This window comes from Victivallis vadensis (assembly GCF_003096415.1).
GTDB classification, from domain to species: domain Bacteria; phylum Verrucomicrobiota; class Lentisphaeria; order Victivallales; family Victivallaceae; genus Victivallis; species Victivallis vadensis.
The window spans coordinates 57,672-99,597 of sequence record NZ_QEKH01000019.1 but is presented as its reverse complement, the minus strand read 5'-3'; the positions used below and the strand labels follow the sequence as shown (position 1 = coordinate 99,597).

Here is a 41,926-nt window from a genome sequence, read left to right as displayed (position 1 = left end):
CAGGAACAGCTTCTTCATATTCATTAAGTAAAATTTCCCGGTAAAAGTTTCAACCTGATGATCCGCACCAACCTCAGCCCGTCGGAGGCGCTACGTGTAAAAAGTGTCTCCGATGGCCAACGGTTTCGCCGTTGGATCACGACCGGCAACGTGCCGGTGCGGAGTACCGCCGATAGACCCAATCTAACCCATTATTTACAACCCCGGTTTTGAGATTTTTGCGCAGCAAAAAACTCGAAACCGTACGCGGCACCGGCACCTTGCCGGTCTGGGGGACCGGGGGGCGAAGCGTCCCCGGCCGCCGGAGGCAAAGTCCCGGGGGAAGCCATGCCGCCTTCGCGGCAGGCGGGTCTGCGCGCCCTGTCGGTCGGCAGACCTTGTGCGCTACGCGGCCTGATTTTTAATCAGGCACCGGTAGCTGGGCGCAATGGAATATTTTTGAATAAAAATTCATTACCGCTCGACTGGATGTAACAGGATATGGATATCGGGTGATTTGATCAGAATGCTCTTGGTAAGATGGTCAATTTGTTCAACCCGATAATCCTGCTCAAATATCTGTTTTTGACCATTCATTGTCCGGGTTGTCCATAACTCGAAAATACGCGGTGGAAGCGGTGGATGGTCACGATATTCGTGCCAAAGAAGTACCCCATGAAAGTCTCCGGTGGAAAAAGTCATATACAGTGCATTTGAATCAGGACGCGGAGGATTGGGATATAAGCAAGGCGAACCGATATGAATGATATAACTCCAAAAGCGAGCCGGGCCAACTGTAAATGAACCATCTTCTGCAGTAGTCGTCTTTTGTGTCGATTCCTTGATACCCCAACAGGAAAATGTGATTTCCACTCCGGCCAGCGGTTTACCCAAGGCATCGGTCAACTGGCCGGATAGTTCCGGATACCAGCAAGTAGGCATCGGTGCAATGATGCAACCTGTCTGAAAAAGCATCACAGAAAAAAGAAAAATTAGGAACAGCTTCTTCATATTCATTAAGTAAAATTTCCCGGTAAAAGTTTCAACCTGATGATCCGCACCAACCTCAGCCCGTCGGAGGCGCTACGTGTAAAAAGTGTCTCCGACGGCCAACGGTTTCGCCGTTGGATTACGACCGGCACGTTGCCGGTCGTGGAGTACCGCCGATAGACCCAATCCAACCCATTATTTACAACCCCGGTTTTGAGCTTTTTGCGCAGCAAAAAGCTCGAAACCGTACGCGGCACCGGCACCTTGCCGGTCTGGAGGACCGGGGGGCGAAGCGTCCCCGGCCGCCGGAGGCAAAGTCCCGGGGGAAGCCATGCCGCCTTCGCGGCAGGCGGGTCTGCGCGCCCTGTCGGTCGGCAGACCTTGTGCGCTACGCGGCCTGATTTGCAATCAGGCACCGGTAGCTGGGCGCAGTAGCGCACAAAGTGTCTCCGACGGCAAGGGCACTTCGTCCCTTGACCCCGACCGGCAACGTGCCGGTGCGGAGTACCGCCGATAGACCCAATCCAACCCATTATTTATTATTTACAACCCCGGTTTTGAGATTTTTGCGCAGCAAAAAACTCGAAACCGTACGCGGCACCGGCACCTTGCCGGTCGGGGGCGCCGGGGGCGAAGCGCCCCGGCCCGCCGGAGGCATCCCTTTCCCCGCTATTTCTTGCGGCGGGGATGGGGGCGCGGGGCTTCGGGGTCGGGATCGCCGCGCAGGATTGCGTCGATGCGGGCTTTGATCGCCGCTTCGGCGTTTTTTTCGCGTTTGTTCAGCTCCGCTTCGAGGCCTCTGGCGCGGCGTTTCATCTCTTCGAGGTGGCGCCGGTTTTCCTCCAGCCGCTTGAAGTAGTCGAAACGGACGTTGGCTTCGATTTTTTTGTACAACTCCTCCCGGCGGTCGGAATCGGCGGTGGAGATGTATTCGGCCACCATGCTGCGCAGCTCGATCAGGCGGTCACGGTCGGCTTTCAGCAGGGCTTCGCCTTTTTCAGTCATGACCTTGCGGAATTTTTCCGGATCGGTCCGCTGCAATTTGACCATCTCCCGACGCTCTTTTTCGGGGAGGCTGGAAAAGGCCCGCCAGATCGCGAACGATGTCCGGCGCTCTTTTTCCGATTTCAGAGGCGGCGGAGGCGGCGGCACATCCTCCGGTTCTTCCGCTCCCGCCGGAATCAGTCCGGCGCAGCAGAACGCGATTAAAAGCAGCCATTTTTTCATGGTGGTCAGAATCCTTTCAGCGAACCTGCTTCCGCCAGTTCGGAAACCGCCTGGCGGCCCGAATAAAGCTCGAAGCTGAGGTTATAGTTTTCCTGTTCGACACTGGTCCAGTCCGACAACGCGAGCAGGTCGGCCCGCGGAGCCGGGGGACGGGTATTGCCCGCCATTTCCGGCAGCAGGAGCACGGCTCCGGCGATTACGAGAATCGCGGCGGCCGCCGCCGTTGCCGAACCGGCCCAGAACCAGCGGCGTCTCGCATGGCGGAAACGAAGCTCCGCGGCGCGCTTCGACGCCGCGGCCAGAATGCGGCGGTCGAGTTCGACCGGCACATCGCGGGCGATCAGGGTTTGAAACCGCATTTCATTTTTCATTTTATGATACCTCCATGGTCAACTGCCCGGATCAATTTCCGTAAACTTTTGATCGCATATTGCATCCGTCCGAGGACGGTGTTGATCGAACACTGCTGAATCGCCGCGATGTCCCGGAAAGGCAGCTCCTGCTGCCGCAGCAGAAAGACCTCGCGCTGTTCCTGCGGCAGCTTGCCGACGGCGTCGGCGATCACCCGCTCCAGATCGGCGGAATCCAGCTCCCGCTCCGGCGACATCGACGCGGGGCCGGCGATTTCCGGCGCTTCCTCCGCATCGAGGTTCAACACTCCGTTGCCGGGCGGCCGGTTGCGCCGGACCCGGTCGATGAAGAGGTTCCGGCTCACCCGGAACAGCCATGCGCTGAATTTCCCGTCGTCCCGGTACTTCGGCAACTTGTCGATCACCCGCAGCCAGGTCTCCTCGAACACCTCGTCCACCTCGGCCGGATTGCCGGGGATCAGGTTGCTCAGGAACCCGTAAAGCTGGCGGCGGTAGCGGTGATAAAGCGTCTCGAAAGCCGCATGGTCCCCCTCGCCGAAGGCCTTGATCAATTCCGAATCGCTGAGCTCCGTTTCCGGCATCGCTTCACTCACTTGCTTATTCTTTTCACAGTATTAACGCAACGGATTGTTAAAAAATTGTCAGGGCCTGCCGAAATTTATCAGAAAATTCCAGACGGGCAGATCGGGAGCCAGCAGCCCTTCCGGGGCTTCTCCGCTCAATTCCACCCAGCGGAACTCCTGTCCTTCTTTCGGGACGATCTTTGCATCCGGCGCCAGCAGCGTGCGGATGAAGTGGAGGCGGATTTCCCGCTCCGCATTCCGGGTGACCACCTTGTAGAGCCGGTCGGCCGGAACCGAATCGACGCCCAGCTCCTCAAGCAGTTCGCGCCGCAGCGCCGCATTGAAGTTTTCGCCCGGCTCCACCTTGCCGCCGGGAAATTCCCAGCCGAGCGGCGGTTTCGAGGCGGGGCGGCTGGCCAGCAACACCTTGCCTTCGCGCCGGATCACGGCGGCGACCACGGTGATGATTTTCATATTTCACGCTCCCGCGATCCGGTCTGCAATCGCCTGGAAGAACCACAGCATCGCGGCTGTGGAAATCCGGCCGAACTCGAAGAGTTTGCCGATCCCCATGAACACCAGAATGATGATCACGAAGAAGCTGCCCTTCACGATTTCGGAGTCGATCCGCATGATTTTCGGGAAAAACGTGACCAGAATCGCCCAGCCGTCGAAACCCGGAACCGGCAGCAGGTTCAGCAGGAACAGCACCATGTTGATCGTCGCGCCGAAGTAGAGCATGTCCCAGGTGAATTCCGTGCCGACCTCGTTGCGGAACGCGAGGAAGCAGAGCAGAGAAAAGGCGACGCCGAGCAGCAGGTTGGTCGCAGGTCCGGCGAATGCGACCAATGCGTGACTGTACCGGTGGCGCATTCGCGAAGGATCGACCGGGACCTGTCCCCACGCGATGCCGATGAAGGCGAGCATGAACAGCGACCACGGCCCCATCTGCTTGAGCGGGCTCATCGTCAGGTGGCCGCGTTCGGCGGCGGTGCCGTCGCCCTGCAGCAACGCGATCCAGGCGTGCATGAATTCGTGGGCGCAGACCGAAAACACCACGATGATGATTGCGGCCAGAAAGAACATCGGGTCTTTCCACAGATAGGTGATAAAGAAATTCATCTGGTTCATAACTCTTTCTCGCTGATTCCGACCGGCCAGAACTGGAAGGCCGGCGTTTCGTAGGGATGCGCCTCGCGCATGGCCGCGATCACTGCCCTGAGGTCGGCGGCGGCGCAGAGGGTTTCGATTTTCATTTCCGGCACCTCCTCGACCGTGCCGGGCGTCCCCAGAAAGGGCTTGCTGTCCGCCAATGGCCGGAAGCGGCCGGTGCCGGAGGTCGTCCAGCAGCAGCTGTCATAGTTGCCGAGTTTCCCGGCGCCCGCCCCCGCGATCGCGTGTCTGACCGCTTCGGCATGGGTTTCGGGAACGTAGATTTCAAGTTTGCAGTATTTCATGATGTGAAGAATATAACTGCGGCGGCGGCGGATTTCAAACCGCCCCTCCGAAATATTTTCGCCATTTGCGGCGCGGCGGCTTTAAAAAACGGCGGAACCGGTGTATATTAGTCCCTTTCAGGAGATCACAGGCTTTTTCGGAGGAACATCTGAATGCGGATTCTTTTCGTCTGTACCGGCAACAGTTGCCGCAGCCCGATGGCGGAACTCTACTTCGAGGAGCTCTGTCGCAAAGCCGGTCGCGACGACATCGACGTGCGCTCCGCCGGCACCTGCGCATGGGACGGAGGCCGCATCTCAGCTCCCGCCGCCGCCGTGATGCGCGAACTCGGCATCGACGGCGGGACATTCCGTTCCGCGCGCCTCACCGATTCGCTGGCGGCCGGCTTCGACCTGATCGTCGCGATGACGCGGGGGCATGCCTCCGATATTCAGCTCCTCTGCCCCAGCTCCGCCGGGAAGGTGCGGCTGCTGCTCGAATTCGACGGCGGCGGCGACGTGCCCGACCCCTACGGCGGCAGCGTCGAACATTACCGCCGGGTGTTTGAATCGATGCGCCCGGCTCTGGAAAACCTCGCGTCATTCGTGATGAATTCAAAATAAAACATACCATTACAATTTTTCAAGGAGTCATCAACATGTTTGAAATCACCGACTGGTACGGCAAATCCCTGAAGGTTGCGATTGCGACCGACCACGGCGGCTTCGCCCAGAAGCCCGAACTTGCCGCTTTCCTCGAAGCCAAAGGCTGCAAAGTGATCGACTGCGGGCCTTTCGAGCTGAATCAGGGCGATGATTACCCGGACTTCGGCGCTCCGGCCGCGCGGGCGGTCGCCCGCGGTGAAGCCGACTGCGCGATTCTGGTCTGCCGCTCCGGCGTCGGCATGGGGATCGTCGCGAACCGCTTCCACGGCGTGCGCGCCGCAATCGCCCGGGATGCCGAAGTCGCGAAGAAAAGCCGCGTCCACAACTGTTCGAACGTGTTGGTGCTGCCCGGCGACGACCTCGATTTCGCTGCGATGAAGCCGGTGGTCGAAGCGTGGTTCTCGACTCCGTTCAGCGGCGATGAGCGCCATGTGCGCCGCCTGGCCAAGGTTGAAATCGACACCTACGACGACATCGCCGCCGTCCGTCACGCCGACCCGGCGGTCGCCGCGATCATCGACCATGAAGCCAAACGCCAGGCCGACGGCATCGAGCTGATCGCCAGCGAAAACTTCGCCTCCTGCGCGGTGCGCGCCGCGCAGGGTTCGGTGCTGACCAACAAGTACGCCGAAGGCTATCCCGGCAAGCGGTACTACAACGGCTGCGAATTCGTCGACGAGATCGAACAGCTCGCGATCGACCGCGTGAAGAAGCTGTTCGGCGCGGAAGCGGCCAACGTGCAGCCCCACGCGGGCAGCTCCGCCAACCAGGCGGTCTACATGGCCCTCTGCCAGCCGGGCGACACCGTGCTGTCGATGAGCCTCGACCACGGCGGCCACCTGACCCACGGCCATCCGCTGAACTTTTCGGGCATGCTCTACAATATCGTCCCCTACGGCGTGAACCGCGAAACCGAAATGATCGACTACGACGAGGTCGAACGCCTCGCGGTCGAAAACAAGCCCAGGATGATCATCGCCGGCGCTTCGGCCTATCCGCGCGTGATCGATTTCGCCCGGCTGCGGGCGATCGCCGATTTGGTCGGCGCGAAGCTCTTTGTGGACATGGCGCACATCGCCGGACTGGTCGCGGCGGGCGAACATCCGAATCCCGTGCCGTACTGCGACGTGGTCACTACGACCACCCACAAGACCCTGCGCGGGCCGCGCGGCGGCCTGATCCTCTGCAAAGAGGAGTACCTCAAGAGCATCAACTCCAAGGTGTTCCCCGGCATGCAGGGCGGGCCGCTTGAGCATGTGATCGCGGCCAAGGCGATCTGCTTCGGCGAAGCGCTGACTCCGGCGTTCAAGGCCTATCAGCATCAGGTGAAGCTGAATGCGGCCAAGCTGGCGGAGGAGCTGGTCAAGCGCGGCTTCCGGATCGTTTCCGGCGGCACCGACAACCACCTGATGCTGATCGACCTGCGCCCGAAGCACGCGACCGGCAAGGCGGTGGCGAACGCGCTGGATATCGCGCATATCACCGCCAATAAGAACATGATCCCGTTCGATCCCGAGAAACCCTTCGTGACCAGCGGCATCCGCGTCGGCACCCCGGCGATCACCACCCGCGGCCTCAAGGAGGCGGAGATGGTCCGGGTCGCCGACTTCATCGAGCGCGGCGTCGAGCTGCGCGAGGATGAGGCCGCGCTGGCCGCCCTCGGCAACGAGGTGCAGGAATTCATGGCGGATTTCCCGATGCCGCGTTTCTGAAACCGCAGGAGGTAACCTGAAATGATTGATATCAGACTGATTCGTGAAAACAGCGAAGCGGTGCGCGCCAACTGCGTGCGCCGCGGCTTCCCGATCGACATCGACGGATTGCTCAAGCTCGACGCCGACGCGCGCCAGCTCGGGCAGGAGGCGGAAGCCCTCCGCGCCGAACGCAACCGCCTCAGCAAGGAGTGCGCGAAAGATCCCTCCGCCCGCGACAAGGTCAAGCAGCTCAAGGAGGTGCTCGCCTCCAAGGAGGAGATGCTCGGCAAAATCCAGGAGAAGATCCGGCAGGTGGTGATCCGCATGCCGAACATGCTTGCGCCGGACGTTCCGGACGGGCTGGACGACTCCGGCAACGTCGAGATCAGGAAGGTCGGCGAAATTCCTTCGTTCGATTTCAAGATCCGCGACCATCAGGAGCTCGGCGAACTGCTCGACATCCTCGATATTCCGCGCGGCGCGAAAGTGGCGGCGACCGGCTTCTACTACTGGAAAGGGAAGGGGGCGATGCTCGCGCAGGCGCTCTATTTCTGGGTCCAGCGCGTGCTGGTCGAACGCGGCTTCACGATGTTCATGACTCCGTGCCTCGCCAAGGAGCGCACGCTCTTCGGCACCGGCTATCTGCCCTTTTTCGCGGATCAGACCTACAACCTCGTCGGTGAGGACCTCGCGCTGATCGGCACCAGCGAGCAGACGCTGGTCGGCTACCATGCCGACGACGTGCTCGACGGCGCGGAGCTGCCGCTCTGCTACACCGCCTTCACGCCCTGCTTCCGCACCGAGGCGGGCAGCTACGGCAAGGCGTCGCGCGGCATTTTCCGCGTGCACCAGTTCCACAAGGTCGAGCAGATCGTGTTCTGCAAGCCGGAGGATTCGGTGAAGTACCACGAGATGTGTCTCGCGAACGAGGAGTACATCCTCCAGCAGCTCGGCATCCCGTACCATGTGGTGAACGTCTGCGTCGGCGACCTCGGCGCGCCCGGCTATAAGAAGTATGATATCGAAGCATGGTTCGCCGGGTTCGGCGGTTACCGCGAGGTGACCAGCAATACGAACCTGACCAGCTTCCAGAGCCGCCGGCTGAACATCCGTTACAAGGATGGCGACACCCGCGACTTTGTGCATACGATCAGCGCGACCGCCGTGACTGACCGCGTGCTGATCGCGATCATGGAGAACTTCCAGCAGGCGGACGGCTCCGTGGTCATCCCCGAAGTCCTGCGCCCGCTCTGCGGCTTCGACAAAATCGAACCCAAGAAAAAATAGACCACTCCAGCTTGTGCCAATCGGGATTTCGCTCCTGTCGGAGCGAGCAGGGCGCTTCGCCCCTGCACCCCGACCGGCAAGGTGCCGGCGCCGGGTACGAGAGCCGGGAAAGGCGAAATGCCTTTCCCTCCGGGAGGGGGAGGCTCCGGTAGAGACAGGCAAGGTTGTACAGGAGCGGCACACCGCTCCGGTCGGCACAGAGCCTGCTTTTTTGCAGGCTCCAGGCACTCCCTGCGCCTGCTGCCGCCGGAGGTCACGCGCGGAACGGCCAGATGCTGACCGGGTAATAGAAAGATACCCTGATGGAGGCTGCTAAGAGTTTGTCTGCCGATATACGCAAAGCGAGGTCAGGCAACAATACAATTGCCATATCACAGGCAAGCATATCTTTGAGTACGAGCCTTACTGAACCTTGCCTGTATAAAAGGCAGGGGAGAGTTCAGCCTCCATGAGAGTAACTTCACATCAGATGGTCAGCATCTGGAGGTTCTGCGCGTGACCTCCGGCGGCAGCAGGCGCAGGGAGTGCCTAAAGCCCGCAAAAAAGCGGGCTTTGTGCCGACCGGAGCAGTGTGCCGCTCCTGTACAATCTTGCCTGTCTCCATCAGGGCTCCCCCGCCCGGAGGGGAAACCGGAACGGTTTTCCCGGATCTGAAGTATTCGGCACCGGCACCTTGCCGGTCGGGTTCCAAGGGCGAAGCGCCTTGGTCGCCGAAGGCGAAATCCCGGATACCCTATTTCAGGATGCCCCAGCCGAACTCGTCGGGATTTTTGGCGCGGCCGATGCCGCCCATCCATTCGATCCAGCGGATGCGGCCCTTGCCGTCGTTTTCGTTGACGAGGAAGGAGAAGCGGAAGAGGGTTCCGGTTTTATCCGGGATGCCGAGTTTCGCCAGCGGCAGCGATACTTCGTAATGGGTCACGTCGCCGGTGCGGGTGACTTTGGCCGGAACCTTCCACTCATTGCGGAGGGCCGGGTCGGGGGCGTGGTGGGCGTAGACCGCGCCTTTGCCGTCCTTGCCGGAGAGGGTCACTTCGGTGAACTTGCCGTCGAGCGTCGCGAAACCGACCTGAATGCTGTCGTCTTTCCAGGCTTCGTCGGGCGTGCTGTTCATCACATGCCGGTCGTCGGTTACACGGATGTCGAGGTTCAGGTTGCCGTTTTCGCGGGTCATCGCGAAGCGGCAGGAGAGGTCTTTCGGCCCCATCCAGCGCCGGATGTTCGGATCGAAGCTCATTTCGTTCACCCGGTCGAGGGTGTCGAGCACCAGTTCCTGCGCCGGTTTCCTGCCGGAGGCGACGGGATAGGAGACGTTGACGGTGACCGGGACGGTCAGTTCGAGCGTTTCATTGCCGGAGGCGAGCCGCAGCTTTTTCTCCGTGGTGAAAATGCCGTTCCGGGCGTCGGCTGGAATCGGGAGCCGCACCGGCAGCGTCGCAGTTTCGGCGGCTTTCAAAGAGCGTCTGCCGCCGTCGAATTCGACCTGCGCCGCCTGCGGGAACGGGTTGCGGACCGTAAGCTCGACGCGGGCGTCGGTCCCGGCGCTGCCGCCTACTGTCTGCTTCTGGGCCGCGACGGCGGAGCCGTACCGGAAGGCTCCGGCGGGGAAGCTCACATACATCGCATCCTCCACCGGAATGGCGGCGTAGTTGTACTGCACTTTGGCCGGGACCGGCCTGCCGTAGAGGTCGACGGCCGCAAGCTCGCCGCTGCCCTCCAGCGGCAGGAGGTGCCGGGTTCCGCCGATGCGCGGCCAGAGCGCCAGTACTTCGCGCTTGCCGTCGGAACTCAAAAAGCGGTAGATGTCGAGTTCGCCGGTGTTCTTCAACAGCTCGCCGCGCCCGGTGCTGCCGAGCTGGCGGATCAGTTCGTTATAGGCGACGAAAGAGGGTTTGGGGCGGTTGTCGCTGGTCACAAGGCCGAAGGAATCGTCCGCCTCCGGGTCCATATCCCAGTAATCCTGAAGCGTGAACCAGATGTAGAATTCGGTGTTGCGGCTCTTGGCGTAGACGATCTTGCGCACCAGCGTTTCCGCCTGACGGCGGATGGTGTCCGCCGCGTAACCGGCGCGGTCGCCGGTTTCGGTGTTGCAGACCGGCAGGTCGACGCCGGCTTCGCCGAGCCACTTTTCGACCATCTCCTGGCGCTCCGAGTAGTTCATCAGGCTGCCGTGGGCGTGGAAGCAGGCGATGTCGTACAGCCCTTTGCCTCTGGCGTAGACGTCGCGGGAGAAGTTTTTCTTCTCGCGGGGGTGGAGGATGGTCACGCCGCCGGTGGTGATTTTAATGCCGGGCGCAACCGCGTTGCGCGAATCGTGGACCACTTTCAGCGCGGTCAGATACTCGTCGATGGTGCCGTTGTAGAAATCGAGGTCCGGTTCGTTCCAGAACTCGAAGTAACGCACCGGCTCGAACGGCCTGATGCAGCCGAACACCTTGTCCATGTGCTTGCGGAACTGTGCCGAATTGGTCGGCGCGCCGCGGTGTTTCGGGGTGTTCTGGGTGACGGCGGGGACTCCCTCGGTGTAGGAGAAACAGCAGAGCATGCCGAGCTGCCGGTAGGAGTCGAGGAACTTCCGCACTGCCGGGAGGTTGTTCACATCTCCGTCGTCGATGCGGTTGCCGGTGATGCCGAAGCGTTCGATGTCGAAACCGGCCTGCTTCTTCCACTGGTTGTGAAGCTCGTTTTCGGCTTCGCAGTTCCAGATCACGGTGTCCTGAATGCCGAACCACATCGGCGTGTCGTTGTTCCGGCCGTTGTTGGGACGGAACACGCCGACCCAGTCCGGATAGTCGGTTCTGATCTTGCCGGAAACGAACTCGCAGGAGGCGTGGTAACTGCCCTCCGCCAGCGGCGGCAGGTCGATCTCCGTTACGGCGCTGCCGAAGGGGGCGAGTTTGACCGGGAGGGTTTTCTCCATCACGCATTTGTCGTGCCGGTTGAAGAGCCGGTAGGTGACTTTTCCCTCGATCGGCTGCTCCGACGCGCTGCGGAGCTGGTAGGCGGTCTTGCCCGGCTTGCCGGGTTCGGTCGCGAGCGGCGCGAGCACCGGGCGGATCGAAACTTTCCGCTTCCGGCTGACGCCGCCGGTCAGCGCGATATCGTCGATCAGGATGTAATTGTTGCCGGAAACCCCGGAAGCCTCGAAGCGGAGCCGGTAGAGCTTGAAGGGCGGAGTGAATTCTTCGGCTTTCCTGCCCGCTTCGGAGCGGTAACGCTTCCAGCCGCTGCCGGTGAGTTCGACCGGCTCGGTCGCGAACCGCTTGCCGTTGGTGTCTTCGAGAATAAACCGGATTTTCCCCGGAATGCCGCGCGCGTCGGCGTCGAATTCAACCCCGTCGACGAACACCTCCGGCTGGCTCGCCTTGGCGCGCTGGTACTCGATGCAGCCGGTTTTGCCCGGATCGGCGAAGTCGAACCGGAGCTTGCCCGCGTAGCCGTCGTCGCGCGAAGCGTCGGGAGTCGCTCCCAGCACGAGATCGGCGCCGAACCATTTGCCGGGCGTGACGTTCTGCCGGGACCAGGCGCGCCAGGTCCCGACGTCCGAAAAATCCTCGATGATCAGCCGGTCGGCCGCGCCGAGGCTCAGCAGCAGGCCGCAGCAGGCGGCGGTGCAGAAAGCGTGCTTCATTTTTTCTCCACAGGTTCGATTTCGGCGATCCATTCGGCGGAGAGCGGCGTCGCGTAGATCCGCACCTCGTCGATCTGCATTTTCTGGCTGTTGCTCTGCTTGAGGCGGCCGAGCATCAGGCTTTGAAAGCTGTCGAGCCGGGTCATCGGCGCGTGACGTTCAGCCCATTTGCCGTCAACGTAAAGGTAAAGTTTTCTGGTCTTGCCGTTGAAGACGATCGCAACGTCGGAGTAGCCGTCCTTGCTGGTCGGCAGGTGGCCGGAAGCCATGCCCGCCTCCAGCTTTTCCGGCCCCTTGGCGCGCACCGCCATCCCCTTGGGCGTGGAGATGCCGTCGAAGATCAGCTGCGCCCAGTCGGCGGGCTGTACGCTGTTCATCAGTCCGAAGGGGAAGGAAAGTTCCGGGTAGTCCAGATATTTGATCCGGCAGTAGATGGTGCCGCCGTCGGCCAGTCTCGCAAATTTTTCCGACCGGGAGTTGACCGCGTCGGCGACGAGGTAGATGCCGCCGCCGAGGGTTACGGAGCCGTCCGGGTTGAGCAAAAAAGCCGTATCCTTGCCCCAGACGCCCTTTTTGAATTGAAGTTGGCCGACGTCGTCGGTGAAGGCCGCCTGCTCGCTGGAGGTGTCGTTGAAGGTCCAGCGGGCCAGCATGCCGGAGGTGAAATCGGCGTGGAGCGAACCCGCTCCAAGCAGCAGCGCCGCGGTGATTGCCGGAATCTGTTTCATCTTCTGCTCCTTTCCTTAAATATAATAGTTGGCTACTGTTTCAGGAAGCCGCTGTTGTGGATCTGGTTCAAACCGACATCCGAAACATGGAGGTCGAACCAGAGCACGTTTTTACGAGCGTTATGGCGGTAGGCAAACTCGAAACCGTTATTTTCCGTAATGTATCCCAATTCGTTGCCCAGTTGCACACCGCCCTGAAACGCGGAGTCTATCCCTTGACGCGGTTCCGAAATGAAAGTGATGGTGGATGGTTTCGGTATGAAACCGGTTCCGCCATGTTTCGTGGCTTTGGATGTCGGCAGGGGACAAAAAGAGGCCGTACTCTCCTCCTGCTTTCCTTTGGTCAATTTCGCGGGGCCGAAGCCGAACCACTGAACCAACGGTCCGAAACAGAACATGGAATAACTGTTCCAGTCACGGGTTTCGACGGTAATCGGCGGTCGGGAAGGACAGAGCAGCGGGCCGCGTTCCCGCCGTTTGGCGAGATCGGTCCAGTCTGCCGGACGGGTGGCGGCATCCATGCCGATATAGGGCATCACCAGCCAGTGCCAGGTATTACGGTTTGTCCATGGATCGAATCCATCCTGCTTGCTGGGCGGATAATATTGATAGTCATCGGCATACAGCGCCAGGCCGGTGCCGATCTGTTTCAGGTTGCCGGTGCATTTGGTTTTCATCGCCATCGCCCGGGCTTTGTTCAGCGAGGGCAGCAGCATCGACGCAAGAATCGCGATGATCGCAATTACTACTAACAATTCTATCAATGTAAATAAATGATTTTTCATTATTCCTACTTTCGTGGTGCGTTTGTGAAATTTTTTCATTTTATCATATCTCCTTGTGGTTGGAAATTAAAGATTCACCTTCGAAAACTTCAAAGTCGGTCAGTTGGAACAGCAGACGGTCATCCGGTTCGGCTCCGGGAAGATACTGGCTGAGCAGTTCGCGCATCGCATTGTCCAGTTTGCCGGTGTTGGCGATGGTCGCCAGCGCGGGGGCCATGAATTTCGCGGTTTCCTGTTCGCCGAAGGAGAAAACGGAGATATCCTTGCCGATCCGGATGTTCCTCTCATAACAGGCCCGGTAAAGGCCCAGGGCTCCGGCGGGCGTCAGGCAGAAGACAGCTTCCGGCAGGCGTCCCGCGTCGATCAGGTCCAGCACCAGTTTGCGTATTTTAGGCTCCGGGTGCTCGAAGGGGAGGATGCCCGGGTCATGAAATTCGCCGGAAAGTCCGTGGCAGTCCAGAAAAGAACGCCACGCTTCAAGTCGGGCGGAACTTTCGGTGTCGGAGCTGTTGCCGCTGCCGAGCGCATCGATCCGGCGGCAGCCGCAGTCGACCAGCTTCTGCATAATCAGATGGATGCTGCCCGGATTGGAGCCGATGAAAGAGCGCAGGCCGTACCGGGTCATGTCGTGAAACAGGATGACCACCTTGTTGCCGAGCTTGCGCAGCCTGCTGAGCAGTCGGCTGTTGCGCCGTCCCACCGGCAGAACCACGAAAATCACATCGAAGCTGGCGCTCAACGCTTCGGTGATGGCCGGATCGGTGTCGGAAGCATAAGCGACAAAGCGGACCTGCCCCCCGAGTTCGGCGGTCACGTTCCGGATGGAACGCATCCATTCGGAAAAATGCCAGAAAGGGGTGATCACGCCAACCAGCGGCTGTTTCGTGACCGCCTTGCCGATCACGATCTTGCGGTTGGAGGCATTGTGGGTGATGATGCCGTTCTCCTTAAGCTCGTTGACGGCTTTCCGCGCGGTCAGGTAGCTGACGCCGATATCCTCCGCAAGCAGCCGGACCGCGGGGAGCTTCCCTTCCGGATACTCCCCGTTGTTGATGCGCTGCTCCAGTAGCTCGACCATCTGGCGGTATTTCAGCATGGCGATTCGGTAATCCTTTTTAAAAATATACCAAACTTAGTATATTTATATTATACCAAAGTGTTTTTCATTTGTCAATATCCGGAAAAAATATTTATCGGATTTTTTCAATAAGCGTGGTCGGTATCCGGGATTTCGCTGCTGGTCGCAGCGAGCAGGGCGCTTCGCCCCTGCACCCCGACCGGCAAGGTGCCGGCGCCGGGTACTAGATCCGGGAAAGGCGTACCGCCTTTCCCTCCGGGAGTGGGAGGCTCTATTGTGGACAGGTAAGGTTGTACCGGAGCGGCACACTGCTCCGGTCGGCAACCGCGTCGGCTTTTTTGCCGACGCCGGGCACTCCCTGCGCCTACTGCCGCCGGAGGTCACGCGCGGAACGGCTATATGCTGATCAGGTAATAGACAGATACCCTGATGGAGGCTGATAAGAGTTTATCTGCCGATATACGCAAAGCGAGGTCAGGCAACAATGCAATTGTCATATCACAGGCAAGCATATCTTTGAGTACGAGCCTTACTGAACCTTATCTGCATGATAGAGACAGGCAGAGTTCAGCCTCCATGAGTGTAACTTCACATCATCTGGTCAGCATCTGGCCGTTCCGCGCGTGACCTCCGGCGGCAGCAGGCGCAGGAAGTGCCCGGCGTCGGCAAAAAAGCCGACGCGGTTGCCGCCCGGAGCGGTGTGCCGCTCCTGTATAACCTTGCCTGTCTCTACCGGAGCCTCCCCCACCCGGAGGGGAAACCGGAACGGTTTTCCCGAATCTCAAGTATTCGGCGCCGGCACCTTGCCGGTCGGGGTGCAGGGGCGAAGCGCCCAGCTCGCTGCGACCAGCAGCGAAATCCCGGAGTGGGTGATGATAATCGCAGAAAACAGGGGAAACGGAAGATTTCGGGCGTTTCTGCTTGAATATGGAAATGGAAGAGGATAATTTATATTGGTGGAATATATCGGGGCTTTGTGGCGGAGGGCTGGATGCTGAAAATTAGGCGGAGCTGGAATATGCCGGCGGCGGCCGCAGCGGTGCTTCTGGCCGGTCTGGCGGTTCAGGCGGCGGAGGCGGGGCAACTGCTTCGGCTTCGTTTCGGCAACGGCGCTCTGGCGACCGGGACTTTCCTGGTGCTGGAGCGGGAGGAGCCGGATTCGGTGATGGTGTGCCGCCTGTTGAGCGGGAATGGACAATTCCGGATTCACTCCTCCTGGCTGGAACAGCTTCCGTTCGGGGAGAAAGCCTCCGTTTTCGCGGTTTCCGAATATCTGTTTTTCGCCTGTTTCGAGGATAAAAAATCCGCCGGAGCGTATGCGGAGCTCGGTGAAGCGCTCGGCGGTTCGAAGCGGATCGCGCTTTACCGGAACTTCGTGAACCGCTGTGACGCCCTGTTCAACGATCTCGCATTTCAGTTCAATCAGCGCGGCGACCTGATCCGGCTCAGGGTGCGGGTGCTGAATCAGGGGGCCTATCTGGCCACGGCGCGGCAGTTGGACGCCTCTACGCTTTCCGCCGGGGAGGCCGCCGACCGGATTTCGGAGTGCGAAAGCAAAATTGTCGATACGGTCGCGATGTGGGACGGCAACAGCCTGATTTCGGAAGCGCTGGAAGCCGGGGATGTATTCGCGGCGACGGCTCTGTTTGAATTATTCGCACACCGGCTGCGCCGCCTGATGGGCGAGCGGCTGACCCCGCGCGATGAATTGGATTTGCGGCTGCGCACCCTGCTCCGGGAGAATGAAGCGGGACTGGCGGCGGGAGCCGCAAAGGTGCGCTGGATGAGCGATCCGCGGGCGGAACGGTTCGGCAGGCTGTTCCCGGGAGCGCGCGGTCTCTGGAATGAGGCCGTCCCGGCGGGTTATGAGCAGCTCCGGCAGGGAATCCGGCGCAGCTACCGCTCTTTTCTGCTGACTGACCGGCTGTCGGAGTGGACGCAGTTCGAGGCGTGGGGCGGTGCGATGCTGGAGGTGCTCTGCATGGTCCGGGACCACGATACGGCGCGGGAGTTCGAGGGGCGTTTTGACGCCGCGCTGCGGAAATATCAGACTGTCGTCATGCGGAAACCGCCTGCGGAGAGCGGGAGCGGTTCCGGGGCGCAACCGAAGGATGTCAAACCATGAGTGTCTACTATATTCACGACAACGGGGTGTCGGTCGGGCCGTTCGAGCGGGATATCCTGCTCAAATTCGTGGCTTCCGGCCGGTTGAACGCGGCGTCGGCCGTCCGCCGGGAGGACGGGGCGTGGGCGACGCTGGCGGATTTTCCGGAGCTGCACCGGACTGCGCCGTCCCGGGAAGCGGGCGAACCGCTGCCGTTCGCGGCGATACTCGGCGAAAACGACGGGCGGCTGAGGTTTGCCTGCCCGGATTGTTCGCTGCACTACGAGGGGGAAGGATACCGGGGGCGCCGGCTGACCTGCGGCTCCTGCGGCACAGTCTTTCAGGTGCCGGATGAACCGGTGCTGCCGGCGGGGCGGTTCGACGCGGAGCTGGCCGACGAGATTCCCGACGGGGAGATCACCTGCCCGCACTGCTGGAAAAGTTTTCCGGCCGACCGGATGCTTTATATCTCCTGCCATCCGGCGCTGCTCGGGGACCCGGTCGCGGGCGACATGGAGCAGCTGCGGTTCCTGCCGGCGAAGTTCAACGCCGCCGGGCAGCCGCTGGACAATCACGGCATTCCGTGTACCGATATGGCCTGCCCGCGCTGTCACCTGAGGATTCCGTCGACGGTGGCGGACCTGCCTTCGTGCGGTTTTTCGATCGTCGGCGCTCCGTCCAGCGGGAAGTCCTACTACCTGACGGCGCTGGTGCATTCGCTGCGCCGCACGTTGAGCGAGCTGTTCTCCTGTTCGTTTCTGGATGTCGATCCGCTGCTGAATGCGATTCTCGACGGATACGAGAGGACCATCTTCATGGCGGTGGACCGCAAGGCGGTCGCGGTGCTGCCCAAAACGCAGCAGACCGGCCGCGATTTTTCCGATCAGGTGCTGCTGGACGGGGTGGCGACCGACCTGCCCAAGCCGTTTATTTTCGAGCTGAAACCGATCGCTTCAGCCGGGAAGCGCATGGAAAACTGCAATGTGATTTTCTATGACAACGCCGGGGAGCATTTCCAGCCCGGCACGGATGTGTTGATCAATCCGGCGACGCGCCATCTCGCCGGTTCGCGCGGCATTGTCTTTCTGTTCGACCCGACCAACGACGCGGCGATGCGGCGGCTCTGCAACCGGCAGGACCCGCAGATGGCCGACGCCGCGAAGGTTTCGGACCAGGCGGTGCTGCTGGCGGAGATGATCAACCGGATCCGCCGCCACCGGAACATGGCCGCATCGGAAAAGGCCGATATCCCGCTGGTGATCGCGGTGGCGAAGTACGACGCGTGGCGCGGGCACTTCGCGCCGGAGCCGGAGAAGCTGAAAACCGTGGTCGAAAGCGCCGACTGTTCCGACGGGAAGCTGGACATCGGCATACTGCAGCAGGTCTCCTTCGCGCTGCGGGAGCTGATGCTGGAGTATGCGCCGGCGGTGGTCAGCTCCGCCGAGGCGTTTTTCCGGCGGGTCTGGTTTGTGCCGGTCAGCAACTTCGGGTGTCTTGCCCGCCGCGACGCAAACGGGTATATCGGCATCGTGCCGGAGGAGCTGCATCCGATCTGGGTGGAGGAGCCTTTCCTGATTCTGCTGTACGAACTGGGGCTGATCGGGGGGACCCTGCCGGAGCGGAGCGGCTGCGTGCCGGGATTCGACTGCCGCGTCAGCGGGGATTCGATCATGTTCCGCCATCCGGTTTCGGGGAAGCGGGTTCTGCTGCCGTCCAATTATCTGGGAGCCGTGCTTGAGATAGGCAAAAAACGGTATGCGATGCCGCCGGAACGCGGGACGCATGCCGGAACGCGGGGAACCGCGGCGGGGGATTTGTGGAGTTGAAGTCCGTGGGGGACAAGGAAGGATCATGGGGTTATGTTTGAACTGATTCACACTTCGGCGAAGCAGGGGTTGATCGCGAACCGGTCCGGCTTCTGTTCGGTTGCCTGGACGGAGGGAATTCCTTCCAATCTGATCGCACCGATTGAGAACCTGAGCTCTTATCAGCCGCTCTATGCGGCGCATACGCCGGAGGCGAAGCTCAATCCGGTCTGTTTCGCCTATCGCAAGTGCGGCTACGGCAGCCGGACGCTGCGGGTGGTGAGCCGGATCGGGTTTGCCGGGGTCGACTATTCCGGCCGTTCCAACCGGATTGCGCACCATCTGATTTTCGAGGACCGCGAGGAGCTGGACGCGGTACCCGGCGGGGCGGTCGCGGTCTGTCTGGAAAGCACGAACTTCCGTTCCGGCTGGAACGAGGAGCCGAAACTGCTCGCGCCGCGCCGTCCGCGCAGCGTCGCGAACCCGCTCGGCATCGCCGACGCGTGGAAGCGGCTGACCGGCGATCCCGGCTGGGCCGGGGTGGTGGCGGAGGGATTTCTCGACGGTTCGATGCGGAACTGCTATCTGGAATTTTCCGCCGAGGTTCCGGCGGAGGAACTGCTTGAGCTGATCGCGGAGGTGGCCCGGCTGCTGCCGCCGGAGCGGCTGGACGATTTCACGTTCAGCACCTATTTCGTGCAGGCTCCGAGCGGCGGCGAGTGTTTCCTGCGCTGTTGTCCGGCCGGTTCTCCGGCTCTGGACACGATCCGGCGGCTGCGCCCGCAGGAGGTGATCCGGCTGGGGGTGTTGGAAACGATTCCGGAGAACCGGGAGCGGTCGCCGCTGGTGGACGCCGCCCGCACCGGCATTGTGCCGCTGGAGTGGAGCGCCGGAATGCCGAAGTTGCCGCCGCAGGTGGAGTTCGTGCCGTTGACCGGCGGGAAGCGGCCGGTGCCGGAGGAGGAGTTTTACCGGGTGTCGGACCGGACGCCGGTGCCGATCGTGCTGCCGGAAGCTCCGGCGTCTCCCCCGCCTGCCGAACCTGCGGCGGAAGAACCCGCGCCGCCCGGAAACACCGGGAGAAAGCTTGTTTTCCTGACCGGAATCATCGCCGTTCCGGTGCTGCTGGCGGCGGGCGGTTACTGGCTGATGAAACAGATGAAGCCCGCTTCCGGCGGGGCGGAAGCTCCGCCGGTGGTGGTGCGTGTTACGGAGCCGGCGGCTCCGGTTGTTCCTCCGGCGGCTTCCGAATCGCCGGAGGTTTCCGAGTCGCCGGTCGTTCCGGCGGAAAAGGAGGCTGTCCTTCCGCCGGTTCCCGTGCCGGAACCGGTGCCGCCGCCTCCGCCGCCGGAGCCGGTGGCGGAAATCGCTCCGCCTCCGCCCCCGGTCGAGAAGAAGCCGGAACCGCGCCTGAGGCACCTGATGCCCGCGGAGAGTTTCGCGCTGTACCGCGACTGGATGGAAGGGCGCGGTTCCATCCGGCTGCCCGCGGCGGTGGCCCGCGCCGAGCGGTTGCGGGTCGAGCTGGAGACGGTCGGCAAAATCCGGCCCGGAGTGCTGGACTGGAAACAGTTCGTCGCGGATTCGGCGGACGGCCGCATGGTGCGGCTGCTTCCGGCCCGGATGGTCCGGAAAAGCCCGGAGGTCGCCGCCGTTTACCTGCCGGAAGGCGACCGGCCGGAGAGTGAATTGATTTTGCGCCTGGGGAAAGCGGGAGCGCTTGAGATCGCATTGCCGATGCGGGTTACGGGGACGACGCCGGGATTGGGCAACATCCTGCGGATTCATTTTCTGGCTCCGGGCGAGGATGTGGTCTGGGAGGCGCGCTTTCAGCCCGGCTATGCGGAGCTGACCGGCAAGGGGACGCTGCAGGTCGGGGATAAGTGGCAGCTGGGTTTCGAGCCTTCGGCCGATGAAAGGAAGTTCGCGCCGTTTCTCGAGGTTCGGGTCGGCAGCCTGCCGCCGGCGGAGCTTTCGCGCAGTACGCTTTCCGCTTTATGCGGCGAATGGAACTGGCGCATGGGCAAACTGGACGAAGTGAAGCGCGAACTGGAAAAACTGCGCTCGGAGCTGGCGGAAATCGGCGGCGGTTCGGTTTCGCAGGGCTGGTGGGCGCTGCAGGAGAGCAAGCTCGACGACTTGCTCGGACAGGCCGTCTGGGACCCGAAAGAGATCATGGCGGTGGCCGGGGAGATGAGTGCGCTGGTGTTTCAGGCCGCGGCCGCGGAACCGGAACGCGCGGTGCAGTGGCGCAACGAACTTACTTCGGTGATGCGCGACTTCCACGCCCAGTGCGCCAGAAAGGGCAAGAACGCCCGGCCGGTGGAGCGGCGCGACTATTACGCGGAGGCCTCCGCAAAACTGCTGGAGCGGCTGGATACGCTGGAAAGCCACTGCGCCCGGCTGCGGAAACTCCACTCCGATATCCGGAAACAGCAGTCGGTGCTTGACCGGGAGAAGTCCAATCTGCAGAAGCTGGTGAAAGACCTGCGTGCGGAGCTGGCGCGGATTTCTCCGGTCGCGGAGCACTTTTTCGATTCCGAGCTGGAGGCGGAGCGGAAAATCGTGAATGACGCGGGCCACCGCGCCGCATTCGCCGCCAAAGTCCCGGTAACTCACCGGATGGCCAAAGACGCCGAAGGAAAAAAATGAGCAAAATTCAGGAGAGTTTGGATGCGATCGGCCGCTTTCTGGATGCCGCCGACCAGAGCAGCACTCCGGCGATGCGGAGTGTCGCCGAGGTGTACCGGGCCGCGTGCGTTGAGGTGAACGCCCGGCTGGGCGAATGCCGGAAACTGATCGACGCCGGATTGCTCTCCGAAGCGGAACGGCTGAACCGGAGGCTGTCGCCTTCGCTGACGGAGCGCGCCGGGATGCTGGATTTCCCGCGCTGCGCCGAGTGGTGCGAATTCTGCCGGCTGTATGATTGGCCGTCGCCGCCGCCGATCGACCGCGCCACCGTGGAGAAGCTGGCGGCGGGCGTCGCGTTGGCGGCGGACCTGAATGCGCTGGTGCGCCGCTGGCGCCTGGTTGCGCGCGACGGCGGCAGCGCGGAGAAAATCCGGGTGCTCCGGCAGCTGGTCGCGGCCGATCCGGCGGGAAGCCGGGTCTGGAAGGAGAATCTGGCCGAGGTGGAGCGCAGCCGGTTCGCGGAGCTGCTGCGCGACGGAAAACTGGCGGCGGAGCATGGTGACGTCGCGGAGCTGCAGCGGATCTACTCCGAGCTGGTCTCCCCGGAGCTGCTGACGCAGCCGGAGCGTGGACCGCTGGCGGAATTGGCCGCCGCTCTGGCGGAACTTCAGCAAAAAGAGCTGCACCGGCGCGAGGAGACGCTTCTGGACGGGATCGCTTCCGCCTACAGCGCGATGGACCGGAATGCCCTTGAACGGAAGCTTGAGGAGTGGCGGATTCTCTGCTCCGAACCGGGATTCCAACCGGCGCAGAACGGCTTGCGGCAGGTTGAGGACGCCCGGAAGTGGCTGGAGGAGTGCCGGGAGCGGCAGGAACGGGAGCGGAGATTTTCCGAGCTGGAAGTGCAGTTGACCGATGAGCTGGACAACGAGGCCGGTCTCCGGTCGGTGGAGAGTTCGTTCAATATGCTGATGGCGCTGGATCTGCCGGTTTCCTCCCGGCTGGTGGAGCGCGTGGAGCGTTACCGGGAGAGTTGCCTGCTCGCGGAGCGCCGTCGCCATATCCGCAAGTGTATCTACGGGATCGGCGGGGCGCTGCTTCTGGTGCTGCTGGTTGCGGTGGCGGTCCGGCTGGTGCAGAATGAGCGTGAAAGCCGGGAGGCCGGGCGGCAGATGGAGGAGCTGCTGGCCGAAAAGAACGCCGTCGGAGCTCTCGCCGTGTACGACCGGGTCCGGCGTGACTCCCCGGCGCTGGCGGAACGGCCGGAGCTTCTGGCGCTCCGGGCGAGGGCGGGAAAGCTGGCCGATGAGTTCGCCGCCGCCGATGCCGGCTTCGCCCGGCTGCTGGAGCGGGCGGAGGAGGCGCTGACGCCGGAGCGCGTGGAGAATTCTGAAGCGGCGGAGCTGTTCCGCAAGCTCGGAAGCATGGCGGCGGGACGGGCCCAGCCGCTGCTCGACCGGTTTGACGCCGCCGACCGGAAGCGGCGGAAACTGCTGGAAGAGAACCGGGAACGGCGGACCCGGGAGTTCCGCGCCGCATCGGAAAGAATCCGGCGGGAGCTGGAGCGGATTTCCGCGGAGATTCCCCGCGAAGGCAGTTCTCTGGAGCAGTTGGAACAGGCGGTGCGGGCCGTCGGAAAAGAGTTTGACGCCCTGCTGCGCAATGCTTCCGGAGTTGCCGGCAACCTGAAGCAACAGCAGCAGGAGCTGGTGAATATTGCGGTCGGCCGCGCGGACGGCGCACTGCGGACGACCGCCAAGTTGCGGAGCATCCGGCAGCGCCTGACCGCTCCGGCGGATTTCTGGAGCTATGCGGGGGCGTTGGAGACGCTGGCGGTGGAGGCGCCTTCGCTGGCGGATGCGAACCGGAAGCGGGCGGCGGGGCTGCTCGGGCTGTGGCGTTCGATGCTGGAGCAGCCGGTCGAGGCCGGGATTCTGGAGTCGCCGGAGAAGCTGAAGGAACGGCTCGCCGCGATTCCGGCGGGAGAGGCCGCACTGCCGGTCGCGCTCGACCTGGCGAAATTCGCTCCGCCCGGCATCGCCTACCGGGACCCGGTGGCGGCGGTGAAGGAGAAACTGGACAAACTGGAGCGCGAGGTGATCGCCGACAGCGATCTGTATGAATTGATCCTGGCGGATGCGGCGGGAGGGGAGTACCGGTTCTATTCGGTGACGGAGCCGAAGGTGCTGTTCAGCAGCACCGGCGTGGCCAAGTCGATGGAGCTGGCGGTGTCGCTGCACTCCGGGCAGGAGGGGATCCCGTTCTACCTTCAGCTGTGGCGTACCGACGGTTCGGAGGGAGGCCGCAGCGCCTACCGCTTTCAGCCGTCGTCCCAGACGGCGCTGGAGAAGCTGGCGTTCCCGAAGGAGTTCGTCGAACTGCGCGGCGTGGATATGAAACAGCCGGTCTTTCAGAAAGCGGCGCATTACCGGTTTCTGGCCCGGGCGGCGGCCCGGCTGCGGGATGCGAAAACGCTTGAAGAGATGGAGCGTGAAACCGGCAGCCTGATCCGGTCCGCCGTGGAGAACCGGGAGATGAATCCTTATATGAAGGTGGTGGCGGTGAAGCGGCTGCTGGAACTGCTGCGCGCTTTCTCCTTCTTTTACGACGTGCAGCTGACCGATATCCTGTACCGGCTCGACCGGAGCAACGCCGGGCGGAACTGGAACTGGCGCAATCCCCGCGAACTGGTCGACCACCCGGACGAGGTCCGGGAGATGGAGGCCGCCCTGGCGGCGCTGGATGTGACCCGGCTCTTCGATGAAGTCCGGCTGTACCGGAAGCTCTGGAAGACCGCGCTGCTGCGCAAATTTCAGGCGGTCGGAACGGTGGAGGAGAAGGCCGGCGGCGAGTTGACGCTGCGTTTGTTCGCCCCCGTCCGGTTCCGGGAGCTGTGGGTGGTCGATTCCGTGGGAAAGGACAAATTCCGGATTCTGTGCCTGCCGGATTCGGCGGCAGGCGGCAGGATTCCGGAGGAGTTCCGGCGGTACTGCTTCCCGGGGCAGGTGCTGTTTGCGCCGGTGGACTGGCGTTCCACCGGGGAGCTGGCCGCAGCGTTTCGGAAGGAGGCGGCGGAACGGGGAAGCCGCATCGATATGTGGCCGCAGTCGTGGCCGCTGAACCGGCGGGGGCGGGAAGATGAGTGAACGGTATTTTTACCTGAGGAAGGCGGGGCGGATCACCGGGCCGTTTGAAGCGGCCCGCCTGCTGGCCGGAGCGCGGCACGGCCGGATCGGTGCGGAGGATGAAATTTCCCGCGACAAGCGGGAGTGGCGGCGCGTTGCGGAGGTGCCGTGGCTGAAGCCGGAGTCCGCCGCGGAGCCGCCGCTCTTTGCGGAGCCGGAAATCCGGATGCCGGAACCGGAGGCGCAGGCGGAAGCGGCAATCCCTCCGGTCGCCGCACCGGTGGCGGTTTCTCCGGTTTTTCCGATTGAACCGGAGGAGGAGTGGGAGCCGCCGGAGGTTGATCTGGCGGAAGCGCCTTCGGCCCGGCGGCTGGTCGGCGATGCGCTGTCGCTGATCTGGAACACCACGGACAATCTCCTGAAAATCCCGGAGCGTTACGGCGTCTCCGGGACCGTCTGGAGCGGCGTGACCGCATGGCTCGGTTCGATGGCGATGATTATGGCCGCCATCGCGGCGTTCGGGCGGAGTTACCGCTTCTGGGAGGGCGGCGCAACGGTCGTCGCGGGCGGGCTGTTCACGCTGCTGCTGGGTGCCGGACTGTGGGCGGGAACGGCGGTGTGCCGGATTGTGGCCGGGCGGGACGGAAACGAGGGAGCGTGGCATTTCGACTGGCTGACCTCCGGGGCCGTTCTGCTGAATTTCAGCGCCGCGGCCGTGATTACATTGGCGACGGCGGCGTGGACGGCGGAGTGGAAGTGCCTGATCTGCTTTAATTTATTCGTCTGGAGTTTCAGCTTCGCGAACGGGGCGGCGGCGCTGCGGATCGGGTTGACCCGGTTTGCGGACGTGCGCCCGCGCCACGCGATCTGGCTGTCGGCGGTGGTGATCGGCACGCTGGCCGTCGCGGCCTGGGCGGCATGGCGGCGGTGGTTGGGATAAGGTTCCCTGAAGGGACGGGAAAGGACACTATGGCGGAAGAACGGAAATTATCGTGGGACCACAGCGACATCGAACGGGTCTGCGGCTTCCAGAGCAGGAAATTCACCGGTGTGAACTACGTGTTCACCTGCATCATCGGCGCGGCGCTTTCGGCGCTGTTCTATGCGGCGCTGCTGCCGTTCCGGGGGAGGGGAATCCAGTTGATCGACATGTTTTTCCACGGCGGCGCGGAGCATCGTTCGACGATCCCCTATTACACGGTCTTCCTGACCGGCTGGGCGCTGGCGATCGTATTTGTGAAGTGGAAGAAGCTGCAGGTGCAGCGGCGGGCGCTGGAGGTGAAAATCCTGCCGGACGATCCGAATTTCGTGCTGTCGCCCCGGACCGCGCGGGAGATTCTGGACCGGATGTATGAGAAGGTCGACTCCCCGCGCCGTTTCGTGCTGTTCGACCGGATCGAGCGGGCATTGTCGAACCTGAAAAATCTCGGGAATATTTCGGCGGTGGCCGAATGCCTGAACAATCAGGCGGCGAACGACGACAACTATCTGGCAAGCTCGTACACGGTGCTGAAAGGATTCATCTGGGCGATTCCGGTGCTGGGCTTCATCGGCACGGTGATCGGGCTTTCCACCGCGGTCGGCGGCTTCGGCACGGTGGTCGCGCAGGGGGCCGATATCGAACAGTTGAAGTCGTCGCTGGGCGGCGTGACCGGCGGTCTGGCGGTCGCCTTTGAAACCACGCTGATCGCGCTGGTGGCGGCGCTGTTCGTGCAGCTGGTGATGACGTTCGTGCAGAACAAGGAGGAGCTGTTTCTGGACGACTGCGCGGACTACTGCCACCGCAACCTGATCGCGAAGATGAAGAATGTGAATCTGATCGAACCGGAAGCGTAAAAGAAGGGCGGCCATGCCGAAACAGGATCATACTCCGGCGGTTTCGCTGTTTTCGTTTCAGGACATCATCACCTCGATCACCGGGATCATGTTTCTGGTGGTGCTGCTGTTGCTGTTGTTCATCCTGGAAGCGGAGCCGGAGGCGGCGGGCCGGGAACCGCGTGAAAAGCTCAAAGAGGCGGCGGCGCGAGTGGAAGAGCTGCGCAGGCAGCTGGACCTGAACCGTGCCGCCGACCGCGAGCTGCTCCGGAAAATCGGGGAGTACCGCCGGAACGATCCGCGTCTGCTGCAGCAGCGGCGCGAGGAACTGCAACGGCAGGTGCGGGAACTCTCCGCCGAAGCGGCGCAAAATGAATCGGAGGCGAAGAAGCTGGAAACGGAACTGGCCGGACTCCGGCGCGATCTGGAGGCGGCGGAGAAACGCCGGGAGGAACTTCGGCTTCAGCTGAAGGCGGCGGGACAGCGGGAAACGGAGCTGCGCGGAGAGCTGGAACAGGCGGAAAACCGGGAACTGCGCCGCCGCCGGCTGGTGCCGTATACGGTGGACGGGGATTTCGGGATGGACCCGGTGCTGGCGGAGTGCGGCCCCGACGGAATCCGGGCGCTGGCACTGGCGGATAAGAGCGTGCATGATTTCCGCCGCCCCGGTGCGCTGACCTATTTTGAATCGGTGGAGGCGTTTATGAGCTGGGCGCGCACGCTCGACGCTTCGCGGGTCTACTTCTGCGTGCTGGTCAAGCCCGCCGCGTTCCGGTATGCGGAGGTGACGGCTTCGCAGCTTCAGGCGGCGGGATTCCGGCGCGGGCTGGAGGTGATGCCGTCGGATGAAAGCACCATTTTCGGGGAGGAAGCGCGATGAGACGCCGCCGGGAGGATGCTTCAAGCCTGGAACTCTTGCTCGATACGATGTGCAATACCTTCGGCGGGGTGATGTTCATCGCGATCTCGCTGGTCGTGGTGATTTCGATGGTGCGTTCGGCGTCGCGGGCGCTGGAGGAGAATGCGCCGCGGAAGCTGGAGCAGCTGCAGCAGGAGCTGGCGCGGTTGGAGCGCGAGGCGGCGGAGAGCCGTGAATCCGTGGAGCAGCGCCGCGAGCTGGCCGGACTGCTCGCCGCCGGGCCGATGCGCGAGGAGCTGGAGATGCTGGCGGCGCAGGAGGCGCAAGTGCGCCGCCTGACGGACCGGAAGCTGGCGCAGGAGGCGAAGAGTGCGGTATTGCGGGCCGATGCCGCCGTGCGGCGGGAGGCGCTCGCGAAGCTGCGGCCGGAGATTGACGGACTGGAGGCGAAGCGGAACGCCGCCGAAGCCGCGCGGCGGGAGTTGGAACAGAAGCTGGAAATCATCCGGGCGAATCTCGACTCCTCCCCTGCCGGGACGCTGCATTTCAAGGTGTTGCGGCAGAGCAGCAGAATTCCGTGGTTCCTGGTGGTGCGCAACGGCCGGGTATGGCGGGTCGGGCCGGGGAAGCGGGACGGCAGGGACGTGCCGGAGCCGGATGTGGAATTCACCGTTTCCGGCACGGTGGTGAGCTGTACGTTGAAACCGGGCGCGGGCGTCCCGACGCTGGCGGACGGGAAGATTTCGCCGGAACTGCGGCGGATTCTGGACGCGGTCCCGGGAAACCGGGTGCCGGAATTCTGGGTGGACCCGGACAGTGCAAAGGAGTTTTTCACGGTGCGCGAACAGTTGAAGCAGGAAAAGGTCATGCACGGCTGGGGCCCCGCCCTCGCCGGAGACCGTTTCGAGTATCATATAACCACACAGGCGACCCATGAATATTGACGATGAACGCGATCCCGAACTCGACGTGGAGCAGGAACGGGAGCCGGACCGGCACTGGCTGCGGCCGTATCTGCTGATTCTGCTGGCGGTCGCGGTATTGGCGCTGTTTGTCCGCCCGGCGTTGTCCGGTGCGGGGGAGGGCGGTTCCGGCACGGGCGGCGGAGCCGCGGGAACGGGTTCCGGCGCGGGTCAGGAGAGAGCTGCGGCCGGTTCCGGCAGCGGTGACGGAGACGGGGCCGCCGCGACCGGTGCGGCGGAACGGGGTACGGGGAGTGGCGGGGAGGCTTCCGCCATTCCCGAAACCGCTTCGCCTGCGGCTGCTTCCACTGCTCCCGCCGCCGCTTCGGCTCCGGCGCTGCAGTGGGAGAGCGACCGCCCGGCGACCGACACTGAGGAACGGGTTTACCGGCTGGCCTGTCTGTATCTGGGCAATGCGGTGGCGGACGGCGGGAAAATCCGTTTCCCGGCTTTCGGAGCGCCGGGCACGTCGATCCGCAAGGCGGAAAAGGGCTACGAAGTCGCGGGATTTTTCCGGATCGAAGGGAAGGACGGACGGTTCGCCGATTACCGGTATACTTTGACGGTCGATGAACATATTGTGAGCGTACTGAACTCTTCCACCACCAGAATGGAGGCGAAACCTTGAGAAATTGGAAATGGCTTGTGACGGCGGCGCTGCCGCTGCTGTGGATGCTCCCGGCCGCCGGAGTCCCGGTCTGGTCGGGAGCGGCGGAGGAGCCGGTTCCTCCGCCGAAAGCGGCGCCGGGCAAACCGGGGAACGGTGCCGGAGGCTTCTACGGAGTGGAGGTCCGGGCGGAAAAGCGGGTGGTTTTCCTGGTCGACGTTTCCGGCTCGATGGGGGCGGTGACGCCGGAGGGCGGCAGCCGGCTCGACGTGATGAAGCGCGAACTGCGCCGGGCGGTCGGCAGCGCCGTCGCTTCGGCGAACCGGATCGGCGCGCCGAAAGAGGCCGGGAATTTCCGGGTCTGGGCGTTCTCGTCGGGCTTGCAGCTGTTTCCCGACCTGGAGCCGTGCGGTTTCCGGGACCGCTCTGCCGTCGAACGCCTGAACCGGTTCGTGGGGGCGCTCGGTGCGGGCGGCAGCACCAATATGCTGATGGCGTGGCGGAAGATTCTGGAGCTGACGAAGCACGGGCAGCTGGACACGGTTTATTTCCTGTCGGACGGCGACCCGAGCGATTGCTCCGCGGAGGAGCTTACGCGGCTTTTGACCCGCCTGCCGAAGGATGTGACGGTGCATTGCTTTGCGATCGGCCTGGATTCTTCGCTGCTCAGGGAGATCGCCGCTGCGCACAACGGCAATTATGTGGTCAGGATGTAGAAAAATCAAACTCCGGGGAGGGTATGGAAAGCATGTTTCAGTCTCGGTATGATCTGGTGGTGGCCGGCGGCGGAGTCGCCGGAGTCGCGGCGGCGTTGGCGGGGGCGCGGCGGGGGCTGCGGACCGCACTGGTCGAAAAGACGGTCTGGTTCGGGGGGCTGGCGACCTCCGGACTGATCTATATTTATCTGCCGCTCTGCGACGGCAACGGCACGCAGGTGACCTTCGGCATCTCCGAGGAGATGCTTAAGCGCAGTCTGGAATACGGTCCCGGCGAAATCCCCCCGGGCTGGCGGCGGGAACGCAACGCGGCCGAGGCGCGCCGCTACCGGGTGATCTTTTCGCCCGCCTCTTTCGTGCTGAGCCTCGATAAAATGCTGGAGGAGGCCGGGGTGGAGCTGTGGCTCGACACCGTGGTGACCGGCGCGACGGTCGAAGACGGGCGGCTGAGCGCGGTTTCCGTCGCGAATAAGAGCGGCTGCGGCGAGCTGCGCGCGGCGTGTTTCGTCGATGCGACCGGCGACGCGGACCTGGCGGCGTTTGCGGGGCACGGGTGCATCGAGGCCCCGAATGCGCTTGCCAACTGGACGCTGGAATACCGGGAGGGGGCGGTCGGGCTGGCTCCGAACTGTTCGATGGCGATTGTGGGATGCAGCACCGACCCGGAGACGGTTCCGCCCGGAATCAGCGGCCGGACCGTCAGTGAGGCGGTGTTGGCGGGGCGGAAACGCTACCGGGAACGGCTGGAACGGGAGTACGTTTCCGGGAAATTCGACCGGCGGAGCCTGTTCCCGCTGATGCTTCCGGCGATGGCGGAGTTGCGCCACACCCGCTGCGTGACCGGGGAATTCACGCTGGAGCCGGGCATGGAGTGGACCGCTTTCCCCGATTCGGTCGGCCTGGCCGCCGACTGGCGCAAGCCCGGCTTTGTGTGGGAGATTCCGTACCGCACGCTGCTGCCGAAAGGATTGAAGGGAGTGCTGGCGGCGGGGCGCTGTTCCAGCAGCCGGGGCGACGCGTGGGAGGTGACGCGGGTGATTCCCGCCGCCGCGATGACCGGGGAGGCGGCCGGAGTCGCCGCCGCGCTGTCGGTCGCGGCCGGGATCACGCCGGACCGGCTGGACTGCGGGGTTTTGAGCCGTGAACTGACGCAAGTGTGCGGTTTTGCGCTGCATTTCGGAGATCTGGGGTTGACCGGAGAGGGGCGGTGATTATGAAACAGGTGATTCTGACGTTTGACGACCGGGTCGCTTCCCAGCTGGAAGCGGTCGCGCTGCTGAAGGAGTACGGCTTCGGAGCGACTTTCTACATCAACCGGTTTGAGGAAAAACGTCCTGAGGCGGAAGAACGGCCGCTGATGACGGCGGCGGAACTGCGGCAGCTGGCCGGGGCCGGTTTCGAGCTGGGGAACCATTCGGTGAACCACCCGGATTTTTCGACGCTGGACGACGCGGAAATCGAGCGGGAAATCGACGGGATGGAGCGGATGTTCGCCGCCGCCGGGCTGCCGAAGCCGGTCACGTTCGCCTATCCGGGCGGCCCTTTCTGCGAACGGGCCGCCGCGATCCTGCGGCAGCGCGGCTATCTGGCCGCCCGGACCAACGAGCATCGCGGCTACGACCCGGAAACGGACTCCGTGATGCGGATTCCGGCCTTCCCGGTCGCGAACAAGTATCCCGGCATCTTCCGGGAGGCGGTCGCCGCCGGGCAGGAGGGCAGGGTGATCGTGCTGATCTACCATGGGATTCCGGATGCGGCGCTTCACTGCAGCACCGCCTTCGCGGAGTTCAAAATGCAGATGAAGTACCTGAAGGAGGAGCACTACCGCGTGACCGGCCTCGCGGAGTTCCTGCGCCGCTGAGCGGTCAGCTCGTAGGCGAACACCACCTGATCCGGCACCTGAAAGGTGTCGGCGGTGAAGCGCAGTTCGCCCTGCTCCCGGCGGAACGGGATTTCGGCGAGCCTCCGGCCGGAGCAGTCGAGCGCATGGAGCTTCCACGTTTTTTCCGGCAGCGCCAGCGCGAAGGAGGCGGTCCCCTTACGGCCGAGCATCCGCCCGGAGCCGTCCCGGTAGATCGTCAGGCCGTGGCCGCTCTTGAACTCCATGCCTTCCAGCCGGTTGTCGGTCAGGTGCAGCAGCAAAATGCGGTCCGATTCGGCGAGCGGCCGGTCGTCGAGCGCGATCGCGGCCACGGTCGCGAAACTCCGCTCCGCGCGGACGCGCAATACGGCTCCGGCCAGCGCCTGCTTTTCGGGCAGCACCGCCGCTTCGCTGCGCGGCGTGACCATCCGGAAAGTTCCGGCGGCATAGTCGGCCGCCAGTTCTCCGGGGCGGACCGGACCCGGAGCCGCAGGGCCGGCGTTGGCGTCCGCGAGGACCGTGCCGACTCGGCCGTGCAGCGCAAGTTGTTCGTACTCGTCGGGATAGGTCGGAAGGTAGCTTCCCATGCAGTCGGAAGCTACCGCGATTTCAAACTTTTCGCGGGCCGTGGCGACGTCGCCTCGCAGGAACGCGGCCAGCCCGATCCGTTCGCTGAGCATCCGCACCGGATCGTGAGCGGTTTCGAAGCAGCGCAGATCCGGTTTGCCGAAAAGGCCGCGGTGGTGCCCGGCGTAGTCGAACCGGAACAGTCCGCTCCATCCCTGCTGCGCCGCGAATGCGCCGAACAGCACCGCTCCCTCCGATCGGAACTCATTCGGGTAGCAGATGTCGAACTCCGTAACCATGAACGGCTTGCCGAATAATCGCGCCGGAGCGAGCTCGAGCGGCGCCTTCAGCCTCCTGGCGAGCTGGCTCCGATTGCCGAACCTCGCCGGAGGCTGCCAGGGACGGCCCGGATATTCCGGGTGATCCCCGTAGAGATGCAGGTCGACCACGTCGAGAAGCGCCCGGTCGGCGGCGGCGTTCGGCGAGGCGATATAGTTCTGGTCGGTCAGCGGTGCCGTGACGCCCAGCTTGCGCAGGAAGGTTTTCATATCGTTGTAGAACTCCCGGTAGAGTTCTCCGAGGAACCGCCGGTACTCCCGCTCCCGATCCGGGCTGCCGGGGTGTTCCCGCCGCCACGCGTCGAACTTCCGGTCGAACGCTTCGCGCAGCGGCCCGGAGATCATCCGTATCTGGTGGAGCGGGGTGTTTTCGTTGACCAGATTGACCAGCAGCAGCGACGGCTCCTGCGCCCAGCGGCTGCCGGTGTACGGGTTGCGGTGGCCGAGCAGTGCGCGGCTGAAGGCTTTCAGGTTGTCGCGCATTTCCGGGTACAGGATCACGCCGAGCTTGTAGTCGCGGTCCGAGGTGAATTCCGGCAGCGCCTTGAACTCCCCGCGCTGCCACGGCCGCCCCGAAAAAAGGTCGATCGTGAACCGGATGCCCCGCCTTTGCAGCGCATATGCGAAGTAGTCGAGCTTGTCGAGCTGCTCCGGGTCGAGTTTTGTCGAGCTTCCCGCCCCCCGTTTGACCAGGTCGCGGTCGAAGAGATGGAGGCGGACCGCGTTGTAGCCGATGCGCCGGAACCGTTCCGACAGGCGGTCGGCCTCCTGATGGCTCATGTAATTCGCGGTATAGCCGAGGTTGGTGCCGTAGAACCGGATCGGACGGCCCGACTTTTCCAGCCGCAGCTCCCCGCCGTGCGCCACCACCCGCTCCGGTTTACTGTCGGGCGGCTCCAGCAGAAAGGAGAAGTCCAGCGCCGAACCGGCCTGTACTTCAGGATCGACCGGGAACGGCCGCCAGTCTGCTCCCGGCCGGACGATCTCGTTTTCATACCGGGTCAGCGGGATTTCATCCGGCGACACGCTTGCCGCCGCGACCATCCACATCCCCTGGCCGGTGACGGTAAAACCGACCGATTGCAGCGGCCGCGCCGGTATCGCGAAGGCGGCCATGCCGAGCCGGGCGAACCAGCCCGCCCGCTCTGACGACCAGATCACCGGCGCATTCGCGAGCGTCGAACCGTTCCACCAGTTGTCCACATCGGTTCCGGCGGTTACCGGAATCTCCGCCGAACCGCCGTCGGTGAAACGGCAGTGAATCCGGCCGAGTTCGGTTCCGGCCGGCGGCGGCCACGCCGCCGCGTGGACCAGATAGAGCCGCCGGACCGTCTTGCCGCCCATCGGGATCGTCGCCCGCTTCGGGAAGTTCCGGCCCAGCACCACGCAGTGTTCGGTGAGGCTGAAGCGGAACGGCCCCTGCCGCAGCTCCCCCGGTTTCAGGTCGCGCAGGTCGTGTTCCGGCCCCTGATCGGTCCAGCCGCCCCTGCCGTCGCCCGCGGTTTCGTCGCGGAACCCCATGTTGCAGGCCGCGGTGAGGTCGACCGGTTCGATCCGCCACGGCTCAAACTTCGCCTCCAGCGAAAACTCCGCTTCCTGAAACGCCCCGGCACGGTCGAACGGGAGCGAAAAGCGCACCGCGTAGGTCGGAGAGTTCCAGACCCGGAAATCCAGCAGCCGGATCTCCGTTTCCCGTTCTGTTTTCAGCGTCAGCAGTCCGTCCCGCAGCGGCAGCCGCAGCTCCGTGCCGTTCCCCCGGAAAACCGTTCCGTCCGCCGCCGGTTCTTTCGGAAACGAAGCGGTTTTTCCGCCGATCCATACCGGCTTCCCGGCCAATGTCGCCGGCGGTTCCGCCTCGACCGGCAGCTCCGTGCCGTTCCCCCGGAAAACCGTTCCGTCCGCTGCCGGTTCTTTCGGAAACGAAGCGGTTTTTCCGCCGATCCATACCGGCTTCCCGGCCAATGTCGCCGGCGGTTCCGCCTCGACCGGCAGCTCCAGCTGCACGGCGAGCGTCTGCGTTTCAACCGGCTTTGCCGCCTTCAGGCTCCAGGTCAGGTGCCAGTGCTCCGGGGCGGGTTGTTCGATATGCAGTTCGCACCGGACCGGTGTTGGTTCGCCGCGCAGCTTCCAGCCGCCCCGGAATGTGTTCCCGTCCCGCTCCGGCCTCCACGAATCGGCGTGCCGGGTCTGGCTGGTCCAGTTTTTCGCGGTGTAGTGGGCCAGTCCGAGTGTTGCCGTGCCGTCGATTTTCAGGGAGCCGCCCGGCGTGAGTTCAAGGATTCCCGCCGCTGCCGCCGCCGGCAGCCAAAGGAGTGCGAGCAGTGTTTTCATGCGATCCGTTTCCTTTGCCGTTACAGGGGAATGCCGTTGGAATCCAGCACGTAGGTCACTTCGTTGGCGCTCCGGTTCAGCTCCGCCTTGTTGAGCGCCGCCGCGTGGCCGTCGATGAAAAGCGAGTTGGCGCGCCCGCTGTGCTGCGCCGTGACGGCGCCGTTGTTGTAATCGACATTGATATAGGAGAGCGCCCCTTTCCCGAAATTGGCTTCGGTGGTCCGGTAGCCGCTGTCGGAGAGGTAGATGCTCGACGACGGCTTTTTCGCTTTGCGCAGTACCAGGAACTTATTGCCTGCGTCCAGCCGGAGCCAGATATCGCCGTAGGCGGCCTTGTCCAGTGTCGCATAAGGGCTGCTCCACTGATTCCACGAATCCCCGATCGCACAGATGCCGTAACCGAAATTGGTGGTCAGGTTTCCGGGATGCTGCGTGGCCGGGCAGAAGGTCACTTCGGGCGTGGAGAGATAGGAGGTGCCGAGCGGCAGGGGAAGTGCTTCCCCGTCCCCGTTGATCCGTTTGCCCAGCAGTATCGCATTCCAGTAGATTGTCCCGAGATAGGAGTGGCTGGGAAGCGTCATGTAGATCGGCACGATGCCGTTGTGGTCGCTCTCATAGAGCATGAATGCCTGTCCGCACTGCTTCAGGTTGGAGAGGCAGTTGCTGGCGCGCGCCTTGTCCCGCGCTTTATTCAGCGCCGGAAGCAGCATCGCCGCCAGAATCGCGATGATCGCTATTACCACGAGCAACTCAATCAGCGTAAAACCGCAACGGGATAGTTTCTGACGGAAGATTTCGCTCCTGTCGGAGCGACCAGCGCTTTCGCCGCTGGACCACGACCGGCAAGGTGCCGGTGCCGCATACGGGACGGTCGACAGGCGAAGGCGTGAGAGCTTGCGGAGATTAAGGGAGATGTTGAAATTGTTTGGTACGGGGAGAGACGCGGCGCCGGTCGCCGCTTTCTCTCCCCCGAACCCCTCTCTTTTACGCAGAGCGGTATACAGAGACTGATTGTATATTTTACAAGTAATATTCATAAGCAATTCGATAGATGTAAATTTTACAACTGCAGTGACATATTTGCCATTCATTGTTCTACCTCCGGCATTGTGTTGAAGTGCAGGGTTGTGTTATAAATTTGTGACGTCATCTTATGCTTTCGGCGGCGGTGCGGTCGATTCGCGCTCGATCACTTCGCCCGCGAAACGGAACATTTCGGTTTTATATGCTTCCGGGTCGGCCACTTTGGCCATGATCAGCCGCGCCGTCTCCTTGCCCATCTCGTTGGCGGCAATCTTGCAGCAGGTCAGCGGCGGGATCGTATGCCGCGCGTGCCACGAATCGTCGAAGGTCACCACGCTCAGCTCCTGCGGCACTTTGACGCCGCGCCGCCACGCCGTTTCCAGCACTTCGACCGCGATTTCCAGCTGGAAGGTCACGATTGCCGTCGCGCTCTGCCGGCGGACCAGCTCGAACTGTTCCGCGACCGGCAGCGGGGTGATTCCGTAGCCGTCGATCACCGGCAGGCGGCGGGCGTTCAGGAAGTCGAGGTAGCCTTGTTCGCGCTCTATTCCGCTGTGGTGCCGTTCCATCACCGGCGGGCTGTTCAGATAGGCGATCCGGCGGTGCCCGAGGCGGTACAGATACTCCATCACCATGCGGATATTGGCCGGTTCGTCGCTCATTACCGCACTGCCGGCTTCGCCGCAGACACCGTTCAGCGTCACATAGGGGCAGCGATGTTCCTCGATCAGCCGCAGCATCGCCGGGTCGATCACATCGGGGATCACCATGCCGGCGACCTTCCACTCCGGCACCGGATAACATTCGACCCGCGCCCTGGGGTGGAACAGATAGTGGAAGGTGAAGCCGTTTTCTTCGAGAATCCGGGTGGCTTCATCCAGCGCCCGGTCCACGGTCTCGCCGTTCTGGCGCAGGGAACGGCTGTAGAAGGAGAACGCGATCTGCCGGTTCTTCTTCGCCCGGATCGACCGGAACACCGGATTCGGCCGGTAGCCGGTTTTTTCCACCATCTCCAGAATCCGCGCCCTCATCTCGGGATTCGCCCCGAAATTCTTACTGTAGCCATTCAGCACCCGGCTCACTGTGGACGGCGATACCTTCAGCTCCCTTGCGATCTCGGCCAATGTCATAGCTTCACCTTTGCATAAAGCAGAAATCAGATTTCTGCCGCAGTTCAAAAAAGAATCGGACTCCCGGCAGAAATCCGATTTCTGTATTAATTATACCCAATTCAAACGAAGATGTCAAGAGGGAGACGGAAAAATAATTGAAATTTCCGCCATTCGCGTCGATAAAAACGCGCCGCCGTTTGCGCCGGAGGCGCGGATGTTCAGAGCTTTTCTTCGGAGATGAATCCGGTGGTGGTGCCGTGGGCGACCACCTTGCCGTCGTCGTTGAACACCTGCACGCTGTAGACGCCGGTGCGGCGGCCGCGGCTGACTTCCGTGGCGACCGCCCGCAGCCGCCTGCCGGTGCCGGGACGGATGAACGAGATATTCGAAGTGAACGCCACGGTGCGGAAGCCCGCCGCGTTGGAGGCTCCCGCGAAGGCGAGGTCGGCCAGCGTGAAGATCGCGCCGCCCTGTGCGATTCCGAGGCCGTTGAGCTTGTTTTCGGTGATTTTCATCACCGCTTCGGCATAGCCGGGGCGGATCACGTCGATCCGCATTTCATTGTACCGGCAGAACCGGTCGTCCCGATTGAGTTTTTCTTTGATTTCTTCGATTGTCATGGTGAATTTACTCCTGTAGTGTTTCCGATCAATATACACTCTTTCGCTGAAATTTCATTCCGGAAGCCGAAAAAAGCGGCGCGCAATATTGAAAACAGCCGGTTCAGAGTCTACATTATCAGGATGATAACTGAATTTTAACCGAAGGAGCAAAAGCCGGCAAGATGGAAGTCAAAAAACGCGAAAATTGGGGAAGCACGCTGGGATTCGTGCTGGCCATCGCCGGTTCGGCGATCGGATTGGGCAATGTCTGGAAGTTCCCCTACATCACCGGTCAGAACGGCGGCGGCGCGTTTGTGTTGGTCTATCTTTTCTGCATTTTTTTGCTCGGCATGCCGATCATGCTCTGCGAAATGGCGATCGGCCGCAAGACCCGGCAGAATCCCTACGGAGCATTCAGGATGCTTGAGGTGCGCCGCAGCCGTCTCTCCAAAGTGTTGGGGTGGCTGTTGATCGGGATGGGGCTGGTGATGCTCTGTTCCGGCAAGTGGGGATTCGCACTGCTGACTTTCGCGGCGTCGGCATTGGTGCTGAAGCTCGGGTTTGCGGCGGTCGGATTGTTTTCGCTGTTCGCGGCGATGCTGATTCTCTCCTACTATTCGGTGATCGGCGGCTGGATCGTCGAATATGTGTACAAGGCGTTTTCCGGCCAGCTGAATGTGCCGGATGTGGAGTCGGCGGAGAAACTTTTCAGCGATTTCATCGGCAACCCGATGCAGGTGACCCGGTGGCATCTGCTCTTCCTCGGGCTGGCCGCGCTGATGATCTGGTGCGGCATCCGCAACGGCATCGAACGGTGGTCCAAAATCCTGATGCCGACGCTGTTTTTCCTGCTGGTCGCGCTGCTGCTGCGCGGTGTGACGCTGTCCGGAGCCTCAAAGGGAGTCGCGTTCTTCCTGACGCCGGACTTCTCCAAACTGACCGCGGCGGGCGCGCTGGAGGCGCTGGGACATGCGTTCTACACCCTCAGCCTCGGCATGGCGATCACCATCACCTACGGCAGTTATCTCGGGCGCGACAAGAACATCTTCACCTCCGCGCTGTGGGTGGTGCTGCTCGACACCGGTGCGGCGCTGCTGGCCGGCCTGGCGATCTTCCCGGCGGTGTTCGCGATGGGGTTTGATCCCTCCGATGGGCCGAGCCTGATCTTCAAAGTGCTGCCGGCGACCTTCTACAACTTCCCCGGCGGCTTCGGCTGGCTCTGGGCCGGGCTCTTCTTCCTGATGCTGACCATCGCCGCATTGACCAGCGCCGCGTCGCTGTTCGAGTGCGGCGTGACCTTCCTGATCGACCAGCTCGGGCTGAAACGTTCAGTGGCGGTGATTCTCTGCTACGTCGGCATCGGCGGCTTCGGCGTGCTCACCTCGGTCAGCTGCGCCACCTGGGAGCACCTGCCGGGGGTGCACGGGGTTCTGGAATATGTGTTCGGTGAGGTCAAGAGCAAAAACTGGTTCGTGCTGCTCGACTATGTGACCAGCAACTGGATGCTGCCGCTGAGCGGCTTGTTCACCGCGATTTTCGTCGGCTGGGTCTGGACCACCCGCAAGGCGGGCCGCGAGCTGCGGATCAGCGCCGGAAGCCTGGTGGATGAAAATTTGATCACTTATCTTTCCGGGTTCCGCGGCGAGCCGCTCTACCGTTCCTCCCGGAATCATGGCCTGACCGTGATGACCCTGTGGGGCTTGCTGGTCCGCTTCGTGGCGCCCGTGGTGATCCTTGCGCTGTTTCTGCAGTCGATCGGCGTGAACCTCGGTTTCTGAGCGATTGCAAAAATGCCTTGAGAGGCTATTTTATGGAAGAAGCATCGATCAGTGTTGAAGGACGGTTCATGTATCTGGAAAAAATAAATTCACCGGCAGACCTCGCGGGGCTGTCCGTCACGGAGCTTGAGCTGCTCGCCGCCGAAATCCGCGAGCTGGTGATCGAGACGGTCAGCGTCAACGGCGGCCACCTCGGGGCGAGCCTCGGCACGGTGGAGCTGATTCTTGCGCTGCACCGGGTGTTCAAGGTGCCGGAGGACCGGCTGCTGTTCGACGTCGGCCATCAAGCCTACGCGCATAAAATTCTGACCGGCCGCCGGGAGTTTTTCAAAACCCTGCGCCGTCACGGCGGCTGCGCCGGATTTCCGGCGGCGTGGGAGTCGGAGTTCGACGTCGGCGCGTCGGGGCATGCCGGAACCGCGATTTCGACGGCGGTGGGGCTTTCCGCCGCGTTCGGCCGCAGCGGAAGCCCGCACCGGGCGGTCGCGGTGGTCGGCGACGGCGCGCTGAACTGCGGCATGTCGCTCGAAGGCATGATCAACGCGTCGCGCGACGGCAAAAACCTGATCGTGGTCCTGAACGACAACAAGATGTCGATTCAGGAGAACGTCGGCGGCATGGCGCACTACCTGAACTGCCTGATTTCGGGCAGTTCCTACAACAAGTTCAAGATGACGGTGAAGCGGCTGCTCAAGACATTGCCCCGGCATGAGGCGATCCACCGCTTCATCAAGCGGACGGAGGACCTGCTGAAAGGGATTTTCCTGCCGGGGATCGTCTTCGAGCAGCTCGGGTTCCGCTACATCGGTCCGATCAACGGCCATTCGCTGCCGGATCTGCTGCGTACCCTGGAACGGGTCCGGGAGCTGGAGGGGCCGATTCTGGTGCATGTGATCACCGAAAAGGGGCGCGGCTACGAGTTCGCGCGGCAGGAACCGGCGCGTTACCACGGCGTGGCCGGGTTCGACCGGGCGACCGGCAGGCTGAAAAAATCGGAAGGGCCGACCTTTTCAAACGCGTTCGGCGACGCGATGGTCCGGCTCGGCGAGGCGCACCCGGAGGTCGCCGCGATTTCGGCGGCGATGGTGTCGGGAACCGGCCTGAACCGGTTTCAGCAGAAATTTCCGGGGCGCTGCTTCGACGTGGGCATCTGCGAGGAGCACGCGGTGACCTTTGCCGGAGGGCTGGCCGCGGGCGGGATGCGCCCGGTGTGCGCGATCTATTCGACCTTCCTGCAGCGGGCGTTCGACTCGATCTATCACGATGTGGTGCTGCCGAAACAGCCGGTGATTCTGGCGCTGGACCGCGGCGGCGCGGTGGAGGACGGGCCGACCCACCACGGCATCTACGACCTCGGTTTCCTGCGGGAACTGCCGGGGTTGACGGTGATGGCGCCGCGCTCGGAGCGCGAGCTGGAGCTGATGCTGGATTTCGCTTATGAACTGAAAGCGCCGGCGGCGGTCCGTTATCCGCGCGGCGGCTCTCCGGCCGATCCGGCCGAAACGGTTCCGCCTCTGGAATTGGGGCGGGCCGAGGTGGTGCGCGCTGGAGGCGACGGCCCGGTGATCTGGGCGATGGGGCCGGAGGTCTATACCGCGCTGGAGGCCGCCAGGCTGCTGGAGGTCGCCGGTAAGGGAAGCTGCACGGTGGTGAATGCGCGTTTTCTCGCTCCGTTCGACGGAGAAACGGCGCGGCGGCTGGCCGCTTCGGGTCGCCCGGTCGCGACGGTCGAGGATCACCGGATCACCGGCGGGCTGGCGTCGGCGCTGGACGAGGCATTGGCGGACGCGCCGCATGGGAAGGTGCTGCATTTCGGCTGGCCGGACCGGGTGATTCCGCATGGCTGCGTCGGAGAACTGAAACGCGAATTCGGCCTGACCGCCGAAGCGGTTGCAGAAAAACTCGGCTCTCTGTAATGGAGAAAGCCGAATTGTCATATTTGTATTTGCTGTGGCGCTCCGTTGAGGAACGGAGGATGTGACGGACAGCCCGGGGGGGATGTCGTGCGCGCGGTTTCCTGTCGGAATCGTGTGCCCGGAAAAGCAAGGAACCCTATAACTTTCTGGTGCTGCAATGATAAAAAAACTGATCTGTTTCGGTCTGGCGGCCGTGGCCGCCCTGACGCTGGCGGCGGGTGAACTTCATCCGGAAACTCAAACTTTTCTGGCCGGTATGCCTTCGGGCCTGGCGGAACTGCAGACGAAGGCGATCCGCGAAGCGATCGCCGGGAACGGCGCGCTGCTGAAACAGGTGCGCAACAGCCGGAAGGTCGATACGGTGCCGCCCTCCGGCGTGACCACCGAGGAGCTTTCTTTCGAGGGCTTGCCGATCCGGCTCTACCGGACGCCCGGCCCGGTGCGGGTGCTGGTGCTCTATCTGCACGGTGGCGGCTGGGTGCTGGGCGGGATTCCGAGCTGCTCGCGCTTCTGCGGGGCGCTGGCCGAACAGGAGGAGGTCGCGGTCGCGGCCTGCGACTACCGGCTCGCCCCGGAGCATCCGTATCCGGCGGCGCTGGATGACACGGTGAAGTTCTATGACTGGGCGAAGCAGCGTTATCCGGGAGCGCGGATCATTCTGGCCGGCGACAGCGCCGGCGGCAACCTGGCGGTGGCGGCGGCGCTGCGGCTGCTCGACGAGCGCAAAAAGACGGTGGACGGCCTGATCCTGTTCTACCCGGTGGCCTCGCTGCAGCAGGACAGATCGGAGTCGTGGAAGAAATACGGCAAGGGATATGCGCTGGATTCCAGACTGATGGAAGCGTTCAACGACGCCTATGTGCCGGATGCGGCGCGGCGCGCGGAGCGCTATGTCTCGCCGCTCGGAACGGATTTGAAAGGGCTGCCGAAGACGCTGCTGATCACGTCGGAGTACGATATCCTGCGCGATCAGGGCGAGGAGCTGGGACGCCGGATGAAGGCGGCCGGAGTCGATGTGCGGATGCTCCGCTTCGACGGCGCGCCGCATATTTTCATCTCGATGCCGGGGCTGGACACCTTCTTCGACCGGGCGCTGAAGGAAAGCGTCGCCTTTACCGCAAAATAAACGGGTTGCGATGAGTCTATGGGCGGTTTCCCGCGCCGGCACGTTGCCGGTCGTGATCCAACGGCGAAACCGTTGGCCGTCGGAGACACTTGTGCGCTACAGCGCCCAGCTACCGGAGCCTGATTGAAAATCAGGCCGCGTAGCGCACAAGGTCTGCCGCCCGACAGGGCGGACAGACCCGCCTGCCTTTAAAACGGCAGGCTTCCCCTGGGG

Annotated in this window: 33 protein-coding genes; 18 read left to right on the top strand and 15 right to left on the bottom strand. The window is 62.9% G+C overall.

Features of this window, described 5'->3' with window-relative positions; all coding sequences use genetic code 11:
- Positions 1-453 precede the first annotated feature (453 nt).
- The 7 genes from C8D82_RS20725 to C8D82_RS12350 all read right to left on the bottom strand — a co-directional run bounded on the left by C8D82_RS20725 (position 454) and on the right by C8D82_RS12350 (position 4,587).
- The gene (locus C8D82_RS20725) at positions 454-996 is read right to left on the bottom strand and encodes a transthyretin-like family protein (RefSeq protein WP_147835292.1); all 543 of its coding nucleotides are present in this window, start codon (positions 994-996) and stop codon (positions 454-456) included.
- A gap of 642 nt (positions 997-1,638) precedes the next feature.
- Positions 1,639-2,196, bottom strand: a complete 558-nt coding sequence (locus tag C8D82_RS12375; RefSeq protein ID WP_116884601.1) for a hypothetical protein — start codon at positions 2,194-2,196, stop codon at positions 1,639-1,641.
- A gap of 5 nt (positions 2,197-2,201) precedes the next feature.
- Entirely contained in the window at positions 2,202-2,567 is a 366-nt protein-coding gene (locus tag C8D82_RS12370; protein WP_116884600.1) for a hypothetical protein, read from the bottom strand.
- A complete protein-coding gene (locus C8D82_RS12365) occupies positions 2,564-3,160 on the bottom strand; it encodes a sigma-70 family RNA polymerase sigma factor (protein WP_133245185.1) in 597 nt (198 codons plus the stop codon). Before C8D82_RS12365 ends, C8D82_RS12370 begins: the two co-directional genes overlap by 4 nt.
- A 48-nt stretch (positions 3,161-3,208) precedes the next feature.
- Complete coding sequence (locus C8D82_RS12360; protein WP_116884598.1) at positions 3,209-3,604, bottom strand: (deoxy)nucleoside triphosphate pyrophosphohydrolase; 396 nt, start codon at positions 3,602-3,604, stop codon at positions 3,209-3,211.
- 3 nt (positions 3,605-3,607) lie between these two features.
- The gene (locus C8D82_RS12355) at positions 3,608-4,252 is read right to left on the bottom strand and encodes a site-2 protease family protein (protein WP_165833048.1); all 645 of its coding nucleotides are present in this window, start codon (positions 4,250-4,252) and stop codon (positions 3,608-3,610) included.
- A gap of 5 nt (positions 4,253-4,257) precedes the next feature.
- Positions 4,258-4,587: a YqfO family protein gene (locus C8D82_RS12350; protein WP_116884596.1), complete on the bottom strand. Its 330-nt coding sequence runs from the start codon at positions 4,585-4,587 to the stop codon at positions 4,258-4,260.
- 153 nt (positions 4,588-4,740) lie between these two features.
- On the opposite strand from C8D82_RS12350, the gene C8D82_RS12345 reads away from it, so the two are divergent.
- Genes C8D82_RS12345 through serS form a run of 3 tightly spaced genes read left to right on the top strand, consistent with a single transcriptional unit; the run spans position 4,741 to position 8,213 of the window.
- Positions 4,741-5,190, top strand: a complete 450-nt coding sequence (locus tag C8D82_RS12345; protein ID WP_116884595.1) for a low molecular weight protein arginine phosphatase — start codon at positions 4,741-4,743, stop codon at positions 5,188-5,190.
- 35 nt (positions 5,191-5,225) lie between these two features.
- On the top strand, positions 5,226-6,944 hold the full coding sequence (locus tag C8D82_RS12340) for a serine hydroxymethyltransferase (RefSeq protein ID WP_116884594.1): 1,719 nt from the start codon (positions 5,226-5,228) through the stop codon (positions 6,942-6,944).
- Positions 6,945-6,965: 21 nt separating this feature from the next.
- The gene (gene serS / locus C8D82_RS12335) at positions 6,966-8,213 is read left to right on the top strand and encodes a serine--tRNA ligase (protein ID WP_116884593.1); all 1,248 of its coding nucleotides are present in this window, start codon (positions 6,966-6,968) and stop codon (positions 8,211-8,213) included.
- Positions 8,214-8,946: 733 nt separating this feature from the next.
- Here serS and C8D82_RS12330 read toward each other — a convergent pair.
- The 4 genes from C8D82_RS12330 to C8D82_RS12315 are packed head-to-tail and all read right to left on the bottom strand — an operon-like array spanning position 8,947 to position 14,453.
- Entirely contained in the window at positions 8,947-11,844 is a 2,898-nt protein-coding gene (locus C8D82_RS12330; RefSeq protein WP_165833047.1) for a sugar-binding protein, read from the bottom strand.
- Complete coding sequence (locus tag C8D82_RS12325; protein ID WP_116884591.1) at positions 11,841-12,572, bottom strand: LamG-like jellyroll fold domain-containing protein; 732 nt, start codon at positions 12,570-12,572, stop codon at positions 11,841-11,843. The genes C8D82_RS12330 and C8D82_RS12325 overlap by 4 nt, the downstream gene beginning before the upstream one ends.
- A gap of 32 nt (positions 12,573-12,604) precedes the next feature.
- Complete coding sequence (locus C8D82_RS12320) at positions 12,605-13,357, bottom strand: type II secretion system protein (protein ID WP_165833046.1); 753 nt, start codon at positions 13,355-13,357, stop codon at positions 12,605-12,607.
- Positions 13,358-13,400: 43 nt separating this feature from the next.
- On the bottom strand, positions 13,401-14,453 hold the full coding sequence (locus C8D82_RS12315) for a substrate-binding domain-containing protein (protein ID WP_116884589.1): 1,053 nt from the start codon (positions 14,451-14,453) through the stop codon (positions 13,401-13,403).
- 973 nt (positions 14,454-15,426) lie between these two features.
- Between C8D82_RS12315 and C8D82_RS12310 the strand changes: the two genes are divergently transcribed.
- From C8D82_RS12310 to C8D82_RS12255, 12 genes are read left to right on the top strand one after another with little or no spacing between them, the layout of a single operon-like run.
- Positions 15,427-16,560 (top strand): hypothetical protein, encoded by a 1,134-nt coding sequence (locus C8D82_RS12310; RefSeq protein ID WP_133245184.1) that lies wholly within the window; start codon positions 15,427-15,429, stop codon positions 16,558-16,560.
- Positions 16,557-18,365: a GYF domain-containing protein gene (locus C8D82_RS12305; RefSeq protein ID WP_116884587.1), complete on the top strand. Its 1,809-nt coding sequence runs from the start codon at positions 16,557-16,559 to the stop codon at positions 18,363-18,365. The genes C8D82_RS12310 and C8D82_RS12305 overlap by 4 nt, the downstream gene beginning before the upstream one ends.
- 33 nt (positions 18,366-18,398) lie before the next feature.
- Positions 18,399-20,996: a GAP1-N2 domain-containing protein gene (locus tag C8D82_RS12300; protein ID WP_116884586.1), complete on the top strand. Its 2,598-nt coding sequence runs from the start codon at positions 18,399-18,401 to the stop codon at positions 20,994-20,996.
- Positions 20,993-24,121 (top strand): hypothetical protein, encoded by a 3,129-nt coding sequence (locus tag C8D82_RS12295; RefSeq protein ID WP_116884585.1) that lies wholly within the window; start codon positions 20,993-20,995, stop codon positions 24,119-24,121. Before C8D82_RS12300 ends, C8D82_RS12295 begins: the two co-directional genes overlap by 4 nt.
- Positions 24,114-25,040 carry a hypothetical protein gene (locus C8D82_RS12290; protein WP_116884584.1) on the top strand — a complete coding sequence of 309 codons (927 nt, stop codon included), beginning with the start codon at positions 24,114-24,116 and terminating at the stop codon, positions 25,038-25,040. The genes C8D82_RS12295 and C8D82_RS12290 overlap by 8 nt, the downstream gene beginning before the upstream one ends.
- Before the next feature lie 29 nt (positions 25,041-25,069).
- Positions 25,070-25,936 (top strand): MotA/TolQ/ExbB proton channel family protein, encoded by an 867-nt coding sequence (locus C8D82_RS12285; RefSeq protein WP_206212476.1) that lies wholly within the window; start codon positions 25,070-25,072, stop codon positions 25,934-25,936.
- A 13-nt stretch (positions 25,937-25,949) separates the two neighbouring features.
- On the top strand, positions 25,950-26,795 hold the full coding sequence (locus C8D82_RS12280; RefSeq protein ID WP_116884583.1) for a hypothetical protein: 846 nt from the start codon (positions 25,950-25,952) through the stop codon (positions 26,793-26,795).
- Entirely contained in the window at positions 26,792-27,718 is a 927-nt protein-coding gene (locus C8D82_RS12275) for a hypothetical protein (protein WP_116884582.1), read from the top strand. The genes C8D82_RS12280 and C8D82_RS12275 overlap by 4 nt, the downstream gene beginning before the upstream one ends.
- On the top strand, positions 27,708-28,364 hold the full coding sequence (locus C8D82_RS12270; RefSeq protein ID WP_116884581.1) for a hypothetical protein: 657 nt from the start codon (positions 27,708-27,710) through the stop codon (positions 28,362-28,364). The genes C8D82_RS12275 and C8D82_RS12270 overlap by 11 nt, the downstream gene beginning before the upstream one ends.
- The gene (locus C8D82_RS12265; RefSeq protein WP_116884580.1) at positions 28,361-29,059 is read left to right on the top strand and encodes a VWA domain-containing protein; all 699 of its coding nucleotides are present in this window, start codon (positions 28,361-28,363) and stop codon (positions 29,057-29,059) included. Before C8D82_RS12270 ends, C8D82_RS12265 begins: the two co-directional genes overlap by 4 nt.
- Positions 29,060-29,091: 32 nt before the next feature.
- A complete protein-coding gene (locus C8D82_RS12260) occupies positions 29,092-30,270 on the top strand; it encodes an FAD-dependent oxidoreductase (protein WP_187144072.1) in 1,179 nt (392 codons plus the stop codon).
- Between the two features lie 2 nt (positions 30,271-30,272).
- A complete protein-coding gene (locus C8D82_RS12255; RefSeq protein WP_116884578.1) occupies positions 30,273-30,920 on the top strand; it encodes a polysaccharide deacetylase family protein in 648 nt (215 codons plus the stop codon).
- Here C8D82_RS12255 and C8D82_RS12250 read toward each other — a convergent pair.
- The 4 genes from C8D82_RS12250 to C8D82_RS12235 all read right to left on the bottom strand — a co-directional run bounded on the left by C8D82_RS12250 (position 30,881) and on the right by C8D82_RS12235 (position 36,911).
- Positions 30,881-34,156: a hypothetical protein gene (locus C8D82_RS12250; RefSeq protein ID WP_116884577.1), complete on the bottom strand. Its 3,276-nt coding sequence runs from the start codon at positions 34,154-34,156 to the stop codon at positions 30,881-30,883. The genes C8D82_RS12255 and C8D82_RS12250 overlap by 40 nt on opposite strands.
- 20 nt (positions 34,157-34,176) lie before the next feature.
- Entirely contained in the window at positions 34,177-35,193 is a 1,017-nt protein-coding gene (locus tag C8D82_RS21230) for a prepilin-type N-terminal cleavage/methylation domain-containing protein (RefSeq protein WP_165833045.1), read from the bottom strand.
- Between the two features lie 114 nt (positions 35,194-35,307).
- Positions 35,308-36,357 (bottom strand): LacI family DNA-binding transcriptional regulator, encoded by a 1,050-nt coding sequence (locus C8D82_RS12240; RefSeq protein ID WP_116884576.1) that lies wholly within the window; start codon positions 36,355-36,357, stop codon positions 35,308-35,310.
- 152 nt (positions 36,358-36,509) lie between these two features.
- Entirely contained in the window at positions 36,510-36,911 is a 402-nt protein-coding gene (locus C8D82_RS12235) for a PaaI family thioesterase (protein ID WP_116884575.1), read from the bottom strand.
- Positions 36,912-37,075: 164 nt separating this feature from the next.
- Between C8D82_RS12235 and C8D82_RS12230 the strand changes: the two genes are divergently transcribed.
- The 3 genes from C8D82_RS12230 (at position 37,076) to C8D82_RS12220 (ending at position 41,713) form a co-directional block, all read left to right on the top strand.
- Positions 37,076-38,671: a sodium-dependent transporter gene (locus C8D82_RS12230; protein ID WP_116884574.1), complete on the top strand. Its 1,596-nt coding sequence runs from the start codon at positions 37,076-37,078 to the stop codon at positions 38,669-38,671.
- 68 nt (positions 38,672-38,739) lie between these two features.
- A complete protein-coding gene (gene dxs / locus C8D82_RS12225) occupies positions 38,740-40,587 on the top strand; it encodes a 1-deoxy-D-xylulose-5-phosphate synthase (protein ID WP_187144081.1) in 1,848 nt (615 codons plus the stop codon).
- 157 nt (positions 40,588-40,744) lie between these two features.
- Positions 40,745-41,713 (top strand): alpha/beta hydrolase, encoded by a 969-nt coding sequence (locus tag C8D82_RS12220; RefSeq protein WP_116884572.1) that lies wholly within the window; start codon positions 40,745-40,747, stop codon positions 41,711-41,713.
- The last annotated feature ends 213 nt before the right edge of the window (positions 41,714-41,926 follow it).

Excerpts from the sequence above, each read along its gene's own strand:
- C8D82_RS20725 (WP_147835292.1), bottom strand. The coding sequence starts at position 996 with ATGAATATGAAGAAGCTGTTCCTAATTTTTCTTTTTTCTGTGATGCTT.
- C8D82_RS12375 (WP_116884601.1), bottom strand. The coding sequence starts at position 2,196 with ATGAAAAAATGGCTGCTTTTAATCGCGTTCTGCTGCGCCGGACTGATT.
- C8D82_RS12370 (WP_116884600.1), bottom strand. The coding sequence starts at position 2,567 with ATGAAAAATGAAATGCGGTTTCAAACCCTGATCGCCCGCGATGTGCCG.
- C8D82_RS12360 (WP_116884598.1), bottom strand. The coding sequence starts at position 3,604 with ATGAAAATCATCACCGTGGTCGCCGCCGTGATCCGGCGCGAAGGCAAG.
- C8D82_RS12355 (WP_165833048.1), bottom strand. The coding sequence starts at position 4,252 with ATGAATTTCTTTATCACCTATCTGTGGAAAGACCCGATGTTCTTTCTG.
- C8D82_RS12350 (WP_116884596.1), bottom strand. The coding sequence starts at position 4,587 with ATGAAATACTGCAAACTTGAAATCTACGTTCCCGAAACCCATGCCGAA.
- C8D82_RS12345 (WP_116884595.1), top strand. The coding sequence starts at position 4,741 with ATGCGGATTCTTTTCGTCTGTACCGGCAACAGTTGCCGCAGCCCGATG.
- C8D82_RS12340 (WP_116884594.1), top strand. The coding sequence starts at position 5,226 with ATGTTTGAAATCACCGACTGGTACGGCAAATCCCTGAAGGTTGCGATT.
- serS (WP_116884593.1), top strand. The coding sequence starts at position 6,966 with ATGATTGATATCAGACTGATTCGTGAAAACAGCGAAGCGGTGCGCGCC.
- C8D82_RS12330 (WP_165833047.1), bottom strand. The coding sequence starts at position 11,844 with ATGAAGCACGCTTTCTGCACCGCCGCCTGCTGCGGCCTGCTGCTGAGC.
- C8D82_RS12325 (WP_116884591.1), bottom strand. The coding sequence starts at position 12,572 with ATGAAACAGATTCCGGCAATCACCGCGGCGCTGCTGCTTGGAGCGGGT.
- C8D82_RS12320 (WP_165833046.1), bottom strand. The coding sequence starts at position 13,357 with ATGAAAAATCATTTATTTACATTGATAGAATTGTTAGTAGTAATTGCG.
- C8D82_RS12315 (WP_116884589.1), bottom strand. The coding sequence starts at position 14,453 with ATGCTGAAATACCGCCAGATGGTCGAGCTACTGGAGCAGCGCATCAAC.
- C8D82_RS12310 (WP_133245184.1), top strand. The coding sequence starts at position 15,427 with ATGCTGAAAATTAGGCGGAGCTGGAATATGCCGGCGGCGGCCGCAGCG.
- C8D82_RS12305 (WP_116884587.1), top strand. The coding sequence starts at position 16,557 with ATGAGTGTCTACTATATTCACGACAACGGGGTGTCGGTCGGGCCGTTC.
- C8D82_RS12300 (WP_116884586.1), top strand. The coding sequence starts at position 18,399 with ATGTTTGAACTGATTCACACTTCGGCGAAGCAGGGGTTGATCGCGAAC.
- C8D82_RS12295 (WP_116884585.1), top strand. The coding sequence starts at position 20,993 with ATGAGCAAAATTCAGGAGAGTTTGGATGCGATCGGCCGCTTTCTGGAT.
- C8D82_RS12290 (WP_116884584.1), top strand. The coding sequence starts at position 24,114 with ATGAGTGAACGGTATTTTTACCTGAGGAAGGCGGGGCGGATCACCGGG.
- C8D82_RS12285 (WP_206212476.1), top strand. The coding sequence starts at position 25,070 with ATGGCGGAAGAACGGAAATTATCGTGGGACCACAGCGACATCGAACGG.
- C8D82_RS12280 (WP_116884583.1), top strand. The coding sequence starts at position 25,950 with ATGCCGAAACAGGATCATACTCCGGCGGTTTCGCTGTTTTCGTTTCAG.
- C8D82_RS12275 (WP_116884582.1), top strand. The coding sequence starts at position 26,792 with ATGAGACGCCGCCGGGAGGATGCTTCAAGCCTGGAACTCTTGCTCGAT.
- C8D82_RS12270 (WP_116884581.1), top strand. The coding sequence starts at position 27,708 with ATGAATATTGACGATGAACGCGATCCCGAACTCGACGTGGAGCAGGAA.
- C8D82_RS12260 (WP_187144072.1), top strand. The coding sequence starts at position 29,092 with ATGTTTCAGTCTCGGTATGATCTGGTGGTGGCCGGCGGCGGAGTCGCC.
- C8D82_RS12255 (WP_116884578.1), top strand. The coding sequence starts at position 30,273 with ATGAAACAGGTGATTCTGACGTTTGACGACCGGGTCGCTTCCCAGCTG.
- C8D82_RS12250 (WP_116884577.1), bottom strand. The coding sequence starts at position 34,156 with ATGAAAACACTGCTCGCACTCCTTTGGCTGCCGGCGGCGGCAGCGGCG.
- C8D82_RS21230 (WP_165833045.1), bottom strand. The coding sequence starts at position 35,193 with ATGAATATTACTTGTAAAATATACAATCAGTCTCTGTATACCGCTCTG.
- C8D82_RS12235 (WP_116884575.1), bottom strand. The coding sequence starts at position 36,911 with ATGACAATCGAAGAAATCAAAGAAAAACTCAATCGGGACGACCGGTTC.
- C8D82_RS12230 (WP_116884574.1), top strand. The coding sequence starts at position 37,076 with ATGGAAGTCAAAAAACGCGAAAATTGGGGAAGCACGCTGGGATTCGTG.
- dxs (WP_187144081.1), top strand. The coding sequence starts at position 38,740 with ATGTATCTGGAAAAAATAAATTCACCGGCAGACCTCGCGGGGCTGTCC.
- C8D82_RS12220 (WP_116884572.1), top strand. The coding sequence starts at position 40,745 with ATGATAAAAAAACTGATCTGTTTCGGTCTGGCGGCCGTGGCCGCCCTG.